We start from the raw sequence: 56044 nt of genomic DNA on the forward strand, positions 1-56044 counted from the left end.
AGGGTTCATAGTGGATAAACGGAGCTGCGCAATCAGCTTCCAGGCAGTCATCCCCTGACTGCTCCTGTTCACCCTCCGGAGAGGGTCACAGGACCTCCTGAGTTACACCACTCGGAGGGGCGCTACCTTGCACACCTGGTCGGAGTCACGCCCGCCGCAGAGGCTGTGTCCAGTGCCTATAACTTCAAACCTAGGAAGAAGTCAGCGCTGTCGGCTGAGAGACTGAGCGCATGTCCCGCCCAGCCGCCTGCCTGTTCGACCTCGACGGGCTGCTGCTCGACACCGAGCCCCTGCACGCCAGCGCCTGGCGGCAGGCAGCCCGTCACTTCGGCCGCGACCTGAGCGAGGCCGAGCTGGTGCTGCTGCGCGGCCGGCGGCGCCTCGACTGCGCCCACCAGGTGCGGAACTGGATCCGGGAGAACCAGGGCCAGGTCCCTTCGGTGGAGGAGCTGCTGGTCGTGCGCCAGCCCATCGCCGAAGCGCTGCTGGTGCGGGCCGCGGCCATCGACGGGGCGCCGGAGCTGCTGCAGCGCTGCCGCCAACTGGAGATCCCGATGGCGCTGGTCACCAGCAGCGCCAGGTCTTCAGTTGCCCTCAAGAGCGGCCCCCATCCCTGGCTGGATGTCATCGTCGTGCGCATCCACGGCGATGACCCGGAGCTGCAGGCCGGCAAGCCCGCACCCGATCCCTTTCTGCTGGCTGCCCGACGGCTGGGGGTGGAGCCAGCTCGGTGCTGGGCCTTCGAGGATTCGCTGGCCGGCGCCGCCGCCGCCGCCGCCGCCGGCTGCCAGGTGGTGGTGCTCCTGCATGGGGGCATCGATGCCCGGCGGTTTCCCGCTGGCAGCCATTGCCTGCGCTCGCTCCGCGAGGTGAAGATGGACTGAGGCCAGGCTTGCACCGCCGCTTGAATGACAGGCATGGAGTCCGATCCTGATGCTGTGCCCGAGCAGGCTCCTGCCGTTGGGATCGGCCCGCCCCTGGCCAGGCTTGAAGCGGAACTGGCCCGCAACCGCGCTGAACTGGCCCGCTACAGGGAGCTGATTGCAGCCCTGCCTTCGATCTACGAGGGCAAGTTTGGCTATCAGCGCCAGATGCTCCGCCGTGAGCTGAGCGAGCTGATGGAGGAACAGGAGCGACTGCGCCAGTCCGTCCGCGGAGCCCTGCACGCTGCCGCCCAGCAACAGCAGCTGCCGCCAGCGCCAGCCAGTGCGGTTGATCGTGCAGGGGACAGGGCGGCGACGAAGCTGCCGCTGCTGAGGTCTCGGCAGCGGCAGCTGCGCCGCCGCCTGAGACGTTGGCAGGGTCGGCTGCGCAGGCTGAATCTCACCAGCCGGGTCAGTTCACGGCTGCAGCACCTTCAGGGGAGCCTCAAGCGGCTGCGACTGCGACTGCTGCTGCGGCGGCAAAGGCTGCGGTTGCGGTTGCGGCAAAGGCTGCGGCGCTGGCAGGTGGTGCTGCGTCGCCAGCACGCCCGCCGGTTGCTGGCTCTGGAATCAGCCTCTCGCTAACCAGTGCCACTGGAGCCAGAGGACAGCAACCGCTGGGAGCCGGCTCCGGATCCCGAGGAACCACGTTCCGATCCAGCGCCTGCGTTCGAGTGGCGCCCGAGTGTGTTGGAGCAGGCCCTGGATGCACTGCTGGCCGCGGCACCCCCGCTGGCCTATCCCCGGGCGCGCGAGCTCTACTTCCGCAAGTTCTCCCTGGAGCACAACCTCGGTAGCGATCACCCGGCCGATGGCCTCGGCAACATCAGCACCTTCGTGCGCATGGCGGCCAGGCAGAGCTCTGCTGAGGGAGCGGTCGAATCACCAGTCGACCCAGCAAGCGGAGCACCAGCTGATGCAGCAGACGCTGAGCCGCCAGAGCCGGTGCTGGAGGGGTTCAGTGTGGTGAACTGGGACGAGAACCCCATAGACCTTCATGGGTTTGCGGGTTACCTGGCGTGCCGCTGGGATCTGCATCCCTCCACCCTGGACCCGAGCCACGAAACCTGGTTCCGCGGCCGTGGACAGGTGGCCCATTTCTACCTGCCAGAGATGGCGATCAGGTCAACCCCACCGTGCGAGGGGCAGGAACAGTGATCGCAGGCTGCGCTTACGAGCGCGACCATCAGCGCCGAGGCGCTCAGTAGAGCCGGCTGAGCACGAAGTCGGGCAGGGCGCGCAGGGCGCTGCGGGGCTCAGAGGCAGGTAGCCATTCGATGGCCTCCGAGGCTTCGCGGGTGAAGCGCTCGGCCAGGGCGCGGGAGCGCGGGATCGCCTCGCAGCCGCGCACCAGGGCCAGGGCCTGCTCCAGATCCCCATCCTGGCTGAACTCCCGCTCGATCAGCCCGGCCAGGGCCGGCCGCTCCTCGAGGGCGTAGAGCGCTGGAGCGGTGAGATAGCCGGAGGCCAGATCACTGGCGGCGGGTTTGCCCAGCTGCTGGTCGCTGCCGGTGAAATCAAGGATGTCATCCACCACCTGGAAGGCCAGACCCAGCTGGCGACCAAAGCGGTGCAGAGCGTCGAGCCGCTCGGGCGGAAGCTCGGACAACACGCCCGCAGCCCGGGCGCTGTTGGCCATCAGGGAAGCGGTTTTGCAGTAACTCTTCTCAAGATAGGTTTCGAAGCTCTGGCCGGTGTCGTAGCGGAACAGACCCTGCTTCACCTCGCCATCGGCCAGGTCCATGATCACGCGGCTGAGCAGCTTCACCACGTCCAGGTCGTCAAGGTTGGCCAGATGCCAACTGGCCTGCGCGAACAGGAAATCTCCAGCCAGCACCGCCACGCGGTGGTTGAAACGGCTGTGCACGGTGTCGACACCACGGCGGGTGGCGGCCTCATCCACCACGTCGTCGTGCACGAGGGAGGCCGTGTGGATCATCTCGGTGATCTCGGCCAGGCGGCGGTGGCGCGCGCTCAGCTCGCCATCGGGTGTGAAGGCGCGGGAGAGCAGCAGCACGATCCCGGGGCGCAGGCGTTTGCCGCCAGCGGCGAACAGGTGCTCGGCGGCGGCCTGGAGGATCGGATGACCGGCTCCGATCAGGCTGCGCAGGTCGGCCAGCAGGGCATCGAGATCGGCTTCCACCGGCTGGAGCAGCTCAGCAACCGTTGCCACGACACCTCCTCTGTGGCGCGATCCTAGGCGGCGCAACCAGCCGACCGCAGGCTCACGCGCTCCACCGCTGGGCGGCACCCCAGCCAGGTGCTGGCCGATGTGGCGAAGCTGTCGGGGCAACCGGTGACGCAGAGGCGGGTGCTGTGCTGCGGTGCCACAAACAGCGCCTGGCCCTGCTCCGACTCCGGCAGGTCGCCCAGGCTGGCCAGCAGGGGGCCCAGCCGCTCCACCGCCGCCTCGGCCGGGTCGATCAGACGGGTGCCGACCGGCAGCAGCTCCTGGAGCAGCGCCCGCAGCAACGGATAGTGGGTGCATCCCAGCACCACGGTGTCCACCTGCGCCGCCAGCAGGGGGGCCAGGTAGCGGTTGGCCGCCTCCCGCAGTTCGAGGCCCTCCAAGCGGCCCGCTTCGATCAGGGGCACGAAGGCCGGACAGCCCACCTCGGTGACCAGGGCCCGGGGCCGGCTGGCATGGATGGCGCGCCGGTAGGCCCCGCTGGCGGCAGTGGCGGGGGTTGCCAAGACGCCCACCCGGTCGCTGTCGATCACCGCCGCCACGCTGTCGATCAACCCCACCACCGGCACGCCGGCCTGGGCCACCGCCACATCCAGGGCCAGGGCATTGGAGGTGTTGCAGGCCATCACCAGCACACCCACTCCCTCGAGCCGCAACCACGTCACCACCTCGGCGGCGATGGCACGGATGTCCTCGACACTGCGGGTGCCGTAGGGAACGCGGGCCGTGTCACCCAGGTAGAGACAGGGGGAGTGGGGATAGCGGGCCTGCACCCGCCGGAGCACCGTGAGCCCGCCCAGACCACTGTCAAACAGGCCCACCAGCAGGCTCATCAGCGCCCCCCGAGGTAATCGAGGATGCCCGCGGCGATGGCCAGCGCCATGCGCCGCCGGAAATCGGGGTTGGCCAGCCGGGGAGCGTCGATGGCACCGGTGACGAAGCCCATCTCCACCAGCGCCGCCGGCATCACGGTGCGGCGGATCACGAAGAAGCGGCCCTGCTTCACCCCCCGGTTGGGAGTGCCTGGGGAAGCGGCCATCATCCGGCGCTGCAGGGAACTGGCGAGAGCCTGGGAGGGGCCTCCGGAGAAAAAGAAGGTCTCCACCCCATTCACATCAGGCCGGGCCATGCTCAGCGCGTTGGCGTGGATGCTCACGAAGGCGGCTGCACCGGAACGGTTGGCGATCGAAACCCGCGGTGGCAGGTCGAGGTCGATCTCGCTGGTGCGGGTGAGCGTCACCTGCACGCCGCGGGCCTGCAGCAGCCGCGCCACCTGCAGGGATACATCAAGCACCACATTGGTTTCCCGCAGTCCGCCGATGCCCACCGCACCGGGATCGGGGCCACCGTGGCCGGGATCGATCACCACCAGATGGCGGCCCCTGGGCACCACCGGCAGGCCATCGGCCGAAAGGGGGGCTGTGGCGGTGGGAAACGAAGTGTGGGGCGCAGCGGCCCAGACGCTGGAGGCCTCGATGTTGCCCTCGCCCAGGCCGAGCAGCACGGGGCGATCCAACCCGCGGAATTCCATCCGCCAGCGGTCGCGGGCCGTGCCCACCAGGCGCAGGCTACGGGGATCGAGCCGGGTGCCGGGCGCGAACTCCAGCACCAGCCGGGTGGTGGTGGGAGTGGGTTGACCGATGCGAACCTCCCGGATCGCACCACTGCCCCGGATCGTGCGGCTGCGCTGGGGGGCGCCGGGAAAATCCACCCACACCCGCGGACCGCGGCCGGCCTCACCCGCCTCGTAATACGCCTGCAGGGACACGTCGGGGGTTGTGCGCAGCTCCAGGATCCCCTGGCGTGTGACCCGCCAGGCGGCCAGGCTCGAGGCCAGGGCCGGCAGATCCGCCAGCAGCAGGGCCAGCACCAGCACCCCCCGCCAGCCGAGCCAGCGCGATCCGAGCCAGCGCCGCAGCGGCCGCATCAGCGGGTTGCGAACAGGGCGGGCCGGCGGTGCTGGAGGCTGGGCATCTGGGCCCGCACCCGCTGGCCATGGCGAGGGTCGATCGGCGCCACCGCCAGGCCGGGAGCAACGCCGGCATCAGCCAGCACCGTGCCCCAGGGATCGATCACCAGGGCATGGCCATGGGTCTGGCGCCGGGCGTAGTGCAGCCCGGTCTGGGCCGGGGCAACCACGTAGGACGTGTTCTCGATCGCCCGGGCCTGCAGCAGCACCTGCCAGTGGTCCTTGCCGGTGAAGGCGGTGAAGGCCGCCGGCACCATCAGCACGTCGGCCCGCTGCCGGGCCAAGTGGCGGTAGAGCTCCGGGAAGCGCACGTCGTAGCAGATCGAGAGACCGATGCGCCCCAGCCCCGGCACCTCCACCACTGGGGGCAGCTCGTTGCCCGGCTGCACCGTGGCCGACTCGCGGTAGGTGTCACCGTCGGGCAGGTCCACATCAAACAAGTGGATCTTGTCGTAGCGGGCCAGCAGCTCCCCTTCGGTGCCCACCAGCTCAGCGCGGTTGAGCGTGAGGCCCTCCCCGGCCGGCACCGGGAAACCGCCGCCCAGCAAGGTCACCTGGTAGCGCCGGGCCATGGTCACCAGGAAGCGGCTGCAGCGCTCCGCCAGCTCAGGCGCCAGCTGCAGGCGCAGGTTGTCTTCGCCCATGAAGGCGAAGTTCTCCGGCAGGCCCACCAGTTCGGCACCGCGGCGAGCGGCCAGCTCGATCTGTTCCTCAGCGGCCGCGAAATTGGCGTCAGGGTCCGGCGTGCTGGTGAGCTGCACAGCTGCCGCCAGATAGCTGCTCACCACATCGACGGATCGAACCGGCGAAGTGTATCGGAGCCCACCTCAGCTGGCCCGCAACACCCCGGGCTCCGCCTGCATGGGAACCACCTGGAGGGTGTCCACCGCACTGCAGCAGGCCAGATCACTGTCGTGGTCGCCCAGCCCCATCAGCCGCTGGCCATGGCTGGCCACCCGCAGACAGGTTTCCGGATCCTGGCGCCACTGCTGCCAGAGGGCCAGGGCGGCGAGCATCTCGTCGTTGGTGAACTGCACCTGGCCGTGGGGCGCCACAGCCAGCTCACACAGGGCGGAGGCGAGCGCACCGGCCGCCAGGCTGTCCTCCAGGGAGTAATCCCCCTCCCAGCCGCTGCCCACCACCCACACCCGCTGGCAGCCCCGCTCCAGCAGCAGCCGCGCCACGGCCGTGCGGTTCGGCAGGCAGGCGGTGAGCAGCAGGGGCACCTCCCGCACCGCCGCCAGGGAGCGGGTGCCGTTGGTGGTGCTCATGAAGATGCGCTTGCCGCCCACCAGCGCGGGGGTCACCGCCAGCGGCGAATTGCCCAGGTCGTAGCCCGCCACGCGCTCGCCACCGCGCTCGCCGGCGCGCAGCCGGGCCTCCGCCGGCCAGGCCTCGGCAGCGGCCTCCAGCTCCTGCAGGCTTGCGAAGGCCTGGATCGCCTCGGCTCCGTTCTGCAGTGCCCAGGCGATCGTGGTGGTGGCCCGCAGCACATCGATCACCACCGCCGCGTCCGGGCCCCCGTCCGCCGGCGGGCTGATCAGCGGAACGTGCTCGGAGGTGTGGAAATAGGAAATCTGCACGGAGTCGTGGCCCGGAAGCCGGTTCAGTGTGTCAGCACTGCCCGAAGCCCTGCGCCACAGTGATCAGGACGCTCGCAAGCCCTAATCCCCTTGGCGATCAAGCACGGTCGTGACCTGCGCCGCTTCCTGAACCTGCTGGAGGAGCGGGGCCGGCTGCGCCGCATCAGCGCCCCGGTGGATCCCGACCTCGAACTGGCGGCGATCGCCGACCGGGTGCTGGCCGCCGGTGGCCCGGCCCTGCTGTTCGAAAACGTGATCGGCTCCTCGATGCCGGTGGCGATCAACCTGATGGGCACCCAGGAGCGGGTGCTGTGGAGCATGGGCATGGAGCGGCCCGAGGAGCTCGAAACCCTGGGCGAGCGGCTGGCGTTGCTGCAACAGCCCCGCCCCCCCAAGGGTGCGCGCGAGGCGGTGCGCTTCGGGTCGGTGCTGCTCGATGTGCTCAGGGCCAAGCCCGACCTCGACCTCACCCCCCCCTGCCGCCAGCAGGTGTTCAAGGGGGAGGCGGTGAACCTCGATGCCCTGCCGCTGCTGCGCCCCTGGCCGGGCGATGGCGGCCGGATCATCACCCTGGGGCTGGTGATCACCAAGGACCCCGAAACCGGCACCCCCAACGTGGGCGTGTACCGGCTGCAGCAGCAGAGCAGCAACACGATGACGGTGCACTGGCTGAGCGTGCGCGGCGGCGCCCGCCACCTGCGCAAGGCGGCGGCGATGGGCAAGAAGCTGGAGATCGCCATCGCCATCGGCGTGCATCCCCTGCTGGTGCTGGCGGCGGCCACGCCGATCCCGGTGCAGCTGAGCGAGTGGCTGTTCGCCGGCCTCTACGCGGGCGAAGGGGTGCGGCTGGCCAAGTGCAAGACGGTGAACCTGGAGGTGCCCAGCCACAGCGAAGTGGTGCTGGAGGGCACGATCACCCCCGGCGAGGAGCTGGCCGACGGCCCCTTCGGCGACCACATGGGCTTCTACGGCGGCGTCGAGCCCTCACCGCTGGTGCGCATCCAGTGCGTGACCCAGCGGCGCAATCCCATCTACTTCACCACCTTCAGCGGCCGGCCGCCCAAGGAGGACGCGATGCTGGCGATCGCCCTCAACCGGATCTACACGCCGATCCTGCGCCAGCAGATCCCGGAGATCGTGGATTTCTTCCTGCCGATGGAGGGGCTCAGCTACAAGCTGGCCGTGATCGCCATCGACAAGGCCTACCCAGGCCAGGCCAAGCGGGCGGCGATGGCCTTCTGGAGCGCGCTGCCCCAGTTCACCTACACCAAGTTTGTGGTGGTGGTGGACAAGAGCATCAACATCCGCGACCCGCGCCAGGTGATCTGGGCGATCAGCGCCCTGGTGGATCCCCAGCGCGATCTGTTCGTGCTCGAAGACACCCCCTTCGATTCCCTCGATTTCGCCAGCGAACGGTTGGGCCTCGGCGGCCGACTGGCGATCGACGCCACCACCAAGATCGGCCCGGAGAAGCGCCACCCCTGGGGTGAACCGCTGCAGCGGCCCGCGGAGCTCGAAGCCCGCATCGACAGCCGCTGGGCGGAGCTGGGGCTGGCCGACATCGGGCTCGAACCCCCGGATCCGGCCCTGTTCGGCTACACCCTCGAGCACGTGCTGGAGCGCCTGGCCGGCGCACTGGGGGCCGAAGCCACGCCCGCTCGCTGAACGATGCTCTCGCGTCAGGCCAGCCACGCCCTCAAGGCCCTGCTGGAGCTGGCGGGCGATCCGCAGCGCTGGTGCTCCACCCATGCCCTGGCCACGGCCCAGCACCTGCCGGAGCCGATGCTCGAACAACTGCTGCTCCAGCTCCGGCGCGCCGGGGTGCTGGAGGCGCGGCGTGGCCGCAGCGGTGGCTATCGCCTGCTGCGGCCGGCCAGTGGGATCACAGCGGCCGAGGTGATGGCCGCCCTCAACCATCCGTTCCAGCTCTCCGCCAGCCCCATCGATCAGCTCGGCGCCGGGGGGGCAGCGGAGCCGGAACCAGCAGCAAGCGCGCAGGTCACGGCGGCCCTGGAGCGGCGCCTGCACCAGGCCCTGCTGCGCACCTTGAGGGACGTGACCCTGGAGGATCTGCTGTTCGACCTGCGCAGCGCCGAGGCGGCGCAGGCCAGCGCTGGAGGCCTGCTGCTGGGCTGAACGGCTGCCATCAGCGCACTGCATAGGATCGCCGCACCCGACTGCGGGCACCTTGGGTCTCCCCTCGCACACCAGCACACCACTGCAGCTCCCTGCTGGCCGCTGCCTGCGCGGCCGGGTGCGGGTGCCGGGCGACAAGTCGATCTCCCACCGGGCCCTGCTGTTCGGGGCCATCGCCGAGGGCGAAACCCGCATCGAGGGCCTGCTCCCGGCGGAAGACCCGCTCAGCACCGCCGCCTGCCTGCGCGCCATGGGGGTGACGGTGTCGGAGATCCGCGCCGGTGAGCCAGTGACGGTGCAGGGGGTGGGGCTCGATGGCTTCCAGGAGGCCCACGACGTGCTCGATTGCGGCAATTCCGGCACCACCATGCGCCTGATGCTGGGCCTGCTGGCCGGGCGGGTGGGGCGTCACTTCGTGCTCAGCGGCGACGCCTCCCTGCGGGGCCGGCCGATGCGGCGGGTGGGCGCGCCCCTGACGCAGATGGGCGCTGTGATCCACGGCCGCAGAGACGGCAACTTCGCCCCGCTGGCGGTGCTGGGCCAGCCGCTGCACGGCACCACCATCCACACGCCGGTGGCCTCGGCCCAGGTGAAGAGCGCCATCCTGCTGGCGGCCCTCACCGCCGAGGGCCCCACCACCGTGATCGAGCCGGCCCAGAGCCGCGACCACAGCGAGCGCATGCTGCGGGCCTTCGGGGCCCGGCTGCAGGTGGGCGGGCCCGGCCTTACCGAGGTGACCCTCACCCCCGGCCACGCCCTGCGGGGCCAGAGCGTGGTGGTGCCGGGCGACATCAGCTCCGCCGCCTTCTGGCTGGTGGCCGCCGCCATCACCCCCGGCGCCGCGCTCACGGTGGAGAACGTGGGGCTCAACCCCAGCCGCACCGGCATCCTCGAGGTGCTGGAGCAGATGGGCGCCCGCATCGTGGTGCTCAACGCGCGCGATGTGGCCGGCGAGCCGGTGGGCGATCTGCAGGTGTCTCACGGGCCGTTGCAGGCCTTCGAGATCGGCGGTGAGCTGATCCCCCGCCTGGTGGACGAGATCCCGGTGCTGGCGGTGGCCGCCTGCGCCGCCGAGGGCACCAGCCGGGTCCGCGATGCCGCCGAGCTGCGCGTGAAGGAAACCGACCGCCTGGCGGTGATGGCGCGCCAACTCGGGGCCATGGGCGCCCGCATCGAGGCGTTCGACGACGGCCTGGCCATCGCCGGCAACACCGAACTCCACGGCGCCGATGTGGACAGCGAGACCGATCACCGCGTGGCCATGAGCCTGGCGGTGGCTGCGGGCATCGCCCGCGGCAGCACCACCCTGCACGGCCCCGAGGCGGCGGCCGTGTCCTACCCGGGCTTCTGGGATGACCTCGAGCGGCTGCGCAGCTGAAGCAGGCCCGAATCGGCCGGATGGGACGCCTGGTCTGAGGTCCCGGTCCGGCGCCGACGGCAGCTTCAGCCTCTGGAGCGAGCACTTCGGCGAGGGCTTCCACGGGCCGATCGGTGCCCTCAGCGAGGCCCGAGCCAAGTTCGTGCAGCCGGCCGAGCTGGAGCGCTTCAGCCCCGGCCAACGGCTGGTGGTGGTGGATGTATGCTTCGGCCTGGGCACCAACAGCGCCGCCCTGCTGGAGGCGGCCTCAGGGCGAGGGCTGACGCTGCAGATCTGGGGCCTGGAGCTGGATCCCCAGCCGCTGCGTCAGGCCCTGGCTTCTGAACCCTTCCGCCGCCAGTGGCAACCCGGCACCGTGGCGCTGTTCAGGAGCCTGCTGGAGCACGGCGGCTGGAGCCAAGGCGACATCCGAAGCAGCAACCAAGACAGCACGGCCCGGCTGCTCTGGGGCGATGCCCGCAGCCGGCTGGGCGACCTGCTGGAGCGGCAGCAGCTGGCCGGCCGCTGCGATCTGGTGCTGCTCGATGCCTTCTCCCCCCGGCGCTGTCCCGAGCTCTGGAGCCTGGAGTTTCTGAGCGCCCTGGCCCGGCTGCTACGGCCCGACGGCCGCCTGCTCACCTACTGCTGCGCCGCCGCCGTGCGCCGCAGCCTGCAGCTGGCAGGGCTGCAGCTGGCCTCGATCCCGCCACCTCCGCAGCAGGGGGCCGCGGACCCATCCCCGCGGATCGCCCCCTGGAGCTATGGCACCGCCGCCAGCCCTTCTCTCCTGCCGATCGGCACCGAACCAGACAGCCCCCTGCGGCCGCTCACAGCGATGGAGATCGAGCACCTCGGCACCCGTGCCGCCGAGCCCTACCGCGACCCCGGCGGCCAGGCCGTCGCCGCCGCGATCCTGGCGGCGCGGCGACGGGCCCAGGCAGCCAGCGGCGCCGGCCCCACCAGCGCCTGGCGGCGCCGCTGGGGACTGGAGGGGCACACACGGGCCAGCGCCAAGCCCCCTCGGCAGCCCACGTAGATTCCCGCCCAGTTGCTCCGCCCCGCCGATGCTCGCCGTTGCCGTGCTGGCCGCCGGAAAGGGCACCCGCATGAAGAGCGACCTGCCCAAGGTGCTCCAGCCCCTGGCCGGAGCCACCCTGGTGGAGCGGGTGCTCACCAGCTGCGAGCGACTCAGCCCGCAGCGGCGGCTGCTGATCGTGGGCCACCAGTCCGAGCGGGTGGAGCAGTCGCTGGCCCGGCACGAGGGTCTGGAGTTCGTGCTGCAGCAGCCCCAGAACGGCACCGGCCATGCCGTGCAGCAACTGCTCGAGCCCCTGGCCGGCTTCAGCGGCGAGCTGCTGGTGCTCAACGGAGATGTGCCGCTGCTGAGGCCCGAAACCCTCGAGCAGCTGCTGGAGACCCACCGCGCCAATGGCGCCGCGGTGACCCTGCTCAGCGCCCGGCTGGCCGATCCCAGCGGTTACGGCCGCGTGCTGGCGGCCGAGGACGGCCGGGTGCAGCAGATCGTGGAGCACCGCGACTGCAGTGAGGCAGAACGGCAGATCAACCGGATCAACGCCGGCATTTACTGCTTCAACTGGGAAAAGCTGGCGGCGGTGCTGCCCCGGCTGCGCAGCGACAACGACCAGGGCGAGCTCTACCTCACCGACACGGTGGCCCTGCTCAGCCCGGCCATGCACCTGGAGGTGGCCGATGCCGACGAGATCAACGGCATCAACGACCGCATCCAGCTGGCCCAGTGCGAGGCGGTGCTGCAGCAGCGGCTGCGGGAGCACTGGATGCGCGAGGGGGTGACCTTTACCGATCCGGCCAGCTGCACTCTCAGCGACGGCACCCGCTTCGGCCGCGACGTGGTGGTAGAGCCCCAGTGCCACTTCCGCGGCAACACCACCATCGGCCCGGGCTGCCGCGTCGGCCCGGGCTGCCTGATCGAGGACAGCCAGGTGGGCGAGGGCAGCCAGATCCTCCATGCGGTGCTGCGCGAGGCCGGCGTGGGCCCGGGTTGCACGGTGGGCCCCTTCACCCAGCTGCGACCCGGGGCCCTGCTGGCGGCGGGCTGTCATGTGGGCAACTTCGTGGAGGTGAAGAACAGCACCCTGGCCGAAGGGGTGAAGGTGAACCACCTCAGCTACATCGGCGATGCCGATCTCGGTGCCGGAGTCAATGTGGGCGCCGGCACGATCACCGCCAACTACGACGGGGTGCGCAAGCACCGCACCGTGATCGGAGCCGGCAGCAAGACCGGCGCCAACTCGGTGCTGGTGGCACCGATCACGCTCGGTGCCAACGTGACCGTGGGCGCCGGCTCCACCCTCACCCGGGACGTGCCCAGCGGCGCCCTGGCCCTGGGCCGCGCCCGCCAGTTGGTGAAGGAGGACTGGACCGGACCGCGCTAGCGCATCTGAGTACATGGGGCTCTAGCTGCTCTGTAGCTGGCATCGGCGCTGGCGCACGCAAAACGATGCCGGTGACGATGAAGGTTCTCGGCACCCGAATGAGCCCTGCGTCAATAAAGGATTGAGAGCGGTGCACGGCAAACCTGATGGCCACATTGGTGAGGGGGGCGTTCTGGCGGTCCTGGCAGTAGCGCGATGAGAGATGGTGGGCCGGGGCACCGCTTGTCCCCGTGCTCCGATCTGGTGCAAGTCTGATTTGGCGTCTCCGATCTGGCGTCGATGAATCATCCTGACTCCGTTCAGTTCAGGAGGTGGGCGGCCAACCCGGCGAGCCAAGAATTTACAAAACTGTGGCGCTTGCTACATTCCTGTAGTACGCTAGTGCGAATTCACTGATACCATTATGTTGTTGCTTCCCTATGAATGGCGGACGACGACCCAACTGGAGGGATTGGATCAAAGTATTTTGCATTAGCTGCAGTGGCAGTAACTGCCTTGTTCCTCGGTTTTTTATGGGGCAATCAAAGCAAGACGGGCAAGCTTACAATAGGTGACAGCGGCGTTCACGTTGAGATATCAGACCGCGAGCGAATCGAGTCAGTCATAGATAAGCTGCTTAATGAGAATACGACCAGTCCCTACGAACGACAAGCGCTGATTACACATATGATAAGTGTCATTCGAAAGCACGCCCATGAATCAGATATAGGGCAGGAGATAGTTGAAGCCGCGAATAAAAGCGAAGGCCCATTTTATTGGGAGTACAGAGATGTAGATGTTCGCTACGATCCGACAATTTCGGCTCCAATTTTCTATGTATGCAAAGAGGATACAAGCCTGCAGGGGGTTATCAGTGTGCAGGTATTAGACGGTAACAATGGATTCATGGACGTCGGCAAAGAGCACCAGGCTATTCCGCACAAGCAATGTGGAACAGATCAAAGCGTTGTCTTTACGGGCTACAAAGAGTTGGTTGAAGCCGCAGAGGCACCTGGTCGACTTGCAAAAGCCAGAAAAGTCGTTACCTTCCCAAGAAGGTAAACGCGCCAAGAGGAGGGCGTCGATGACGAGACTAAAGGCACTGCTGGCCGCTGTTGCGGTTGGTTTTATTGGAGTAATGGTTGCTTGGCCTCAGATCGCAGAGGCAGCCTGTACTTACAAAGGCCAGGAGTTCCCCGAAGGAACCGTTATTGAGGGAAGAGTCTGCAAGGGCGGCAAATGGCAGTAGCCCAGGCCTATCGCTAGGGACCGGCCAGCTGCGACCTGAACGCTTGCAGCAGCGGCAGCAGGCGCTCCAGCGCGACGCTGCGGCTGGCCTTGAGCAGCACCACATCGCCGGACTCCAGCCAGTCCCGCAACGGCTCGGCCGCCTGCTCGGGGGTGGGCACCCGAGCAAGTCGCGGCAGCGCCGCCGCGGTCGCGGCCATGGCGTCGCCCTCGGCGCCGCCCACCACCAGCACCAGGCCATCGAGGCCGAGCTCCACGGCCCGCTCCGCCACCTGGCGGTGCAGCTCCACGCCACGCTCGCCGAGCTCCAGCATCGTGCCCAGCACGGCGTAGCGGCGGCCGCCCTGCTGGCGCGCCAGCAGCTCCAGGGAGGCCAGCATCGCCTCCGGTGAGGCGTTGTACGTCTCATCGAGGATCGTCACCCCGGCGAGCTCAAGGCGCCGGCTGCGGCCACCCGGCAGGTCCACGGCCAGGGGCTGCCAGCGAGCGGGCGGTAGGCCCAGCTCCTGGGCCACCGCCAGCGCGAGCATCAGGTTGCGGGCCTGGTGTCGGCCCTCCAGGGGCAGCGGCAGACACACCCCGGCGACCTCCAGGCAGCCGGCCGCCTCATCGAGCACACCCACCAGCTCAGCGTCGTCCTCCCCGGGATCGCCGCACAGGGCCACCCGCAGCACCCGCCCGCTCCACACCCGGGTCAGGCTGGCATCGAGCAGGGGATCGCCGGACGGAATCACCACCACGCCCCCGGGCGCCAGACCGGTGACGATCTCGCACTTGGCCGTGCCGATGGCCTCGCGGCTGCCGAGACGGCCGATGTGGGCGGTGCCGAGGTTGGTGATCACCGCCACATCGGGGCGGGCGCAGCGGCTCAGCCGCTCGATCTCACCCAGCCCGCGCATGCCCATCTCCACCACCACGGCGCAGTGCCCGGCGCCGGCCCTGAGCAGGGTGAGGGGCACACCCACGTCGTTGTTCTCATTGCCGCTGGAGGCGAGCACCGGGCCGAGGGGAGCCAGGACGGCGCGGATCAGCTCCCGGGTGCTGGTCTTGCCGGCCGAGCCGGTCACCGCCACCACCGGCGCCGCGAGCCGCTCACGCCACAGCCGACCCAGGTCCTGATAGGCCTGCAGGGTGTCGTCCACCAGCCACAGGGCCGCGCCGGCCGCCGCCGCCGCTGCCCTGAGCTCCGCCAGGTCGGCGCCGCTCAGGCGGTCACGCTGGGCCACCAGGGCCCTACTGCCGGCGGCCAGGGCCTGCCGCAGAAAGCGGTGCCCGTCGAAGCGTTCCCCCACCAGCGCCAGGAACACTCCACCAGCGCTGAGACGCCGGCTGTCGGTGCTCACCAGCAGGGGCTCAACGGCCAAGGGTGCCGCGGGGGTGAGGGGAGGTCCCCAGAGCTCATGCAACTGCTGGAGATCAAGCGACATCGGCGGCGCCCGCGGCATCGAGCAGGATCATGCCCGAGCCCACCCGGGCGGTCCGTCCCAGCAGGCGCCCCGATCCATCCACCAGCTCCAGACGCTCGTAGCCCAGCTCCAGGGCCCGGAGCCGCCACGCCTCGGCCTGGCGCTGCTGCTCACCGCTGACCAGGCTCTGGAAGCCGGCCGTGAGCTCCAGTCGCAAGCAAGCGAAGACAGGCCGCTCGCGCGCGGCCAGCACCAGCCGGCGGGGATCGGCCGGCTGCAGCAGCGCCAGCAGTGGATCGGGGCTGGGCCCAGGCGGGGCGGGGCCCGCCGGGGCGGGGGGCCGGGACCTGTCGAGCGGTGTCCGGGGCGCAAGCTCAGCGGCCTCTTCGCCGGCAGCGCCGGCAGCGCCGCCGGCTGGCTCCTGAACCTGGCTCGCCTCGCTCTGGGTCAGCTCGTCGAGCGCCGCCGACCGAGGCGGGGAGGAAGAGGGGGAGAGAGGCGGTGAGGGAGGCGGGGGCGCGGAGCGGACCCGGGGCTCCGGCAACGCGTTCAAGGCCAGCACCAGCAGCGCAACCGCGGTGGCCACCGCCAGGGCGAGCAGCAGGGGCCAGAACCAGGGCGCGAGGCGGCGGGGCCAGAGGGCCGGCACGGGCAGATCGCCCTGCCAGTTGCGCCGGCTCAGCTCCCAGACGCGCAGCCGCAGCGAGGCCAGTACGGCCCGCAGATCCCGCCGCAGCAGCTTCCAGGGATCCTCGTAGGGGGCAGGCAGGTCGCGACCACCAGGCAGATCCCGGCCCGCCGGGGATGGAGCCGGCCGCTGCTCGCCCACCGGCCCGGGCCTAGCGACGCTTGAGCAGAGCCCCGAGCCCCCGGCGGCTGGGGTCGGCATCCTGACCCTGGGAGAACTGCTCCACCGCCGCCGCCTCGGGCGTGGGCTCCTTGACGCCGCAGACCTCGCGGTACATGGCGTCGTAGGCCAGGGCCGAGCGGTCCCAGCTGAAGTCGACGGCCATGGCCCGGCGCTGCAGCTGGGACCAGGCGAGCGGATTGCGGTAGGCCTCCCAGGAGCGCACGATCGCGGTGTAAAAGTCGATCGGTTCGTAGCGGTCGAAGCCGTAGCCGGTGCCGCTGCCCTTGCCCCCCTCAGCGCCGGGGTCGTTGGGGGGCACCGTGTCCACCAGGCCACCCACCCGGCGCACCACGGGGATGGAGCCATAGCGCATGGCCAGCATCTGGCTGATGCCGCAGGGCTCGAAGCGGCTGGGCATCAGGAAGGCGTCGCTGCCGCCATAGATCAGGCGGGAGAGGGCGTCGTCGTAGGTGAGGAACACGGCGAAGCGACCCGGTTGGCGGGAGGCCATCTGCCACAGACCCGACTCATAGGTCCGATCGCCCGTGCCCAGCACCACGATCTGGCTGTCGGTGTAGGCCAGGGCGCGATCGGCCACCTGCAGCAACAGATCCACCCCCTTCTGATCCACCAGCCGGCTCACCATCGCCATCAGGTAGCTGCGGGGATTCACCGTGAGGCCGAAGCGCTCCTGCAGCGCCCGCTTGTTGGTCTCCCGTGGAGCCAGATCGTCGCCACTGAAGCGGGCCGGCAGGGTGGCGTCGGTGGCTGGATTCCAGGCCTCGGTGTCAATGCCGTTGAGGATCCCGCGCAGCTTGCCGCTGACGAAATTGAGCAGCCCCTCGAGTCCATCCCCGTACTCGGCGGTGCGGATCTCCTGGGCGTAGGTGGGCGACACGGCATTGACACTGTCGGCGTAGAGCAGGGCCGCCGCCATGGTGTGATCACCCTGCATGTACCAGGGGCACCAGGTCATGCGGTCGAGCTTCCAGCGCCAGGGGCCCTGATAGCGGAGGTTGTGAATGGTGAACACGGTGCTCACCTCCGGGTCCTGATGCATCCACACCGGCAGCATGCCGGTGTGCCAGTCGTGGCAGTGCAGCACCTGGGGTTTCCAGTGGTGCCAGCAGAACTCGGCGGTGGCACTGGCGAAGAAGGTGAAGCGCCAGTCCTCGTCCTCACCGCCGTAGATGCGCTCGGCGTCGAACACCGGATGGCCCACCAGATAGAGGGGCAGCCCGCTCACAGGGTGCGCGGTCTGGAACACGGCGAAGTCGTTGCCCATGGTGTGGCCACGCCACACCGGCTGCTCGGGGATGCTCAGCAGCGACCAGAGCCTGCCGTAGCCGGGGATGATCGTGCGCACGTCGTGGCCGAACCCGGCCAGCGCCGGCGGCAGGGAGCCCACCACATCACCCATGCCACCCACCTTGATCAGGGGTGCGCATTCGGCGGCGGCAAACAGGATCCGCATCCAGGCACTGCTACAGGTGGGCGCAACTGTAGGGGTGGTGCGTGGTCGCTCCCTCAGCAGGGCTGAGGCGGCTGGCCTCAGGGCAGCACCGTGACCGGGGTGCCCAGTTCCACCAGGTCAAACAGCTCGCGCACGTGCTCATCGAACAGCCGCACGCAGCCGTGGGACACCGCCCGCCCCACGCTCTCGCGCTGGGGGGTGCCGTGGAAGCCCGCGCTCACGCAGCCCTCCACGGTGAGCACCTCCAGCCCGTTGAAGCCACGGCGGCCGTGGCAGTCGCGGTGGAAGCCGATCCAGCGGCTGCCGAGGGGATTGGCCGGGCCCGGCGGCACATGCACTCCCGTGGCGGGATGCTCCCAGATCGGGTCGGCCACCAGCTCGATCACGCGGAACTGCCCCACGGGCGTCTCCCAGCCCGGGCGGCCGATGGCCACGGGAAAGCGGCGCAGTTCACGGCCCGCCTCGAGCACCAGCAACCGGCGGGCGCTGCGATCGAGCACCAGGTGCCGCTGAACGGTCGGCCTGGAGACCGCTGAAGCGGGGGAGGGGCTGGCTGCGCTGCCGGGGATGGTGGCTGCACCAGCAGGAACCAGGCCCAGGGCAGGCAGCAGGGCAAGGGCCAGTGCGGGCAGCAGGCTGGGCGTGAGATGCGCCATGGCGGTGCGCGTCAAACCGGCCACCTGTGACCTCAAGGTAACCAGGGGGAGCCGGAAAAGTCGGGGGGCCGCTTCTCCAGGAAGGCGTTGCGGCCCTCCCGGCCCTCCTCGGTTCGGTAGAAGAGGTGAGTGGCCTGACCGGCGAGCTCCTGGATCCCCGCCAGGCCATCGGTTTCAGCGTTGAAGGCGGCCTTGAGGCAGCGGAGGGCCGTGGGGCTGTGCTGCAGCACCTCCCGGGCCCAGCGCACCCCCTCCTGCTGCAGCTGCTCCAGGGGCACCACCGCATTCACCAGGCCCATCTCCAGGGCCTCCGCCGCTGCGTACTGGCGGCAGAGAAACCAGATTTCACGGGCCTTGCGCTGGCCCACCACCCGGGCCAGATAGCCGGCACCGAAACCGCCGTCAAAGCTGCCCACCCGGGGACCGGTCTGGCCGAAACGGGCGTTGTCGGCGGCGATCGAGAGGTCGCAGAGCAGATGCAGCACCTGGCCGCCACCGATGGCGTAGCCCGCCACCAGGGCGATCACCACCTTGGGCAGGCTGCGGATCAGGCGCTGCAGATCCAGCACGTTGAGCCGCGGCAGTCCCTGCTCATCCACATAGCCGCCCTCGCCACGCACGCTCTGGTCGCCGCCGGCACAGAAGGCCCAGCCACCATCGGCCGCCGGCCCCGCGCCGGTGAACAGCACCACACCGAGGCGGGGATCGTCGCGCACCCGCGAGAAGGCATCGCACAACTCCTGCACCGTTCGCGGCCGGAAGGCGTTGCGCTTGTGGGGGCGATCGATGGTGATGCGGGCGATGCCCTCGTCACTGCGCTCCAGGCGGATGTCCTCGTAGGCGCCCAGCTGCTGCCAGCTCACGGGTTGCCAGGCCGGCGGGGCCGCGGTCATGGCGCAGAGGCGGGGACAGGGGCCATTCTGCGCAGCTGCCGGCGGCGCTCCGCGTCCCGGCGCCGGTCGCTGCGCAGCAGCAGCAGGGCCATGGGGAGATCCAGAGCCCAGGCCAGGTCGCGCTCCAGTGCCTCCGAGCCGAGCGGAGCGCGGCCGGGCACACCGTGGGCCGCCGCCAGGGCGAGGGGATCAACCGCCTGGGGCATGGCGAACAAGCGCTCGAAATCCAGCGGCCCCTCGGGCTGGCAACGGATGGGCAGCTGCTCGAAGATGCCGCCGCCCCCGTTGTCGATCAGCACCACCGTGAGTCGGCCCCCCAGCTGGTGGTGCCAGAGCCAGCCGTTGCTGTCGTGCAGCAGGGCCAGATCACCGGTGAGCAGCACGGCACGGCCGGCCGCTTCCGCCACGCCGCAGGCCAGCGACAGCGTGCCATCGATGCCCGAGGCGCCGCGGAAGGCGTGGATCGGACGCCAGGGGCCATCTGCGGGGGTGAAGCTCTCCCAGTCGCGCACCGGCGAGCTGTTGGCGATCACCAGCGGCAGCTCCGCCGGCAGCATTCGGGCCAGCAGGCGGGCCAGGGCCGGCTCACTCCAGGGGGCGCCGCCCCCATCCCCTGGCCCGCCGCCCAGCTGCTGATCCAGCCAGGCCTGCAGGTCGCGGTCGGCCTCCTGCCAGGCCGCGGCGTGGCGCCGGTTGGCCTGCGATGGCTGGGGCGGCGCCGGCGGCAACTGCTCCACCCAGGCCTCCAGGCCGCCACACCACTGCTGAGGGCAGCAGCCGAGGGGATCGAGACGGCGGGGATCGCCCTCACTGATCAGCAGCTGGCGGCCGCCGCAGCGCTGCAGCAGCTGCTGGAGGGGCCGGCTGGCCGGCAGCGGCCCCAGCCGCAGCACCTGGTCCGCCAGCAGCTCGGCCGGCGGGGCGGCGAGCAGGTCGTAGCCCGCCAGCGATGCCAGGCCGGGGATGCCGCGCAGGCCGCTGAGGCCATCCGCCAGCAGGGGCCAGCCGCAGTGCTGCTGCCAGCGCCGCAGAGCCGCCAGGAATCCGGGCCAGGCCTGGGGGCACCCTCGCCAGGGACCGGCCACCACCAGGCCAGGCCGCCGGGGATCGAGGCCAGCAAGGCCGATCGGCGCGGGAGCGGTGAGGGGCCGCGCCAACGGCACTGGGGGGGCAGGGGCCAGCGGCGTCTGTGCCAGGGCCTCCAGGGCCTCAGCGCCGGCATGGAGGGGCTCTTCAAAGGGCAGATTGAGGTGCACGGGGCCCGCTGGGCCGTCCGGCCCAGCAGCCGTGGCGGCCAGGGCCCGGCGGGCCAGCTGCTCCAGGCTGGCCGCCTCCATCGCCGCCAGGCCGGCGGGATCTCCCTCCCCCAGCCAGCGCACGCTGGCGAGCAGAAACCGCTCCTGGTTCACGGTTTGGTTGGCGCCGCAGTGCTTGAGGCGGGCCGGCCGATCGGCACTGATCAGCAGCAGGGGAATGGTGCCGAAATCCGCCTCCACGGCGGCGGGCAGCAGGTTGGCCACCGCCGTGCCGGAGGTGGTGATCACCGCGGCCGCCCGGCCGCTGCCGCGCCCCAGTCCGAGGGCGAAGAACGCGGCCGAGCGCTCGTCGATGGCGGTGTGCAGCGCCAGCGCCCGGCGCCGTTGCAACAGCCCCGCCGCCGCCGCCAGCGGCCCGGAACGGCTGCCGGGAGCCAGCACCAGATGGCCGAGCCCACCCTCCACCAGGGCTCCCAGCAGGATCAGCGCCGCCCGCAGGTTGGCGGCGGCCAGCACATCCTGTTCAAGGCCATCGTCTGGGGCCATCGGGCGGGTGGGCGAGGCGTGGGCCGCAGCGCGGGTGGTGCAGCGCTGCAGGATGGATGCCCCATTGTTCCCCTCCGCTTGGGCGCACCCGCCACCCCCAACCACGCGCCAGAGGACGCACCGGAGCCGGGTGGACCCCAGGCCCCCGGGCCCTGGGGGGCGATCCGCCGCCAGCTGCTGCCCCTGCTGGCCTGGGTGGCCCTGGCCCTGCTGCTGCGCTGGGCCGTGATCGAACCCCGCTGGATCCCCTCGGGCTCGATGCTGCCCGCCCTGCAGCTCAACGACCGGGTGCTGGTGGAGAAGGTGCGGGTCCGCCTGCACCGGCCCCTGCCCCTGGGCAGCGTGGTGGTGTTCCATCCACCGGCGCTGCTGCAGGAGGCCGGCTACGACCCGTCCAGTGCCCTGATCAAGCGCGTGGTGGGCCTGCCGGGCGACCGCATCGAGGTGCGCGACGGCCGCCTCGTTCGCAATGGCGAGGCGGTGGCGCACGACTGGAACGCCGAACCGATCAACTACAGCCTCGAACCGCTCACCGCGGACGCCGGACAGCTGCTGGTGCTGGGTGACAACCGCAATGCCAGCCTGGATTCCCACCTCTGGGGTGCGCTCAGCGACGAGCAGCTGATCGGCACCGCCGTCTGGCGCTACTGGCCCCTGGGCCGCTTCGGCCCGATCAGCAGCGCCTGGGCCAGGCGCTGAGCCTGCACTAGGGTGCGCACGTGACGCAGCGCACAGGCAGGATGTTCAACCCTGAGTTCCTGACGAGCGACAACGAGGCGATCAGCGGCAATGCCCTGATCCAGTACCTCCAGGACCAATCTCCGGATGTGCTGCAGCGGGTCGCCCGCTCCGCCAGTGGCGAGATCCAGGACATCATCCGCCACAACGTGCAGGGGCTGCTGGGCATGCTGCCCGCCGATCACTTCGAGGTGAAGATCCAGACCAGCCGCGACAACCTGGCCGGACTGCTGGCCTCGGCGATGATGACGGGCTACTTCCTGCGCCAGATGGAGCAGCGCATGGAACTGGAGGCCAGCCTGATGGGCGGCTCGGGCGGCGACGACCTGGACGCCGATCCCGGCCCCCTCCGTCTCTGAAAATCAGGGAGCAGGCTCGGCAGGCACCAGACCCAGCTTCACCAGGGTGCGATCAATCCCCGCCAGGGTCGACCAGTTGCCCTGATCCGGTGCCCAGGGTCTCTGCTCCAGCTCATCCGCCAGCCGACTCAGCCGCTCGGGCGTGCAGGGCACGGGGGCCTCGTAGTGAGCTGGCACCAACCAGCGGGTCTCGTCCAGCTCCGCCAGGGAGCGGATCCAGCTGACCAGCGCCGCCCGGCAGCGCGGGAACACCAGCCGCTCCAGCACCGGCGCCACCTGCGGCCGCGGTGCATCCTCCGCCACCAGCTCCACAAAGGCCTGCTCCCAGTTGGGATGCCAGCGGAACGGATAGAGGCCGAAGTGGCTGCGGGGACGGCGCAGCCCTGGGGCGAAGGCGTGGCGCAACACCTCCCTCAAGCCGGCCACGCTGAGGGGAGCCGGCTGCAGATAGGAGGCGAACAGCACCAGCCGCCACCAACCGCGGCGGCGCTGCTCGGGGGTGTCCTCCAGAGGCTGATCGCCCCGGTCGCGGGCATGGAACAGCAGGGGGGTGGGATCGGCGTTGAACACAGGCGGGGGATCGGTGCCGATGGCCACCAGGGCATCGGTGACCAGCAGGCTGCCGCTGGCCCGGTGCAGGCAGGCCACCTCCATGAAGGTGCCCAGGCCGAGGTTGAGCGGCCCCAGGGCCCGCCACAGCAATTCATCCCCGTGGGGAAGACCCTGCTCAAACAGCACGCGGGTGCGGGAGGCGGGAAAGCCGAGCCAGCTCTGGGGCAGGCGCAGGGGAAAACTCCACTGGCGGGGCGTCACCCAGAGCTCTGCCTGGGGGCAGGCCCGGGCCAGGGCCGGAGCCGGCAGCTTGTGCTCCAGGCCTGAGGCAGTGGGCAGCACGATCGTGCGCACCGGTCCGTAGGTGGCCTCCAGCTCCCTCAGGGCGGACAACAGCTCAGCGGTGGGGGGCAGGGGGGCATAGAGCATCAGCCCCTGACGCAGCCGCACCACCGTCATGCGGATCGGCACCGCCACATAGAACAGTCCCTGCAGCTGCTCGAAGCTCCAGAGCTGATTGGGGATCAGCTCGCGCACCAGGGTGCGGCGGCGGCCGTAGGGATAGAGAGGGAGCAGTGGCCACCACGGCCAGCGCTGGCGGGCCGGTTCGGAGTTGCTGGCGGACGCGGCGGTCAACGGTGCGAGCGGCACTGGGGCAGAAGGACGCTGAAGGCGGCAAAGCCCGGCGGGCCAGGGGATGAGGTGCAGTCTGAAGCCCATGCCGCCCCACCTGGGACAGAGCAACAAAAAGCCCCCTCCAAGGAGGGGGCCCGGTGGGAAGCGTGGCCGGCTGGGGATCAGCCGAGGGCCGGGGCCATGAGGGCCACCGGAGTGGCTGCGCTGGTGGCCAGGTCGAGCGGGAAGTTATGGGCGTTGCGCTCGTGCATCACTTCCATACCCAGATTGGCGCGATTGATCACATCAGCCCAGGTGGGCACCACCTTGCCCTGGCCGTCGAGGATCGACTGGTTGAAGTTGAAGCCGTTGAGGTTGAAGGCCATCGTGCTCACCCCCAGGCTGGTGAACCAGATCCCCACCACCGGCCAGGCAGCCAGAAAGAAGTGGAGGCTGCGGCTGTTGTTGAAGCTGGCGTACTGGAAGATCAGGCGACCGAAGTACCCGTGGGCAGCGACGATGTTGTAGGTCTCTTCCTCTTGGCCAAACTTGTAGCCGTAGTTCTGGCTTTCGGTTTCGGTGGTCTCACGCACCAGGCTGCTGGTCACCAGCGAACCGTGCATGGCGGAGAAGAGGCTGCCGCCGAACACACCGGCCACACCCAGCATGTGGAAAGGGTGCATCAGGATGTTGTGCTCAGCCTGGAACACCAGCATGAAGTTGAAGGTGCCGGAGATGCCCAGGGGCATGCCGTCGGAGAAGGAGCCCTGACCGAAGGGATAGACCAGGAACACGGCGAAGGCGGCGGAGAGCGGGGCGGAGTAGGCCACGCAGATCCAGGGGCGCATGCCGAGGCGGTAGGAGAGTTCCCACTGACGGCCCATGTAGCAGGAGATGCCGATCAGGAAGTGGAAGACCACCAGCTGATAGGGGCCGCCGTTGTAGAGCCACTCATCGAGGCTGGCGGCTTCCCAGATGGGATAGAAGTGCAGGCCGATGGCGTTGCTCGAAGGCACCACAGCACCGGAGATGATGTTGTTGCCGTAGAGCAGGGAGCCGGCCACAGGCTCACGGATGCCGTCGATGTCGACGGGGGGAGCGGCGATGAACGCCACAATGAAGCAGATGGTGGCGGCCAGCAGGCAGGGGATCATCAGCACACCGAACCAACCCACATAGATGCGGTTGTTGGTGGAGGTGATCCAGGCGCAGAAGCTTTCCCAGCTTCCAGAGCGGCCGCTGCGTACAGCAGTGGTCATGAAGAAATCCTCAGAAATGACGATCAGCGAGAGGAGAAACTGAACGAAATAACGGAATGAGAACGGTGGAATCAGACCGGCTAGATCCCTACGGCTAGATCTCTCGAGCGAAACCCTGAAAGGAACCGGCACGATGAAAGCCTCACCAACGCTACGGAAAGCGTCGCGCTTAGCGGGAAGCTGCAAAAAAAAGTTCCGATGCTTTGCTCTTCTTTACGCAGACTGTTGCGAAGATTTGCGTCCGGCCAACGGCGGGCAGACCTGCTCCCCCAGCCACTGCTCGCCAAGCCACTGCTGGCCCTGACGCAGGAAGGCCGGCCAGTCGATCCGCTCCCGCTCGGCGGCCCGGGCCACCAGCAGTGGCGCCTCCCGGCGCAGACGCTCCAGGTCTGGCTCAGCAACCCCCACCGAGCGCGCCAGGCTGTCGGCCATGGCGCCGCCCACCACCCGCGTGAGGTAGGCGGCACTGAGGGCCTGCACGGCACTGCCCAGCAGCCAGGTGGCCCCATGCCACTTCACCGCCCCCGCCAGGGCCTGGGTGCTCCACTCCACCACCCCCAGCGTCAGGGAGGCCCGGGCCAGCTCCACCGCCACGGCGCGCAGCTGTTCGCCGCTCCAGGGGCAGCCCCAGAGCTGGGCCATCTCCTTCACCATCAGGCCGTTGGCCACCGCCAGCACCAGCAGGTCGAGGCTGGGCAGCGGGGCTGCCACCACCCCGGCGGCCACCAGCCACTGGGTGCGCTGCTGCAGGGCCTGGAAGTGACTGCGGCGCAGCAACTCCAGGTCTCCCTGCCAGCGGCCATGCAGGGTTTCCAGGCTGCGGAGCTGGCGCTGCCCGCGCAGGCGGGGCGCTTCACTGGCGCACAGCCGGGCCAGGGGCTGCAGGGAAGCGGCCAGATCGGCCGTCTGCCGCCAGCCGAGCAGCGGTGGTGGCGGCTCAAGGCTGAGCTGGGCCAGCAGCTCGGCGCTGGCATTGGCCTCCTGGCCGGGGCCATCAGCGTGCAGAAGCAGCCACAGGGGCTGACCTCTGGGCAGGGCTTCAAGCCAGCGCAGATCGGCGGCCATCAGCGGGGTGGAGAGGCAGTAGAGCAGCGCATCGCAGCTGGCGAAAGGCTCCGGCCACTGCCAGAGCTCGCTGCTGGCCGGAAGCGGCCGGGCCCAGTGCAGGGTGAGCGATTCGGGGCCCTGCAGCGCCTTGGCCAGGCGCTCCCGCCAGGCCGGCTCCTGAGGGGGGTGGCCCACCACGGCCAGGTGCAGGCCGGAGCGCTCCAGCTGGCTGCGCAGGCTGGCGAATTCCAGCTGCCGTTGCCGGCGCGCCGGCGCCGGATCGGCGGTGCCTGAGCCGGCGCTGGGCTCCAGCTCCTCGAAGCGGGCCTCCAGGGCCTCCAGCCGCTCCAGCCAGCCCCCCACATCAGCAGGAGCAGGGCCTCCCGGCCGGGCGCCCGCAGGCCGCAACCACCACAGGGCGCCGAGCGCAGCGGCCGCTGCCGCCGTGGAGAGCAGCGAACCATGGGCGAGGCGCCCCAACCCATCCAGCGCCAGGCCACCGGCAGCGGTGGCGGCGGCCATCGGCCAGAGCCGGCGCCAGGCCAGCCCAGCCAGGGACGGACGTGTCGAGCCCGAGGAGGAGGCCAGCGGGCCTGCGGAACTGGGAGGGCACCACTGGGGGTGAGGCAGCGGTGGCGGTGACGACGGGGAAGTCAACGCGCTGGCATGAGCTGAGCCTCTCTAGCTCAGGGAGCAGGGCGACGCCCGCCGGTGCGGGGCAGGATGGGAATCACGGGCCTTCCCTTGAGGAACCCCATAGCCTTGGTGTGGGTGGACATCGCCCACCAGTCCACCGCCGATCTGCCACACCGCCATGGCTGAGCCTGCCCTGAGCGGCCCCACGTCCCAGCTGCTGGCCGCCCTGACCCCGGAGCAGCAGCGACGCCTGCAGGGCTGGAGTGAGGCGCTCGATGCAGCTCCGAACTGGCATGGCACCCTGCCGGTGGTGCTGCTGGAGCGCTGCTGGCTGCGCCTGCAGGCCGTGACGGTGGCCACCCTGGCGGACGCCGTGCCGGCCGACACCAGTGCCGAGGCCCCCGAACTGATGCGCTGGCGGCAGCTGACGGAGGAGGGCAGCGATCCCTGGAGCGCCCAGCTGGTGTGCTGGCAGGAGTTCGGCGCCCAGGCCTGCCAGCAGGCCCAGCACCGGCACTGGCAGCAACAGGAGCGGCACTGCTGCGGCTGGACCTTCGCGGACTACCTGGGGCTGCTACGGGACTACCGGCGCGGGCTGGTTGGCGGCGCCAGCCGGCGGTTGCCCCTGCTGGTGCTCAGGCGACCGGATGGGGAGCAGCGGCACGCGCTGCACTGGCTGCCCAGCCGCCACCAGCCGATGCGGCACACTTGCCCCTGATCCAGCGCCTGTCGCCATGGCTGACGAGTCCTCCACGCCAGCGCCCCAGGCCGGGCGCAACGCCGGCACCCGAGACGGGGGCGGCTTTCGCATCCGTCTCAGCGACAACGAGATGCGCTCCGCCCGCAGCATTCAGGAGGCCTTCCGGCTGCGCTCCACCGTGGCCGTGCTGGGCTTCTCGGTGCGCGCCATCGCCCAGCTGCTGGAAGAGGGCAAGCTCGACGAGCTGGTGGCCCAGCAGCAGGAGCAGGCCGGCCCCCGCCGCGAGGGTGGCCGCGACGGCGAGCGGGGTGGCCGCGGCGATGGCGGTCGCAGTGAGGGAGCTCGCCGCGAGGGCCCTCGCGGCGAGGGCCGGGGAGGACGCCAGGAGCGCCAGAATCGCATCGACCCCTTTGCCCGTCCGGCCCGGCCGACAACGCCAGCCCCAGCTGAAGCGGCACCCGAACCACAAACAGAGTCCACACCGGAAGCAGAGCCCGCACTGGAAGCAGAGCCCCAACCCCAAGCCGAGCCCGAAGCGCCGATCGCTGCTGAGTCCGCAGAGACCACCGACGAACGCTGATTGCCATGAGCAGGCCCCGGGTTCTCTCCGGCGTTCAGCCCACCGGCTCCCTGCACCTGGGCAACTGGCTGGGTGCGATCCGCAACTGGGTGGACCTGCAGCAGGACCACGACACCTTTTTCTGTGTGGTGGACCTGCACGCCATCACGGTGCCCCACGACCCGGCGCGCCTGGCGGAGGACACCCTCTCCACCGCCGCCCTCTACCTGGCCTGCGGCATTGACCCGGCGCGCTCGACGGTGTTCGTGCAGAGCCAGGTGCCGGCCCACAGCGAACTGTGCTGGCTGTTGAACTGCGTCACCCCGCTCAACTGGCTGGAGCGCATGATCCAGTTCAAGGAGAAGGCCGTGAAACAGGGCGATCAGGTGTCGGCCGGACTGCTCGACTACCCGGTGCTGATGGCCGCCGACATCCTTCTCTATGACGCCGACCGCGTGCCGGTGGGGGACGACCAGAAACAGCACCTGGAACTGGCCCGCGACATCGCCCAGCAGCGCATCAACGCCCGCTTCGCCCCCAGGGGCGCCGACGGCGAACCCCTGCCGGTGCTGAAGGTGCCCGAGCCGATGATCCTGCCGGAAGGCGCCCGGGTGATGAGCCTCAGCGACGGCACCAGCAAGATGAGCAAGAGTGATCCCAACGAGGGCTCGCGCATTGCCCTGCTCGACCCGCCGGAGCTGATCAGCCGCAAGATCAAGCGCGCCCGCACCGACCCCACCATGGGTCTTGAGTTCGGCAACCCCGAGCGACCCGAAGCCGACAACCTCCTGGGGCTCTATGCAGCGCTCTCCGGTCGCGGCCGCGCCGCCGTGGCCGGTGAATGCGCCGAGATGGGCTGGGGGCGCTTCAAGCCGCTGCTGGCGGAGGCCGCCGTGGAGGCCCTACGGCCGATCCAGGAGCACTATCGCGAGCTGCGGGCCGATCCGGCCAGCCTGGAGGCGGTGCTGGCGCAGGGTCGCGAACGGGCCAGCGCGGTGGCGGCAGCAACGCTGCAGCGGGTGCGGGATGCTCTCGGCTTCCTCCCCGTCAAGCCCATGTGAGCAAAACAAGCTGAATAGACACCGCGCCAATGATCAGCCGCGCTGATCATTGCGGCCTTACACCGCCCCAGGCAATCCGAGCGACAGCCGTCGCAACTGCGACGCAGAACGTTACGTGGCTGTTGATACACATTCATCCGCTCCCGTCAACCCCCCCAGGCGCCCTGCTGGCCTCCGTCCACCCCAGGCCAGCAAGGTCATGACGCCCGATGTGAGCGCCCCTGACTCGCCCCCGCCTGTTCGCCTCCACGGTCGTTGCCATCGCCATGGCCACCGTGCTGCCGATCCCCCGCCCCGCCACCGCCGTCTCCTCCCCCAGGCCCATGCCCGAGTTGCCCCAGCCGCCGCAGGCGGTGGCCGTGCGGCCGGCCGATCCAGCTCCCTATGCGCTCACACCGGAGCGCCGTGCCCTGCTCGACACCCTGCGCTACGCCGAAGGCACCTGGAAGAACGGCAGCCCCGACGGCTACCGGGTGCTCTACGGCGGCGGCCTGTTCGACACCCTGGAGCGCCACCCTGAGATCGTCGTGCACCAGCGCTACACCAGCGCCGCCGCCGGTGCCTACCAGTTTCTGCCCGCCACCTGGGAGGCCGTGGCCCGGCAGCTGGGGCTCAGCAGCTTCGAGCCCCACAACCAGGACCAGGCCGCCCTGCACCTGATCGAGCGCCGGGGGGCCCTGCAGCTGTTCGACCGGACGGGGCTGAACGCCGATGTGCTGGCCCGGCTGGCGCCGGAATGGGCCTCCCTGCCGGCCCACCATGGCGGCAGCTACTACGGCCAGCCGGTGAAGAGCCGCCAGGAGCTGGTGGCCTTCTACGACTCCGCCCTGGCGCGGCACGAGAACGCCGGCTGAGCGCCGGCCGGTCCCCAGCGCACTCAGGGCTCGCGGTACACCACCCGTCCGCGGCTGTCGTTGCCCACATCCAGCAGCTGCACCTCCAGCAAATGCTGGATCTCGGCCCGCACCGCCTCACTGCCCACGCCGCTGCCGTACTCCAGCGCCAGCAGGGCGTCGTTGAGGGTGAAGCCGGCATCGCCGCTGTGCCGCGCCAGCTCCAGCAGCTGCCGCTCCAGCGACAGGGAAGCGCCCTGCAGCAGGGGCAGGGCATTGGCCTGTTCCACCATTTCCGGCATCAGCCAGAGGTCCACCAGCTGGCCCACGTAACAGAGGCCAAAGGTGAGCAGGTAGAGGGTGCCGCTGTAGGGCTTGCGGTTGTAGAAGCGCTGCAGCCCGCACACCCCCGCCAGGCCAAGGGCCCAGAGCAGGTAGGAGAGGGCCAGGGTGCGCCGCTCGCCGCGGCGGGAGAGGGAATCCGCCATGGCTTCAGAGCCCCGGGAAGGCAGGCGGTTGCGGCCAGCTGAGCTGGGGCAGGGCCACGCCGCTGCGGCGCAGACGGGCGGACAGGGACCACACCCGCATCACCAGCTGATGCCAGGGGGCCAGGGTGTCCATGGCCAGGGCCACGGGTGCCGGTGTGGACTGGCGCAGGCTGGTGGCGGCAATCAGCTCACGGCGGGCCTGATCCAGCTCAGTGCGCAGGGCATGGCGCTCCGCGGCGGCCATCACCGCGTCGGGGCAGAGGTCGAGCAGCAGCTCCCCGCGCTCGAACCAGAAGCAGAAGTCGCTGAGCAGGGAGCCCAGCAGGTGCTCCAGCAGTTCGGCGGCAGGCTCCTGGGCAGACGGGTCGGCGCTCATAGCAGGAGTTTAGAAGCGCTGCGTAGGATCGGCCCTCGCCCCAGCGCCGCCTGCCCATGCCCGCTTCCGCGTCCGCCTCCAGCACAACCCCGGCGGCCGGGAGCACCATCCACCTGCCCAAAACCAGCGAGAGCGAGCAGCTGCTCAAGATCCGCCATTCAATGAGCCATGTGATGGCCATGGCGGTGCAGAAGCTGTTTCCCAGGGCCCAGGTGACCATCGGCCCCTGGACCGAAACCGGCTTCTACTACGACTTCGACAGTCCCGAACCCTTCACCGAGGCCGATCTCAAGGCCATCAGGAAGGAGATGATCCGGATCATCAACAAGAAGCTGCCGCTCGAGCGCATCGAGGTGAGCCGCGCTGAGGCCGAGGCGCGGATCCGGGCCCAGAACGAGCCCTACAAGCTCGAGATTCTGGCTGGAATTCAGGAGCCGATCACCCTCTACACCCTCGGCCAGGAGTGGTGGGACCTCTGCGCCGGGCCCCACGTGGCCCACACCGGGGAGCTCAATCCCCAGGCCTTCGAGCTGGAGAGCGTCGCCGGCGCCTACTGGCGCGGCGACGAACACAACGCCCAGCTGCAGCGCATCTACGGCACCGCCTGGGAAACCGCCGAGCAGCTGGCCGAACACAAGCACCGCCGGGAAGAGGCGAAACGGCGCGACCATCGGCGTTTGGGCACGGATCTGGATCTGTTTTCGATCGAAGACGAGGCCGGCGCCGGCCTGGTGTTCTGGCATCCCCGCGGCGCCCGCATGCGGCTGCTGATCGAGGACTTCTGGCGCCAGGCCCACTTCGCCGCCGGCTACGAGCTGCTCTACACCCCCCATGTGGCCGACCTCGCCCTCTGGCGCACCTCCGGCCACCTCGACTTCTACAGCGAGAGCATGTTCGGGCCGATGGCGGTGGATGAGCGGCTGTACCAGCTCAGGCCGATGAACTGCCCCTTCCACGTGCTCACCTACGCCAGCCGGCTGCGCTCCTATCGGGAGCTGCCGATCCGCTGGGCGGAGCTGGGCACCGTGTATCGCTACGAGCGACCTGGGGTGATGCACGGGCTGATGCGGGTGCGCGGCTTCACCCAGGACGACGCCCACGTGTTCTGCCTGCCCGAGCAGATCACCGCCGAAATCCTGCGCATCCTCGACCTCACCGAGGAGATCCTCTCGGCGTTCGACTTCCGCAGCTACGAGATCAACCTCTCCACCCGGCCCGGGAAGTCGATCGGCGAGGACGCCGTGTGGGAGCTGGCCACCGCGGGCCTGGTGGAGGCCCTGAGCCGCAAGGGCTGGGCCTACACGATCGATGAGGGCGGCGGCGCCTTCTACGGCCCCAAGATCGACCTCAAGATCGAGGATGCGATCGGCCGGATGTGGCAGTGCTCCACGATCCAGCTGGACTTCAACCTGCCCGAGCGCTTCCAGCTCGAGTACGTGGCGGCCGATGGCTCCAGGCAGCGTCCGATCATGATCCACCGCGCCATCTTCGGCTCGCTGGAGCGGTTCTTCGGGATCATGACCGAGAACTATGCCGGCGATTTCCCCTTCTGGCTGGCCCCGGAGCAGGTGCGGCTGCTGCCGGTCACCGATGAGGTGCTGCCCTTCGCCGAGCAGGTGCTCAGCCAGCTCAGCGGCGCCGGCATCCGCGCCAGCGTGGACCACAGCGGCGATCGCCTGGGCAAGCTGATTCGCAACGGCGAGCAGATGAAGATCCCGGTGCTGGCCGTGATCGGCGCCCGCGAGGCCGAAACCGCGGCGGTGAGCCTGCGCAGCCGCCGCGATGGCGATCTCGGCAGCCTGCCCGTGGCCGCCCTGCTGAAGGCAGCTGAACGCGCCAACCTCGAGCGCGGCGCCACTCTGGAGCTGGCCAGCCCGGGCAAGGAGCATTCATGAGCATCCTGCTGGCCGGCGACATCGGCGGAACCAAGACCCTGCTGGCCCTCTACCGGGCCAACGGCGACCAGCTCGAACCCCTCTGCTCTCGCCGCTACAACTCCGAGGAATGGCCCGATCTGGCGCCCATGGTGCAGGCCTTCCTGGGCGAGGCCCGCGACACCGCAGCCCCCGATGATCAGCCGGCGGCTGCCTGTTTCGCCGTGGCCGGACCGGTGCAGCAGGGGGCAGCCCGGCTCACCAACCTGCCCTGGCAGCTGGAGGAGCGGGAGCTGAGCACAGCCATCGGCATCGCCCCGGTGGAGCTGGTGAACGACTTCGCCGTGCTCGTGTATGGACTGCACCACCTCGGCAGCGCCCAGCAGGCCTCGATCCGCCAGGGCACCCCCTGCATCGGGGAGCCGGTGTTGATCCTCGGCGCCGGCACCGGATTGGGCGTGGCCTTCGGCGTGCCGGGCCCGGCTGGACTGACGGCGGTGGCCAGTGAGGCGGCCCACGCCGAATTCGCGCCGCGCAATCCCGCCGAGTGGCAGCTCAAGCAGTGGCTGGCTGCTGATCTGGGCATCCAGCGGGTGTCGGTGGAGCGGGTGGTGAGCGGCACCGGCCTGGGCCACGTGGCCCGCTGGCTGCTGAGCGAACGCCACCCCGAGGGCGAGCACCCCCTGCATCAGTGCAATGGCGATCTGCCGGCGGCGGTGGCCAGTGCGGCGGCCCTCGGCGATCCCCTGGCCCGGGAGGCCCTCGACCTGTGGCTCGAGGCCTACGGCAGTGTCACCGGTGATCTGGCCCTGACAGGACTCTGCCGCGGCGGCATCTGGCTGGCCGGCGGGACGGCCGGCAAACTGCTGATGGAGCTGCGCAGCCCCCTGTTCCGACGGGCCTTCCTCGACAAGGGACGCCTGGGAGTGGTGCTGGAGCCGCTGCCGATCACGGCGGTGATCGACTCCGCGAGCGGCGAGTTCAGCGCTGCCTGCCGGGCGCGCATGCTGCTGGGCGCGGCGGGCTGAGACACTGGCCGCAGCAGAGCCAGTGCCATGGTGCGCCCGCGGGTCGGCCAAGGGGTCGTTGTTCACGTTCCGGCCACCACCGCCAATTTGGGTCCAGGGTTCGACTGCCTCGGTGCGGCGCTCAACCTCGACAACGTGTTTGAACTGCGCTGCCTGGAGGGGGGCAGCCAGCGCTTCGACCTGATCATCGAGAGCCAGGAGGGCTCCCACCTGCGCGGCGGGCCCGACAACCTCGTGTATCGCTCAGCCCAACGGGTGTGGAAGGAGGCCGGTGAGGAGCCGGTGGGACTGGAGGCCCGGGTGCGCCTGGCGGTGCCGCCGGCCCGGGGCCTGGGCAGCAGCGCCACGGCCATCGTGGCCGGCCTGATGGGGGCCAATGCCCTGGTGGGCGAGGCCCTCAGCAAGGAGAAACTGCTGGAGCTGGCAATCGACATCGAAGGCCATCCCGACAACGTCGTGCCCTCATTGGTGGGGGGCCTGTGCATGACGGCCCGGGCGGCATCGCACCGCTGGCGGGTGGTGCGCTGCGAATGGTCACCGGAGGTGGTGGCGGTGGTGGCGATTCCGGCCATCCGGCTCACCACCAGCGAGGCCCGGCGGGCGATGCCGAAGTCGATCCCGGTGGCAGACGCGGTGGTGAACCTCGGGGCACTCACCCTGCTGCTGCAGGGTCTGCGCACCGGCAACGGCGACCTGATCACCGACGGCATGCACGACCGCCTGCATGAGCCCTACCGCTGGGGGCTGATCCCCGGCGGCCAGAAGGTGCGCGATGCGGCTCTGGAGGCGGGCGCCTGGGGTTGCGTGATCAGCGGAGCCGGGCCCAGCCTGCTGGCCCTCTGCCGGGCCGAGGTGGCCGACACCGTGCGCCGCGAGATGCTGGTGGCCTGGCACCGGGCCGGGGTGGAGGCCCGCGGTGAGGTGCTGAGCGTGCAGCAGCACGGCAGCCACTGGCTGCCGTTGCCCGATCGAGAGTGAGTACATCTACTCAGCAGCCCAGGGGCAGCTGATAGGGTCGGAGCCGAATTTGAGGCGCGGTTGATGGACGCCAACCTGGCTCTTCTGGCCGCGTCCAGTCCCTTGGATCCGGTGAGCCTTGGCTCCCCCACCGTGGCCTTTCCCTGGCTCAGCCTGATCGTGCTGCTGCCAGCGGCGGTAGCCCTGGCGATGCCCCTGCTGCCCGGCGACGGCAGCGATCCGCGCCTGCCCCGCGGCCTGGCCCTGGGGGTTCTGGGGGTCGACCTGCTACTGATGCTGTTCTGCTTCAGCAGCCAGTTCGATGGCTCCCTCAGCGAGCTGCAGCTGGTGGAGCGGGTGAGCTGGGTTCCGGTGCTGGGACTGGAGTGGTCGCTGGCGGCCGATGGCCTCTCGGCCCCGCTGGTGGTGCTCTCCGGTCTGGTGACCCTGCTCTCGGTGGCGGCCAGCTGGAACGTGAACCGCAAAACCAGGCTCTACTTCGCCCTGATGCTGGTGCAGGCCTCCGCCCAGGGCCTGGTGTTCCTCTCCCAGGACTTCCTGCTGTTCTTCCTGGCCTGGGAACTGGAGCTGGTGCCGGTGTATCTGCTGATCGCCATCTGGGGTGGCAAGCAGCGCCAGTACGCCGCCACCAAGTTCATCCTCTACACCGCCACCGCCTCCCTGCTGATCCTGCTGAGCGGGCTGGCCCTGGCCTTCAACGGCCCCTTCACCTTCAACCTCGCCGAGCTGGCAGGCCGCAGCGCCGGCGGCAGCTTCGGCCTTCTCTGCTACCTCGGATTCCTGGTGGGTTTCGGCGTCAAGCTGCCGATGTTCCCCCTGCACACCTGGCTGCCCGATGCCCACGGCGAGGCCAACGCGCCGGTGTCGATGCTGCTGGCCGGGGTGCTGCTGAAGATGGGCGGCTACGCCCTGCTGCGCTTCAACGTGCAGATGCTGCCCGAGGCCCACCTCATCCTGGCGCCGGCCCTGATCGTGCTGGGCATCGTGAACATCATCTACGGGGCGCTGAATGCCTTCGCCCAGGACAACGTGAAGCGGCGCATCGCCTGCAGCTCGGTGAGCCACATGGGCTTCGTGCTGGTGGGCATCGGCGCCATCGATGCCCTGGGCATGAGCGGGGCGATGCTGCAGATGATCAGCCACGGGCTGATCGCGGCGGCCATGTTCTTCGTGACCGGGGTGTTCTACGAGCGCACCGAAACCCTCTCGATCCCGAACATGGGCGGCCTGGCCAAGGCCCTGCCGATCACCTTCGCCTTCTTCCTGGCCAGTTGCCTGGCCTCGCTCGCCCTGCCGGGCATGAGCGGCTTCGTGAGTGAGATCACCGTGTTCCTTGGCGTCACCGCCAACGAGGGCTTCACCATCGGCTTCCGGGTGATCACGATCGTGCTGGCCGCCATCGGCCTGGTGCTCACGCCCGTGTACCTGCTCAGCCTCTGCCGGCGGGTGTTCTTCGGGCCCCGCATCCCGGCCCTGGCCGTGGTGGGCGACATGACACCCAGGGAGCTGGTGATCGGCCTCACCCTGCTGGTGCCCACCCTGGTGATCGGCTTCTGGCCGCGGGTGGCGATCGACTTCTACGAGGCCAGCACCAACGCCCTCTCCGTCAAGCTCACCAGTGGCGTGGCCATGGCCCTGGGACGGTTCACCGCCCTGGGCTGAACCGCAGCGGCAGAGCCGGATGGTCTGAAATGGCGGCAGTGATTTGATCGCCATGCTCAGCACTCCGGGCAGCGCCAAGGCCAGCAGCGATCAGCAGGCGCAGCGGCAGCCCCTGCTGAGCGGCGAGGGGCTGCCGCTGTTTGAGGCCATCACCCCCGAGCAGGTGGACAGTGCCATCCCGGCCCTGCTGGCCGAGCTCAGCGACGAGCTGAGCCGGCTGGAGGCGCGCCTGGGCGTTCACGGTGGGGAGAGCGACCAGCCCCGGCCCGCCATCGGCTGGGAGGACCTGATGGATCCCCTGCACCATCTCGAGGAGCGGCTGCGCTGGAGCTGGGGGGTGGTAAGCCATCTGCACGGCGTGTGCAACACCCCCGAGCTGCGCCAGGCCTATCAGAACCAGCAGGGCGCCGTGGTGGCCTTCGGCAGCCGCGCCGGCCAGAGCAAGCCGATCTATCAGGCCCTGCAGCAGCTGGCGACCCAGCCCCTCGACACCACCCAGCGGCGGATCGTGGAGGCCGAGCTGCGCCACATGCAATTGCGGGGTGTGGGACTGGAGGGGCCGGAGCAGGAGGCCTTCAACGCCGCCACCGCCGAACTGGCCCAGCTGGCCAGCCAATTCGGCAACCACGTGCTCGATGCCACCAACGCGTGGAGCCTCACGCTCAGCAGTGAGGAGGAGCTGGATGGCCTGCCCGAGAGCCTGCGCAATCTGCTCGCCCAGGCCGCCCGCGATGCCGGTGAGCAGGGCTGGCGGCTGGGGCTGGACATGCCCCGGGTGCTGCCGTTCCTCAAGTACAGCCGCCGCCGGGATCTGCGCGAAACCGTGTACCGCGCCCAGGTGGGCCGCGCCTCCAGCGGTGAGGGCAACAACCGGCCCCTGATCGAGACGATCCTCACCCTGCGGCTGGAGCAGGCCCGGCGTCTCGGCTACGCCAACTGGGCGGAGGTGAGCCTGGCCAGCAAGATGGCCGGCTCGGTGGCTGAAGTGGAGCAGCTGCTCCACGACCTGTGCTCCGCGGCCTACCCCGCCGCCGAGCAGGAGCTGCAGGAGCTGCGCGCCTGCGCCCAGCGCCATGGCGCCCCGGAAGCAGACGACCTCAAGCCCTGGGATGTGAGCCACTGGGCCGAGCTGCTGCGCCGCGAGAGCTTCGATCTCGACGCCGAGGCGCTGCGACCCTGGTTCCCGCTGGAGCAGGTGCTGCAGGGGCTGTTCGGCCTCTGCCAGCGGCTGTTCGACATCCGCATCGTGGCCACTGAGGCCGGTGAGGCCCCCACCTGGCACCCGGATGTGCGCTACTTCCGGGTGCTCGACGGGGCCAGCGGCGATCCGCTGGCGGCCTTCTATCTCGATCCCTACAGCCGGCCGGGCAGCAAGCGCGGTGGCGCCTGGATGGACGAGTGCCTGGGTCGCACCAACACCCGCGCCGGCGAGCCGGTGCTGCCGGTGGCCTACCTGATCTGCAACCAGAGCCCGCCGGTGGGCGACACCCCCAGCCTGATGACCTTCGAGGAGGTGGAAACCCTCTTCCATGAGTTCGGCCACGGCCTCCAGCACATGCTCACCACCGTGGAGCGGCCCCAGGCCGCCGGCATCAGCAACGTGGAGTGGGATGCGGTGGAGCTGCCCAGCCAGTTCATGGAGAACTGGTGTTACGACCGCACCACCCTGATGGGCATGGCCCGCCACTGGCAGAGCGGCGCACCGCTGCCTGAGGAGGAGTATCAGAAACTGCTGGCCGCCCGCACCTTCATGGGCGGCACGGCCACCCTGCGCCAGGTGCACTTCGCCCTCACCGACCTGCGCCTGCACAGCCAGTGGGCCCCCGACAGCGGCCAGAGCCCGGAGCAGCTGCGCCGGGAGCTGGCCCGCACCACCACGGTGCTGGAGCCGATTCCCGAGGACGCCTTCCTCTGCTCCTTCAGCCACATCTTCGCCGGCGGCTACTCGGCGGGCTACTACTCCTACAAGTGGGCCGAGGTGCTCAGCGCCGACGCCTTCAGCGCCTTTGAGGAAGTGGGCCTGGAGGACGAGGAGCAGGTGGTGGCCACGGGCCGCCGCTTCCGCGACACCGTGCTCAGCCTTGGCGGCAGCCGCTCACCGGCGGAGGTGTTCGAGGCCTTCCGCGGCCGGGCGCCCAGCCCCGAGGCCCTGATCCGCCACTCCGGGCTGGCCACCGAGCCGGTCTGAGCGTCGCCAGCCCCTGCTGCACTCACGGCCGCAGCAGCTCCTTCACGATCGGCACCAGCCCGGAGGGGCTGGTGATCAGCTGCTGGTGGTGCCACACCGGCAGCTGATGCTTCGGCCCCACGGGCAGCACGCCGGTCCAGCTGGGCACCACCATCTGGTCGCTCAGGCACCAGAAGCTGGTGCATGCCACCCCCTCCAGGCCGGCGGGATCGTCGTTCAGCCGCTGCAGCAGGGGACTGCCGGGCCGCAGGTCGGCGACGGTGGACAGCCAGCGGCGGGGCCAGGGCAGCGCCAGCAGACTGCCCTGCTGGGGACTGCCGACGCTGATGAAGCGGCGGGTGCGCCGCCGCCCGCCCTGCAGCTGAATCCAGCTGCGCGCGATCACCCCGCCGAGGGAAAAGCCGAGCACGTCCACCTCCTGGTCGGGCCCGAAGCGGGCCTCCACGGCCTGCCCCAGCTCCTTGGCCAGCTCCAGCACCGGCCGTTCCCCAAGACCATGGGGCAGGTGGGGCACCAACACCGGATCACGGCGGCCCTCGAGCTGCTTCTCCAGGCGCCGGAACAGGCCCGGGGTGTCCCAGAGGCCGTGCACCAGCACAAGCGGCGGCGGCGCGGGGCTGGACGCACGCTCGGGCTGTTGGGTGCCGGGCTGGGGGGTGTCTGATGCAGGCTGCGGGCTGGACATGACGACGACCGGAACACGGAGGTCCGCTCAGGTCAGGATGGCGCCATGAGCGCCCACGTCGACCCCCCCGCCACGTCCCCCGCCCCCGCCGGCAGCGACCCGCCGCAGGCCATCGCCGAGGCCTTTGCCATCGCTCAGGCCTTTGCCATCGCCGGCCCGGTGCGGGAGCTGACACCCCTGGGCAACGGCAACGTCAACGACACCTACCGGGTGGAGGCCGCCGACGGGCGGCGCTACGTGCTGCAGCGTCTCAACACCCAGGTGTTCCCGCGGCCGGAGCTGGTGATCGACAACATCGCCCGCCTCGGCGCCCATGTGGCCGATCGGCCCCTGACCCTGGAGCGCAGCGGCCGGCTCTGGGAGCTGCCGCGGCTGATCCCCACCCGCGCCCACCGGCGGCTGTGGCTGGAGCACAACGGCCTGCCCTGGCGCCTGAGCACCCACATCGAGGACACCGTGGTCCACGACACGGTTCAGGACGCCAGCCATGCCCGCGAGGTGGGTCGTGCCCTGGGACGCTTCCACCTGCTCATCCACGACCTGCCCTGCGACCAGCTGGCCGACACCCTCGAGGGCTTCCATGTGACTCCTCGCTATCTGGCGGCCTATCAGCAGCTGGCTGCGCAGCGCGGGAGCAGCGCCGACTGCGAGGTCAGCCGCTGGTGCAGCGCCTTCGTGGAGCAGCGGCAGGAGCTGGCACCAGCCCTGGAGCGGGCCCGCGAGCGGGGGCTCCTGAAGCTGCGGCCGATCCACGGCGATCCCAAGGTGAACAACGTGCTGCTCGATCGCCACAGCGGCGAAGCGGTGGCGCTGGTGGACCTGGACACAGTGAAGCCCGGGCTGGTGCAGTACGACATCGGCGACTGCCTGCGCTCGGGCTGCAATCCGGCGGGGGAGGAGGCCAGCGATCCAGCCGCCGTGCGGTTTGATCTGGCCCTCTGCCGCCCGATGCTGGCGGGGTATCTGGAGCTGGCCCGGCCCTGGCTCAGTGATGCCGATCTCCACTACATCCCCGTGGCGGTGCGCCTGATCGCCTTTGAGCTCGGCCTGCGCTTCTTCAGCGATCACCTGGCCGGCAACCGCTACTTCAAGTGCCGCCACCCCGGCCACAACCTGCAGCGGGCCCTGGTGCAGTTCCGGCTCACCGAGAGCATTGAGGCCCAGCACGAGGAGATCCGCAAACTGGTGGAGGACCTGGCCTGATGCTGGCGGCGGAGCTACAGTGCCATGGGCTTCAGCCGGCACCACCAGACCAACCACAGGCTTCCGCGCTGAGGATCAGCGCCCGGGCCGAGCGCCACGGCCCGGAGCTGCGGCTCAGCTACATCCTCAGTGGGCCCCTCGAGCAGCTGCGGGTTCCCCCGCCAGAGCCCCAGCCCCAACGCCGCGACGGGCTCTGGCACCACACCTGCCTGGAGGCCTTCCTGGCGGTGGCAGGGCGGGAGCCCTACTGGGAGCTCAACCTGGCGCCGGCGGGCCACTGGAACCTCTACCGGCTGGATGGCTACCGCCGCAACCTGCGCCCCGAACCGGCCCTGCAGGCCCTGGCCCTGGAGGTGGAGCGCTCGGCCTGCAACCTCCAACTGCGGGCCAGGCTGCCGCTGCCCCCGGCCCTGGCCGAAGCAACAGAGCTGGAGCTGGCGCTCACCGCCGTGCTCGAGCACGGGGATGGAGCTCTCAGCTACTGGGCCCTGGCCCATCCACCCGGGGAGCCCGACTTCCACTGGCGCGGCGGATGGCGACACTGCCGGTGAAGCCCGGCACGGGGGCCGCGCACTTGCGCAGCTCCAGCTGCACCGGCAGGGGCCCATGGCGCGCGGCAATCAGCTCGAGAATGCACTGGCCGTAGTGCTCGAGGGTGTGGCAGTGGATCTGCCTGGCCTGGCGCTGCAGGGAGCTGATCAGAGTGCCGTAGTCGAGGGTGTCGGCCAGCTGATCACTGCGGCCACAGGCCGCCAGATCCACACCCAGCTCCAGATCCAGCTCGAACCACTGGCCCCGCTCCCGCTCGAACGCAAGCACGCCCACATGGGCCCAGAGCCTCAGCCCCCGCACCACGATGCGATCGCCGTGGCTCACAGGGGCAGGGGGCGGTGGCTGAAGCGGCGCTCGCCGCTGGCGTAGTCGGCGGCGATGTGGCCCTCACCGCGCAGCCGATAGCGGTAGGTGACCAACCCCTCCAGACCCACCGGCCCGCGGGGCGGCAGGGTCTGGGTGCTGATGCCCACCTCGGCCCCGAAGCCATAGCGGAAGCCGTCGGCGAAGCGGGTGGAGCAGTTGAGGTACACCCCGGCGCTGTCCACGGCCGCCAGGAAGCGATCGGCCGCCCGCGGATCGGTGGTGCAGATGGCGTCGGTGTGGCGGGATCCGTAGCTGGCGATGTGCTCGAGGGCCTGATGCAGGCTGGCCACCACCCTCACCGCCAGGATCAGGTCGGAATACTCCGTGCGCCAGTCGTCCTCGCCGGCGATGCCGCTCACCCCCAGGGAACGGGCGGCGGCGTCTCCCCGCAGGTCCACCCCGGCGGCGCTGAAGGCCGCCACGGCCATCGGCAGGAACACCGGCGCGATGGCCTCGTGCACCAGCAGGGTTTCGATCGCGTTGCAGGCGGCGGGGTACTGGGTCTTGGCATCGATCGCCACCGCTAGGGCCTGATCGACATCCACCTGCCGATCCACATACAGGTGGCAGACGCCGTCGGCGTGCCCGAGCACGGGGATGCGGGTGTTGTCCTGGATGAAGCGCACCAGGGCGTTGGAGCCGCGGGGAATGATCAGGTCCACCAGGCCGTCGAGGCGCAGCAGGGCCAGGCTCTCCTGGCGGCTGGTGAGCAGCTCCAGGGCACTGGGTTCCACGGCGCTGCCCGCCAGACCCGCCCGCAAAGCATCCACGATCGCGGCACAGCTCTGGCTGGCTTCCCGCCCGCCCTTGAGCAGGGCGCCGTTGCCGGAGCGGATCGCCAGCGAGGCGATCTGCATCACCGCATCGGGCCGGGCCTCGAAGATCACCCCCAGCACCCCCAGGGGCACCGTGATGCGCTCCAGCACCAGCCCCTGATCCAGTTCGGTGTGCAGCTGGCGACGGCCCAGCGGATCCGGCAGGGCGGCCACCTGACGCACGCCGGTGATGGCGGCATCGAGCTTGGTGGCGTCGAGCTTCAGCCGGGCCACCAGCGCCGGCGCCAGGCCATCGGCGCCAGCGGCCTCCAGATCGGCCCGGTTGGCGGCCAGAATCAACCCGCGCTGGCGCTCCAGGCCGTCGGCCAGGGCCTTCACGGCGGCGCGGCGCTGCCGATCGCCCAGCTGACCCAGGGCGGTGGCGCTGCGGCGCACGGCCAGCGCCCGCTGCAACAGCTCGGGGCTGGGATCGGGCACCCCTGGATCGGGCACCGCAGACGGGCTCAGGGCAGATCTGCTCATGCCGCCATCATCCCAAGGCGCGCGCCGCGTCCGGTGCCAGGCGATCGAGGGCCAGGCGGGCCGCTCCCAGGCGGCCAGCACCGTTGCCGAGGGCGCAGCGCTCGATCCGCAGCCCCTCGCGGCTCACCGCCAGCACCCGCTCCCGCACCTGCTGCCACACCGCCGGCAGGAAGTGCTCACTGGCGGCGCTGAGGCCGCCGCCGATCAGCACCAGCTGGGGCGTGAACAGGTAGAGCAGGGAACTCAGCCCCACCCCCAGCCGCTCCCCGTAGGCCTGCCACACCGCCAGGGCCTCGGCATCCCCGAGCTCAGCGCGGCGGCAGAGTTCCCGCGGCTCGAGGGGGCTGAGGCGGGCCAGCCCGGCCCGGCTGCAGTAGCTCTCCAGGGAGCCCCGGTTGCCGCTGTTGCAGGGGGGACCATCGGGCTGGATGCCGATCAGGCCCGGCTCGCCGGCGGCCCCGCTGCGGCCGGTGAACAGTCGGCCATCCAGCAGCACGGCGCCTCCCACCCCGGTGCCCAGGGTGAGCAGCAGCGCATCCTCAGAGCCCCGGGCCGCCCCGCGCCAGAGTTCGCCGATGGCGGCGCAGTTGGCGTCGTTGGCACAGGTCACCCGCCGCTCCAGAAGCGCTTCGAGCCAGCCGGCCAGGGGCACTTCGCGCCAGCCGGGAAGATTGATGGCGATGCGGGCCACACGGCCGCTGCGATCACTGGGCCCGGGATGGCCCACCCCCACCAGCGGCGCCAGACGGGCGGGATCCAGCTGGGCAATCGCCTCGACGATGGCCACGGTCACCGCGCCGGGCATGGCGGGCTGGGGGGTGGGCACCTCCAGGGCCTCCAGCAGCAGTCCGGCGGTGTCGAAGCGGCCCAGCTTGATCGCCGTGCCACCCAGGTCCACGCCGATCACCTGCTGGTCCGTGCCGCCGGCCGCCGCATCCCCTGTCCTGGGTGTCTGCATCTCAGAAGCGGAAGAACACCTGCAGCTGGGTCTGCCAGGCCCCTTCGGTGTCCAGCGATCCCTGCAGGTTCACGAGGTCGGAGGCGCGGAAGGTGAGGTTGACCTGCGGGGGCACATCGGTGCGATTGGGAGCGGCGAGCACGGAGAAGTTGAACTGCTCGCTCACATCCACACCCACCTCGGTGGCCAGCACCAGAGCCGGCGGCACGCGCCCGGAGCGCTGGTTGGAGCCTCGGCCCACCTCCTGGTTCACGAAGGTGGGGTAGATCGCGAAGCTGAGGCGCTCGCCGAAGGCCTCCCCCAGGGTTCCGAGCACCGGGGAGAGCAAGGTCTGCCCCAGCACCGTGGCCAGCGCCGCTCCGGCGGAATCGCCGCCGAGACCGGCCAGGGAGTTGCCGCCGATCAGCGCCAGCAGGCGATCCTCCGGCAGGGCGGGGGTGCTGCGCAGGCTGATGTTGTCCGCCAGGCGATCGGCCGGACCGCTCACCGACAGGAACACCTGCACCAGGTTGAGCTGGTTGAGGGAACCGAGGCCACTCTGCTGCTCCGCCAGGGAGGTGGCGGCGATGGAGGTGGAACCACTGCCGCTCAGCACACCGCCGCTGGTGATGGTGTCGGACACGCGGGTGCGCAGCGTGATGTCCAGGAAGGGAATCAGCCCCAGCGAAGGGGTGAACACGGCCACGTTGGGGGAGTTGCGGTCGAGCACGAAATTGGTGGTGAACAGGTTCAGCCGTCCCCGCTCCAGCTTCACCACCCCCCGGGCCTCGATGTCGGGGCTCAGGGGTCCGTCGATGCGCAGGCTGCCGCTGGTCTTGAAATCGGCGAGCTGCGGCACCACAACGCTGAAATCCTCTCCGAGGCTGATCCGCAGACCGTCGAAGCCGAGGAAGCTCACGTTCGGCACCAGGGCGCGCAGATCCTCGCCGTTGCGGCTGTCCAGCTCCGGCCCGAGCAGCACCAGGGGCTCCTGAAAGTCCCAGCTCTGTTCGGCCAGCTCCTGCACCGAGGCCACGGTCTGACTGCCGGGCTCCTCGCCGGCCAGCCGGCCGGGCTGCACGTTGACCGAGCCGTTGGCCAGGGCCAGAGCGCCACCGACCCGCAGGGCGGTGAGGCTGCCACCCACCACCAGCTCGCCGTCGATGTCGGTGGCGAGGCGCGGCGAGCGGTAGGGCAGTCCCTCGAGGGCGAGCAGCAGACGGGCTGGCTCCCCCTCAGCGCCCACCTGGGGGCTGAACAGGCCGAGGCTGCCGCTGCCGCTGAGCGTGCCCTCGCCTCCCACCCGGGCACTGAACTCCTGCAGGAGCAGCTGTTCGAAGTCGAACAGCAGCGTGGCCTGGAGATCGTCCACCTCCTGGTCCAACAGCGTCAGCTGGCCGTTCTGGATACGCAGGAAGCCATTGGCGATCGGGCGCTCCAGGCTGCCCCGCACGAGAAGCTGCAGGTCGGCGCTGCCCTCCTGCCACACCAGCGTCGGCTGGGCCAGTCGGCTCAGGAAGATGAGCCCGTCATCGCGGCTGGTGGCCCGCAGTTCGATCCCCTCGTCGGTTGGATCCAGCGGCACCCGGCCCGCCAGATCGATGCCGCTGTCGGCGCCGTCGGCCCGCAGGGCCAGATCCACGGCGATGGCGTTGCCCTCCAACTGCACACTGCCGCGCTGCAGGGCGAGCTCGGTGTCGCCCAGGGTGGCGTCGTCGAGAACCAGCTCCAGAGCCAGGGCCGGCTCCGCGCCCAGGGTGTAGGTGCCCGTGGAAGACACCCGACCCCGCAGTTCGTCGGGCACAGGGGTGAACAGGGCCAGCAGGGAGATGGGCACGCCGGAGAAGCCGAAGCTGCCCGAGCCCAGGCGCGCCGGCCCGTTGAGCTCCAGCCGCAGGGGCTCGCCGGTGAGGGCCTGATCGCGGTCCTGGCCCGGGAACCAGAGATGGCCCTCAACGGAGCCATCGATGCGGGTGTCGGCCAGCCGCGGACCACTGAGCTCCATCTCCAGATCAAAGCGGGCCGCCACTCCCTCCAGCCGCTGCGCCGGGGTGAGGCGCTCGCGCTGGTCCACCAGGGCCTGGCGCAGGCGGGCATGGGCCCGGTTGAGGGCCACCAGCAGATCGTCGATGCTGCCGCCCATCGTGTCGATCATCAGGCTGCCGAGATCGGCGGCGCTGCCGGGATCGATGCCGGGCTCGCCGCGCCAGCGGGGCCAGGCCTCCAGCATCCGCCGCACCAGGCCGTCATCGAGATTGCGGCCACTCAGGCGGGCCACGTAATCACCCCGCCAGATGCCGCTCCACTCGAGATCGAGCTCGCCACCGCCCTCGGTCGTGATCTCCCCGGTGGCCTGATAGCGGCGGTCGCGGTAGCTGCCGTCGAGCACCACCCGGCGCACCGGCACCCCCAGCAGCGCGGGCTGATCGAGCTCCACCCGGCCCAGGAAGGCCAGGGGCTGCAGCTCCAGCACCCCAGCCCCGCTGAGTCCACCACGCAGGGCGCGCCACTCGCCTGTGGGCCCCAGCGCCAGCTGCAGGCCCACGAGGGGGAAATCCGTGGCAGTCCAGTTGTAGGCGCGGGGACTGCCCTCCAGACGCAGGCGGCCGTCGTTGCGCTCCAGGCTCACGGCCACCGGCACCCAGCGGCGATCGAGCCTGGCCTCCAGCCGGCCGGGCGGAGCCTCGCCGCGGCTGGTCATCCGCAGCCGGCCGCCGCCGGCAGGGTCGCCGAACCAGTTGCCCTCCCAGGTTTCGGCCACCAGCAGCGGCCCCGCACCGGGCTGCTCCAGTCGCAGGAAAAATTCCGGGGTGAGGCCGCTGAGGGGGCCGCGGATCGTGCCCTCGGCGTCGGCCACGCCGTGCAATTCGGCGCCGAGCAGCGGACTCAGGCGGGGCAGCGGAAAGCGCTGCAGCTGCAGGCGCAGATCCAGGAGGCCGGCGCGCAGGCCCTCGGCCCCGGCCAGGGCGAGGGGCAGGCTGCCCTGGCCCGAGAGGTGCTCACTGGCGAAGCGATCGAGCAGCAGCCGCTGATCCCGCCAGCGCAGCTGGGCCTGCCAGGGGCCGAGCAGGGGGTTGCGGGCCTGGTTCACCCGGGTGCTGAGCAGCGGCTGGCTCCAACTGCCCGCCAGCTGCAGACTGCCCCGCAACGCCGATCCCACCAGGTCTGCCTCCAGACCCTCAGGCAGAGGCAGATCGCCCGGCTCCAGCTGCCAGTCGCCGCTCAGATCGGGGTTGGGTGTGAGTGCACCGCGGGCCCACAGCCAGGACCGGCCCGAGGAGAGCTGGAGCTGCTGGAGCAGGATCTCACCGCTCTGCCAGCGGGCCTGCAGCCCCAGCTGGCCGCTGCGCTCACCCCAGCGCCAGGTGCTGGAGGCCAGGCTCAGATCACGGCCCTGGCAGCGCAGCAGGGGCCGCTCGAGGCTGAGGGCCTGCTGGTCGGGCTGCGGCCGCCAGCTCAGCTGGCGCACCCGCAGGTCGCCCTGGCAGCTGGGCTCACCATCGCGCCAGGCCAGTTGCAGCTGGCCATCCACGCGGCCATCCAGCTCGCCGTCCACCCCCAGCAGGTCGGCCCACCACTGCAGGCCGAGGTCACGGCTGGTGAGCTGGCCCTGCCACTGGTTGGTGCGCCAGTTCCCGCCCGCCCGCAGTTGCAGGGCACCGGCGGAAGCCTGCCCCGGGGCCAGCGGACGCAGACGCAGCAGGGCCGACGCCCGGGCGAGATGGGGTTCGAGCACCACGCTGCCCTGCAGCGCCAGTTCAGCCTTGCTGGTTCCCCGCTCCAGGATCACCCGCGCCGGTTGCGGCAGCCGCACCCGGGCCACCAGCCGCGGCGGTTCGGTCTCAGGGTCGGGATCGGGCAGACGCCAGTAGCTGCCCTCCTCGTTGGGGCGCAGGTTGGTCTGCACGCCCTGCAGATTCACCTCCAGCACCGGCAGGCGGCGGCGCAGGCTGGCGAGCGGATCGAGGTTCACCGCGATCCCGCCCATCTCCACGCCGGAGGGATGGGAGGGCAGCGACTGCACCCGGCTGGGTCCCAGGCGCAGGCCGAGCCAGGTGAGGCCGCGGTAAGGGCCCAGTTCCACGGGTTGGCCCAGCTCGTTGCCGAGCTGGCGCTCCAGGCCGGGCTGCAGCCGGCCATAGGTCTCGGCCGCCAGGCGATCCAGCGACAGCACCCCCACCGTGGCCGCCGTTCCGGCCAGCGCCGCCAGCAGCAGGGGCAGGCGCAGCCGCGCCCCGGACCGGGGGCCAGGGGTGGAGCGTTCGGGCTCTGGGGGGGATGACGGCGGGCCCAGGGGTGGCAACTCCGCCATGAACCTGGAGCCGCCGATCGCGTCAAGCACGCAATATAAGGGCGTTGCCAAGGCCCTCCTGGCCCCGGCCACCATCACCCCGCGGCACCTCAGAGCAGCGGCCCAGAGCAGCACCCACCGATGAGCAGCAACCGATGAGCACCGATCCGATCCTGCTGGTGGCCGGGGAATGGCTGGGGGCTGCCAGTGGCCTGCTGGGGGTGCTCACCATCACCGCCTTTGTGCGGCGCTGGGGAATCCGCTTCCGTCTGGTGGGAATCACCAGCTTCACGGTGCTGCTCTCCCTGTCCTGTCTGGCCTTCGCGGTGAGCTACCGGCCGCAGATCACGGTGGAGGGTGCCGTGAGGGTGCAGGTGGTGTACGACAACGGCAGCGACCTCGTGGTAGCCACCACCCCGGCTGATCTGGACGCAGCCACCGCCAGGGCCAGCGTGGAACAGGTGGCCCGCAATCTCAGCCGCAGTGGCCGCACCACTCCCGAGGGGCTGGTGCGGGTGCGGCTGCGCGCAGTGGAGCGGGTGGCCCCGGGCCTCAGCCGGCCGCTGGTGGTAGCCGAGGCCACCCGCAACTTCGCCGATGGCACCGTGAGCGTGGCCGGCAGCGCTGCGGCGACGCCGTGAGCGCTGCCGCCTGGGAGCTCCCCGCCCATGCCGCCGCCGAGGCCAGGCTGCTGGAGCGCCATGGCGTCACCAGCTGGCAGGCCCTGGCCCAGCTGGACGACTCTCGGTTGCGCCGGCTGGCCAGCCAGGGCGAAGCCAGTGAGCCCACCCTGCGGCGACTGCGGGGCCAGGCGCGGCTGGTGGTGGCGGTGGGGCTCGAGCCAGCCCAGGCCGCCCTGCTGCTGCACGCCGGCATCGCCGATGCCCGCGGGCTGGCCCGGGCCGACCCGCAGCAGCTGTGGGTGCAGGCCGGACGCCTGCAGCGGCGCCTCACCGGCCAGGCTGTGGCACCCCCTGACATGGCCACCCTGCAGGGATGGATCAGCAGGGCTCGCCGGGCCGCAAACTGACCCCAGGCCAGCTCCGACCATGCCGCAGCGGCCTGGAATAGGAGCACACGCGGACAGGACGTGGCTGCGCATCACCACCGTCTTCCCCTGGACCGTCTGCCACTGCACCGCTCCCGGCCGCAGACACGACGACCCACGACCCGGATTGGTGGTGCCCCGATCGGTGGATCCCGGATCACTGGTGTGCTGGCTGCCCTGGCCGTGCTGACGGCCGCCCTGGCCGGTGCCGACGTCATCGCCCCGGCGCTGGCCCAGTCGGGCCTGCTGGAGTCGGTGCGGCGGGATCCGGCCCGGGCCAAGGCCCTCTGCGGCCAGCTGCGGGAGATGAACAAGCGGGGGATGTCGTACACCAGCAAGCAGGCCACGCGCACCATCGCCGCCCAGGAGGGGCTGAGCCTCATGGATGCGGAGGTTCTCACCACCTACGTGGTGGGCATCCACTGCCCCGACGTGCGCTGAGCGGCCAGGCCGTGCACTGGCGGGACGCCTGGCTCAGCTGCCGCGATGGGGTGGGGCTGGTCAGCCGGATCTGGCAGCCCCCCGGCGCTGGACCCTGGCCAGTGCTGCTGATGCGCCAGCCCTACGGCCGGGCGATCGCCTCCACCCCCACCCTCCCCCACCCGCTCTGGTTCGCCCGCGAGGGCTTCCTGGTGGTGGTGCAGGACGTGCGCGGCCAGGGCGACTCGCAGGGGACGTTCGGCGGTTTCGCTCAGGAAGCCCCCGACACGGCCGACAGCCTGCGCTGGGCCCGGCGGCTGCCCGGAGCCAACGGCCGGGTGGGAATGCTTGGCTTCTCCTACCAGGGCCTCACCCAGCTGCTCAGCGACGCCCAGGACGGCGACGGGTTGCCCGACTGCCTGGCACCGGCGATGGCCGGCCTGGATGAGCGCCACCACTGGGCCAGCAGCGGTGGCGCCCACTGGTGGGCCCTGGGACTGGGCTGGGGGTTGCAGCTGGCGGCGCTGCAGTGCCGGCGCCGGGGAGATCAGGAGGGCTGGTGGCGGATCCGCCGCAGCCTCGAAACGGGCGCGTTCCTCCAGGAGGGAGCGGAGCTGCTGGAGGAGCTGGATCCGGCCGGCATGGCCCGGCGCTGGCTGGGCCACGACCCCCACCAGGCGGCGGGCTGGATCCGGCATGAGCCGGCGGCAGCCCTGTGGCAGCGGCCGATGCTGCTGATCGGGGGCTGGTACGACCCGCACCTGGAGGGGGTGCTGGAGCTCTGGAAACGAGGCCGGCAGGCCGGTGCCAACCCCCTGCTGCGGATCGGCGCCTGGACCCATCTGAACTGGCGCGACGGCATCGATGGCCAGCTGCTCAGGTTTTTTCAACGGCATTTGCAGCCCGGAGCCACGGCGGTGGCAGCGGCAGCGCCGGCGATGGTGCAGGACCCCAGCGACGGCCAGTGGTGGAGCGTGGCCCCCTCGGCGGGCGAGGCCGGGGTGACACCGGCCCTGGAGCCCGGCCGCCGCTGGCATCTCAGCGCTGAGGCCCTGGTGCTGGCGGCCGATGGCAGGGCCCCGGCGCCGGGGGGGCAGAGGCGCTGGCTGGTGCACGACCCGTGGCGCGCGGTGCCGGGGCGCGGCGGTCATCTGGGCCTCGATGCCGGGCCCTGTGAGCGCAGCGATCTGGACCAGCGCCGCGATGTGGCCTGCTTCACCAGCGCGCCCCTGGAGCGGCCCCTGCGCCTGCTGGCCCGGCCGCGGCTGCGGCTGCGGGTGGGCGCCGATCAGCCCGGTTTCGATCTCTGCGCCGCCCTGGTGCGCGTGAGCCTGGATGGAGCGGCGCATCAGCTCAGCACCGGCGTGGCCCGCCAGCTCGGTGAGGGCTGCCTGCAGGCCCACTGGCGCCAGGTGTGGTTGCAGCCCCTGCTGCTGCACCTGCAGGCGGGGGAGCGGCTGCGGCTGGCGCTGGCGGCGGCGGCCTGGCCCCAGGTGGCCGTGAATCCCGGCAGCGGCGAGCAGCCCTGGGGCGGCAGCGGCCCACACCATCGCGTGATCACCCTGGAGCTGAACAGCGCCGGGGCGGAACTCAGCCTCGAACCCCTGGACGACCTGGATCCTGGGGCACACTGGGCTCACCCATCCCCGGCCCCGTGATGCCCCTCGCCCTCACGCCACGCACCGCCGTTGTCGTTGCTGGCCTGGCCGTGGGCCTGGCGCTGGCCGGCGGCCCCGCTGACGCCCTGGCCCAGGGAGCGGCTGACGGCGCTGCGGCCACCGGCGCCACCGTGACGCGGGCGCGCCTGAGCGTGGATGAGGCCCGCAAGGCGGCCAACCGCATCCTGGCGGCGGTGCAGACCCGCGACCCCAACCGGCGCTTCGCCCAGTTCTCCCCTGAACTCAAGGCGATCAGCAGCCCAGAGCTGGTGGCTCAGCGCATGGGCAACGAACCCCGGCTGCTGAGCTGGACGCTGCTCAGCGTGCGCGGCGGCCTCAACTCCACCACGGTGGAGGCGAGCCTGCAGACCGCCGACGGCACCCAGGATCTGTTCATGGTGCTCAACGACCGGGGCGAACTGGAGGGCTACCACTTCGACCTCACCGACGCCGATACCGCCAAGGTGGCCCGCGATTTCGTGGTGGCCCTCAGCGCCGGACAGTTCGTGGCGGCCCGCAGTTTCCTCAGCCTGCCCATGCAGGAGGAGTTCAGCGCCGCCGCCCTGCAGACCCAGTGGACACAACTGCAGCGGCGCACAGGAGCCTTCGTGGACGTGCGCCGGGTGGTGGAGGTGGACCGTGGTGATGAGGCCTTTCTGGTGTTGGTGAACACTGAGTTCGAGGAGGTCACCGATTCGCTGTTCGTGATCCTCAACACCCACAACGAGATCGTGGGCGTGAACTTCCCCCAGGATCCGGTCCGGCCCCGCAAGTTCGCTGGCGGCGGCAAAGCGAGCGGTCGACCCTAAGCTCGCCCAGCTTCCCCAGACGCTGAACCGCCATGCCCGTCCCCACTCTCGACTGGATGGTGGTGGACGCTCTGCGGCTGGCGGAATGCCGCCACGACCACCCCTTCTCGCTGCTCGGCCCCCAGTCCCTGGACGGTGGCGGCTGGGTGGTGCGGGTGTGGATGCCGGACGCCGAGCGGGTGGAGCTGCTGCTGGGATCCGAGAGTCACGCCACCACCACTCCCCACCACCCCTGGATCTTCGAGGCCACGCTGCCCCACAACCCTGGCAGCGACTACCGGGTGCGGGTGCAGCGCGGTGGCATCAGCCATGAGGCCCACGACCCCTGGTCCTTCCGCGAGGAGTGGATGGGGGAGCTCGATCGCCACCTGTTCGCCGAAGGCAACCACCACCATGTGTGGCGGCGGCTGGGCGCCCACCTCACCGAGCGCGATGGCATCGCCGGGGTGATGTTCTGCCTCTGGGCCCCCAACGCCCGCAGCGTGGCGCTGCTGGGACCCTTCAACGGCTGGGACGGGCGGCACCATCCGATGCAGAGCCGCCTGGGCGGACTCTGGGAACTGTTCATCCCCGCTCTGGAGGCTGGGGCGATCTACAAGTACGAGATCCGTACCCAGGCGGGCCACTGCTACCAGAAGGCCGATCCCTACGGCTTCCGCCATGAGGTGCGGCCAGCCAACGCCTCGATCGTGCAACCCCTGGGCGGCTACAGCTGGAGCGATCAGGGCTGGATGGCCGAGCGCGACAGCCGCAATCCCATCGAGCAGCCGATCACGGTGTACGAGATGCATCTGGGCAGCTGGATGCACTCCAGCGCCGATGACCCCTACCTCGAGCCCGACGGCACCGCCCGCCCGCCGGTACCCGCCGCCGACCTCAAGCCCGGCGCCCGCCTGCTCACCTATCCGGAACTGGCCGAGCGGGTGATCCCCTATGTGAAGGCCCGCGGCTTCACCCACATCGAGCTGATGCCGATCTCAGAGCATCCCTTCGATGGCTCCTGGGGCTACCAGGTCACCGGCTGGTATGCGCCCACCAGCCGCTACGGCAGCCCCGAGGAGTTCCGCGCCTTCGTGGACCGCTGCCACGCCGAGGGCATCGGCGTGATCCTCGACTGGGTGCCGGGCCACTTCCCCAAGGACGCCCACGGCCTGGCCTTCTTCGATGGCGCCCACCTCTATGAGCACGCCGACCCGCGCATCGGGGAGCACAAGGAATGGGGCACCCTGATCTTCAACTACAGCCGCAATGAAGTGCGCAACTTCCTGGTGGCAAACCTCATCTATTGGTTCGAGGAATTCCACATCGATGGCATCCGCGTGGATGCGGTGGCCTCCATGCTCTACCGCGACTATCTGCGGCCCGATGGCGAGTGGCTGCCCAACGAGCACGGCGGCCGCGAGAACACCGAGGCGGTGCACTTCCTGCAGCAGGCCAACCACGTGCTGTTCCAGCACTTTCCCGGGGCCCTGTCGATCGCGGAGGAATCCACCACCTGGCCGATGGTGACCAAGCCCACCGACACCGGTGGCCTCGGCTTCAACCTGAAGTGGAACATGGGCTGGATGCACGACATGCTCGATTACTTCGAGCTGGATCCCTGGTTCCGCCAGTTTCATCAGAACAACGTCACGTTCTCGATCTGGTATGCCTACACGGAGAACTTCATGCTCGCCCTCAGCCACGACGAGGTGGTGCATGGCAAGAGCAACCTGCTGCATAAGATGCCGGGCGACGACTGGCAGAAATTCGCCAATGTGCGTGCCCTGCTGGCCTACATGTGGACCCACCCCGGCAAGAAAACCATCTTCATGGGCATGGAGTTCGGTCAGCGGGCGGAGTGGAATGTATGGGGCGATCTGCAGTGGGATCTGCTCGCGTATATGGCGCACCAGGGATTGCAGCATCTGGTGGACGATCTCAACACCTTCTACCGCTCGGAACGGGCGCTCTGGGGTGATGACTTCAGCGAGTACGGCTTCCAGTGGATCGACTGCAACGACAGCCGCCACTCGGTGATCAGCTTCATGCGGCGCGAGAGCAGCAGCGGCCGCTGGGTGGTGGTGGTGGCCAACTTCACCCCCCAGAGCCACTCCCACTACCGGGTGGGTGTGCCGATGGAGGGCTTCTATGAAGAGGCCTTCAACACCGACGCCGAGCGCTACGGCGGCAGCAACCTCGGCAACCTGGGCGGCAAGTTCAGCGATGACTGGGCGATCCACGGCTACGAGCACTCCCTTGATCTCTGTCTGCCGCCGCTGTCGGTGCTGGTGCTGCGCCGCGACGCGGAGCGCAGCCTCACGATGGCGGCTGGGGGCAGCCCTGTCGGCTAGGTTCCAGGCCCCTCTCCCCGCCTGCGCCATGGCCGAAACCGCTCCCCTGCTGCTGCGCGCCGCCCGAGGCGAGCAGGTGGAGCGGCCGCCGGTGTGGATGATGCGCCAGGCCGGGCGCTACATGAAGGTGTATCGCGACCTGCGCGACCGCCACCCCGGCTTCCGCGAGCGCTCGGAGAACCCTGATCTCTCCTATGAGATCTCCATGCAGCCGTTCCGGGCGTTCCAGCCCGATGGCGTGATCCTGTTCTCCGACATCCTCACGCCGCTGCCGGGCATGGGGATCGACTTCGACATCATCGAGAGCAAGGGCCCGATTATCGAGCCGGCCATCCGCAGCCAGGAGCAGGTGGATGCCCTGCGGCCCCTCGATCCGGCCGCGGCGCTGCCGTTCGTGGGCGAGGTGCTGGGCCGACTGCGGGCCGACGTGGGCAACGAGGCCGCCGTGCTCGGGTTCGTGGGCGCACCCTGGACCCTGGCCGCCTACGCGGTGGAGGGCAAGAGCTCCAAGACCTATTCGGTGATCAAGGCGATGGCCTTCCGGGAGCCGGCGCTGCTGCACCAGCTGCTGGGCCAGCTTGCCGATTCAATCGCCACCTATGTGCGCTACCAGATCGATTCAGGCGCCCAGGTGGTGCAGCTGTTCGACTCCTGGGCCGGCCAGCTCAGCCCGATCGACTACGACGTGTTCGCCGCGCCTTACCAGAAGCGGTTGATCGATCAGGTGAAGGCCACCCATCCCGACACCCCCCTGATCCTCTACATCTCCGGCAGCGCCGGGGTCCTGGAGCGGATGGCCAGCACCGGCGTCGATTTCATCTCGCTCGACTGGACCGTGGACATGGCCGATGGCTGCGCCCGCCTGCCCGAGAACCTCGGTGTGCAGGGCAACGTGGATCCGGGCCTGCTGTTCGGCACCCCCGAGGCGATCCGGGCGCGCATCCTCGACACGGTGCGCAAGGCCCGCGGCCGCCGCCACATCCTCAACCTCGGCCACGGCATCCTGCCCGGCACGCCGGAGGAGAACGCCCGCGTGTTCTTCGAAACCGGCAAGGCGGTGAACGAGCTGCTGGGGGCCACCGTTTGACAGTTGCCGGCGGACCCGGCCACAGCATCCCCGTCCCAGCCCGGCCGCAGCGGATTCTGATCACCGGGGCCTCGGGGTGCGTTGGCCAGCACATCACTGAGCTGCTCCTGCGCGAGAGCGACGCCGAGCTGCTGCTGCTGCTGCGCGATCCCGCCAAGCTCAGCGCCGTGCCGGCCGGGCATCCGCGCATCACCCTGCTGGTGGGCGATCTGCGCGATCTCACCCCCCATGCCGGCGCCATCGCCACGGCCACCCGGATGGTGCACACCGCCACCGCCTGGGGAGATCCGGCACGGGCCATGGCCGTGAACGTGGAGGCGGTGAAGCAGCTGCTGGCCTTCACCAGCCCCGAGTGGCTGGAGCAGGTGCTCTACTTCTCCACCGCCTCGATCCTCGACCGGGATCTGCGCCTGCTCCCCGAGGCCCTCAGCGAGGGCACCGAATACATCCAGACCAAGGCGCTCTGCCTGCAGCAGCTGGAGCACCATCCCCTAGCCGAGCGGATCGTGGCCCTCTTCCCCACCCTGGTGTTCGGTGGCCGGGTGGATGGCGGCGGCCCCTTTCCCACCAGCTACCTCACCGCCGGCCTGAAGCAGGCCTGCGGCTGGCTGTGGCTGGCGAAGTGGCTGCGGGTGGACGCCAGCTTCCACTTCATCCACGCCGCCGACATCGCCCGGGTGTGCGCGCACCTGCTCAGCCAGCATCAGGGTGCCAATCCCGAGCCGGGGCAGGGTGGGGTGCGGCGGCTGGTGCTGGGCCAGCCGGCTGTGACCGTGAACGACACGGTGCGCCGGCTGACGCGCTGGCGCGGGGGCTGGCTGCCGCCCTTCGCTCTGGAGATCCGCCCCTGGCTGGTGGAGGCCCTGATCCGCCTGCTGCGGCTCGAGATCACCCCCTGGGACCGCTTCTCGATCCGCCAGCGGCACTTCCTGCACGAGCCCGTGAGCCCGCCGGAGCGCTTCGGCCTGGTGAGCCACGCCCCCACGCTGGAGGCGGTGTTCGAGGACGCCAGCCTGGCGCGCCGCCGGGGCCTGGGGTCGCGCCTGTGGCAATTGTTTCGAAGCTGAGCATCGGCGAGCACCAGGCCCCAGCCAGCGTTTACGTTCATTGCGATGAAATCGTTTCCAAGCGCCCTTTCCATGCGCCGACTCCTTTCCCTGATCGCTCTGTGCCTGGCGTTCGTGCTGGGTGCCGCTCCCAGCTACGCCGCCGACGTGGCCCACGGTGGCCAGCTCTTCTCGGCCAACTGCGCCGCCTGCCACATGGGCGGCGGCAACGTGGTGAACGCCGAGCGCACCCTCAAGCAAGACGCCCTGCAGGCCTACCTGGCCGACTACTCCATCGACCATGAGACCGCCATCGCCTACCAGGTGACCAACGGCAAGAACGCCATGCCCGCCTTCGGCGGCAAGCTCAGCGATGCCGACATCGCCGACGTGGCCGCCTACGTGGAAGACATGGCCGCCAAGGGCTGGGCCTGATCTCGGGCTGGGCCTGATCACAGTGAAGGCCTCAGCAAACCCCGG

The 56044-nt window shown here is 70.3% G+C and carries 52 protein-coding genes; 31 read left to right on the forward strand and 21 right to left on the reverse strand.

Going from position 1 to position 56044, the window contains the following annotated elements; genetic code table 11:
• Nucleotides 1-230 precede the first annotated feature (230 nt).
• Genes KBY96_RS12700 through KBY96_RS12710 form a run of 3 tightly spaced genes read left to right on the forward strand, consistent with a single transcriptional unit; the run spans nt 231 to nt 2081 of the window.
• The gene (locus KBY96_RS12700) at nt 231-884 is read left to right on the forward strand and encodes an HAD family phosphatase (RefSeq protein ID WP_254979819.1); all 654 of its coding nucleotides are present in this window, start codon (nt 231-233) and stop codon (nt 882-884) included.
• A gap of 33 nt (nt 885-917) precedes the next feature.
• Complete coding sequence (locus KBY96_RS12705) at nt 918-1508, forward strand: hypothetical protein (RefSeq protein ID WP_254979820.1); 591 nt, start codon at nt 918-920, stop codon at nt 1506-1508.
• Between the two features lie 3 nt (nt 1509-1511).
• Nucleotides 1512-2081, forward strand: a complete 570-nt coding sequence (locus tag KBY96_RS12710) for a hypothetical protein (protein ID WP_254979821.1) — start codon at nt 1512-1514, stop codon at nt 2079-2081.
• A 43-nt stretch (nt 2082-2124) separates the two neighbouring features.
• Here KBY96_RS12710 and sds read toward each other — a convergent pair whose 3' ends face one another.
• The 5 genes from sds to KBY96_RS12735 are packed head-to-tail and all read right to left on the reverse strand — an operon-like array spanning nt 2125 to nt 6663.
• A complete protein-coding gene (sds, locus tag KBY96_RS12715; protein ID WP_254979822.1) occupies nt 2125-3096 on the reverse strand; it encodes a solanesyl diphosphate synthase in 972 nt (323 codons plus the stop codon).
• Between the two features lie 23 nt (nt 3097-3119).
• On the reverse strand, nt 3120-3944 hold the full coding sequence (gene murI, locus KBY96_RS12720) for a glutamate racemase (RefSeq protein ID WP_254979823.1): 825 nt from the start codon (nt 3942-3944) through the stop codon (nt 3120-3122).
• Entirely contained in the window at nt 3944-5038 is a 1095-nt protein-coding gene (locus KBY96_RS12725; RefSeq protein ID WP_254979824.1) for an N-acetylmuramoyl-L-alanine amidase, read from the reverse strand. Before KBY96_RS12725 ends, murI begins: the two co-directional genes overlap by 1 nt.
• A complete protein-coding gene (locus KBY96_RS12730) occupies nt 5038-5865 on the reverse strand; it encodes a carbon-nitrogen hydrolase family protein (RefSeq protein WP_254979825.1) in 828 nt (275 codons plus the stop codon). The genes KBY96_RS12725 and KBY96_RS12730 overlap by 1 nt, the downstream gene beginning before the upstream one ends.
• Nucleotides 5866-5907: 42 nt before the next feature.
• Nucleotides 5908-6663: a 2-phosphosulfolactate phosphatase family protein gene (locus KBY96_RS12735; RefSeq protein ID WP_254979827.1), complete on the reverse strand. Its 756-nt coding sequence runs from the start codon at nt 6661-6663 to the stop codon at nt 5908-5910.
• 90 nt (nt 6664-6753) lie between these two features.
• On the opposite strand from KBY96_RS12735, the gene KBY96_RS12740 reads away from it, so the two are divergent.
• The 6 genes from KBY96_RS12740 (at nt 6754) to KBY96_RS12765 (ending at nt 13611) form a co-directional block, all read left to right on the forward strand.
• The gene (locus KBY96_RS12740; RefSeq protein WP_261358444.1) at nt 6754-8328 is read left to right on the forward strand and encodes a UbiD family decarboxylase; all 1575 of its coding nucleotides are present in this window, start codon (nt 6754-6756) and stop codon (nt 8326-8328) included.
• A gap of 3 nt (nt 8329-8331) precedes the next feature.
• Nucleotides 8332-8799, forward strand: coding sequence for an Rrf2 family transcriptional regulator (locus KBY96_RS12745; protein WP_254979829.1), 468 nt, complete (start codon nt 8332-8334; stop codon nt 8797-8799).
• Nucleotides 8800-8851: 52 nt separating this feature from the next.
• Nucleotides 8852-10177 carry a 3-phosphoshikimate 1-carboxyvinyltransferase gene (gene aroA, locus KBY96_RS12750; protein WP_254979831.1) on the forward strand — a complete coding sequence of 442 codons (1326 nt, stop codon included), beginning with the start codon at nt 8852-8854 and terminating at the stop codon, nt 10175-10177.
• The gene (locus tag KBY96_RS12755; RefSeq protein ID WP_254979832.1) at nt 10152-11192 is read left to right on the forward strand and encodes a tRNA (5-methylaminomethyl-2-thiouridine)(34)-methyltransferase MnmD; all 1041 of its coding nucleotides are present in this window, start codon (nt 10152-10154) and stop codon (nt 11190-11192) included. Before aroA ends, KBY96_RS12755 begins: the two co-directional genes overlap by 26 nt.
• A 28-nt stretch (nt 11193-11220) precedes the next feature.
• Nucleotides 11221-12570 (forward strand): bifunctional UDP-N-acetylglucosamine diphosphorylase/glucosamine-1-phosphate N-acetyltransferase GlmU, encoded by a 1350-nt coding sequence (glmU, locus tag KBY96_RS12760; RefSeq protein WP_254979833.1) that lies wholly within the window; start codon nt 11221-11223, stop codon nt 12568-12570.
• 423 nt (nt 12571-12993) lie between these two features.
• On the forward strand, nt 12994-13611 hold the full coding sequence (locus KBY96_RS12765; protein ID WP_254979834.1) for a hypothetical protein: 618 nt from the start codon (nt 12994-12996) through the stop codon (nt 13609-13611).
• A 200-nt stretch (nt 13612-13811) separates the two neighbouring features.
• Here KBY96_RS12765 and murF read toward each other — a convergent pair whose 3' ends face one another.
• The 6 genes from murF to menD all read right to left on the reverse strand — a co-directional run bounded on the left by murF (nt 13812) and on the right by menD (nt 20878).
• Nucleotides 13812-15224 (reverse strand): UDP-N-acetylmuramoyl-tripeptide--D-alanyl-D-alanine ligase, encoded by a 1413-nt coding sequence (gene murF / locus KBY96_RS12770; RefSeq protein ID WP_254979835.1) that lies wholly within the window; start codon nt 15222-15224, stop codon nt 13812-13814.
• The gene (locus tag KBY96_RS12775) at nt 15214-16032 is read right to left on the reverse strand and encodes a hypothetical protein (RefSeq protein WP_254979836.1); all 819 of its coding nucleotides are present in this window, start codon (nt 16030-16032) and stop codon (nt 15214-15216) included. Before KBY96_RS12775 ends, murF begins: the two co-directional genes overlap by 11 nt.
• A gap of 10 nt (nt 16033-16042) precedes the next feature.
• Complete coding sequence (gene glgA / locus KBY96_RS12780; RefSeq protein WP_254979837.1) at nt 16043-17527, reverse strand: glycogen synthase GlgA; 1485 nt, start codon at nt 17525-17527, stop codon at nt 16043-16045.
• A gap of 77 nt (nt 17528-17604) precedes the next feature.
• Nucleotides 17605-18183 (reverse strand): L,D-transpeptidase, encoded by a 579-nt coding sequence (locus tag KBY96_RS12785; RefSeq protein ID WP_254979838.1) that lies wholly within the window; start codon nt 18181-18183, stop codon nt 17605-17607.
• Between the two features lie 32 nt (nt 18184-18215).
• Nucleotides 18216-19076, reverse strand: coding sequence for a 1,4-dihydroxy-2-naphthoyl-CoA synthase (menB, locus tag KBY96_RS12790; protein WP_254979839.1), 861 nt, complete (start codon nt 19074-19076; stop codon nt 18216-18218).
• On the reverse strand, nt 19073-20878 hold the full coding sequence (menD, locus tag KBY96_RS12795) for a 2-succinyl-5-enolpyruvyl-6-hydroxy-3-cyclohexene-1-carboxylic-acid synthase (RefSeq protein ID WP_254979840.1): 1806 nt from the start codon (nt 20876-20878) through the stop codon (nt 19073-19075). Before menD ends, menB begins: the two co-directional genes overlap by 4 nt.
• Nucleotides 20879-21040: 162 nt before the next feature.
• On the opposite strand from menD, the gene lepB reads away from it, so the two are divergent.
• Nucleotides 21041-21577 (forward strand): signal peptidase I, encoded by a 537-nt coding sequence (lepB, locus tag KBY96_RS12800; protein WP_254979892.1) that lies wholly within the window; start codon nt 21041-21043, stop codon nt 21575-21577.
• A 41-nt stretch (nt 21578-21618) separates the two neighbouring features.
• Nucleotides 21619-21975 (forward strand): DUF760 domain-containing protein, encoded by a 357-nt coding sequence (locus KBY96_RS12805; protein ID WP_254979841.1) that lies wholly within the window; start codon nt 21619-21621, stop codon nt 21973-21975.
• A gap of 3 nt (nt 21976-21978) precedes the next feature.
• On the opposite strand, the gene KBY96_RS12810 is transcribed toward KBY96_RS12805, so the two are convergent.
• From KBY96_RS12810 to KBY96_RS12820, 3 genes are all read right to left on the reverse strand, one after another.
• Nucleotides 21979-23163 carry a DUF4336 domain-containing protein gene (locus KBY96_RS12810; RefSeq protein WP_254979842.1) on the reverse strand — a complete coding sequence of 395 codons (1185 nt, stop codon included), beginning with the start codon at nt 23161-23163 and terminating at the stop codon, nt 21979-21981.
• Nucleotides 23164-23324: 161 nt separating this feature from the next.
• A complete protein-coding gene (psbA, locus tag KBY96_RS12815; RefSeq protein WP_254979843.1) occupies nt 23325-24401 on the reverse strand; it encodes a photosystem II q(b) protein in 1077 nt (358 codons plus the stop codon).
• Between the two features lie 213 nt (nt 24402-24614).
• Nucleotides 24615-25970 (reverse strand): YcjF family protein, encoded by a 1356-nt coding sequence (locus tag KBY96_RS12820; RefSeq protein WP_254979844.1) that lies wholly within the window; start codon nt 25968-25970, stop codon nt 24615-24617.
• A gap of 292 nt (nt 25971-26262) precedes the next feature.
• Between KBY96_RS12820 and KBY96_RS12825 the strand changes: the two genes are divergently transcribed.
• The 4 genes from KBY96_RS12825 to KBY96_RS12840 all read left to right on the forward strand — a co-directional run bounded on the left by KBY96_RS12825 (nt 26263) and on the right by KBY96_RS12840 (nt 29258).
• The gene (locus tag KBY96_RS12825) at nt 26263-26802 is read left to right on the forward strand and encodes a hypothetical protein (RefSeq protein ID WP_254979845.1); all 540 of its coding nucleotides are present in this window, start codon (nt 26263-26265) and stop codon (nt 26800-26802) included.
• A gap of 16 nt (nt 26803-26818) precedes the next feature.
• Nucleotides 26819-27364 carry a hypothetical protein gene (locus KBY96_RS12830; RefSeq protein ID WP_254979846.1) on the forward strand — a complete coding sequence of 182 codons (546 nt, stop codon included), beginning with the start codon at nt 26819-26821 and terminating at the stop codon, nt 27362-27364.
• Between the two features lie 5 nt (nt 27365-27369).
• Nucleotides 27370-28404, forward strand: coding sequence for a tryptophan--tRNA ligase (trpS, locus tag KBY96_RS12835; protein WP_254979847.1), 1035 nt, complete (start codon nt 27370-27372; stop codon nt 28402-28404).
• Nucleotides 28405-28727: 323 nt separating this feature from the next.
• Nucleotides 28728-29258, forward strand: coding sequence for a glycoside hydrolase family 104 protein (locus KBY96_RS12840; RefSeq protein WP_315859497.1), 531 nt, complete (start codon nt 28728-28730; stop codon nt 29256-29258).
• Nucleotides 29259-29281: 23 nt separating this feature from the next.
• Here KBY96_RS12840 and KBY96_RS12845 read toward each other — a convergent pair whose 3' ends face one another.
• Nucleotides 29282-29725: a TM2 domain-containing protein gene (locus KBY96_RS12845; RefSeq protein ID WP_254979849.1), complete on the reverse strand. Its 444-nt coding sequence runs from the start codon at nt 29723-29725 to the stop codon at nt 29282-29284.
• A gap of 4 nt (nt 29726-29729) precedes the next feature.
• Complete coding sequence (locus KBY96_RS12850; protein ID WP_254979850.1) at nt 29730-30101, reverse strand: DUF2605 family protein; 372 nt, start codon at nt 30099-30101, stop codon at nt 29730-29732.
• A 56-nt stretch (nt 30102-30157) separates the two neighbouring features.
• Between KBY96_RS12850 and thrS the strand changes: the two genes are divergently transcribed.
• The 5 genes from thrS (at nt 30158) to KBY96_RS12875 (ending at nt 37831) form a co-directional block, all read left to right on the forward strand.
• On the forward strand, nt 30158-31996 hold the full coding sequence (gene thrS, locus KBY96_RS12855; protein WP_254979851.1) for a threonine--tRNA ligase: 1839 nt from the start codon (nt 30158-30160) through the stop codon (nt 31994-31996).
• A complete protein-coding gene (gene glk / locus KBY96_RS12860) occupies nt 31993-33003 on the forward strand; it encodes a glucokinase (protein WP_254979852.1) in 1011 nt (336 codons plus the stop codon). The genes thrS and glk overlap by 4 nt, the downstream gene beginning before the upstream one ends.
• Before the next feature lie 27 nt (nt 33004-33030).
• Nucleotides 33031-33981 carry a homoserine kinase gene (gene thrB / locus KBY96_RS12865; protein WP_254979853.1) on the forward strand — a complete coding sequence of 317 codons (951 nt, stop codon included), beginning with the start codon at nt 33031-33033 and terminating at the stop codon, nt 33979-33981.
• A 63-nt stretch (nt 33982-34044) separates the two neighbouring features.
• Complete coding sequence (locus tag KBY96_RS12870; RefSeq protein WP_254979854.1) at nt 34045-35643, forward strand: NAD(P)H-quinone oxidoreductase subunit 4; 1599 nt, start codon at nt 34045-34047, stop codon at nt 35641-35643.
• Between the two features lie 52 nt (nt 35644-35695).
• The gene (locus tag KBY96_RS12875) at nt 35696-37831 is read left to right on the forward strand and encodes a M3 family metallopeptidase (protein ID WP_254979855.1); all 2136 of its coding nucleotides are present in this window, start codon (nt 35696-35698) and stop codon (nt 37829-37831) included.
• Between the two features lie 22 nt (nt 37832-37853).
• Here KBY96_RS12875 and KBY96_RS12880 read toward each other — a convergent pair whose 3' ends face one another.
• Nucleotides 37854-38516, reverse strand: coding sequence for an alpha/beta fold hydrolase (locus tag KBY96_RS12880; protein WP_254979856.1), 663 nt, complete (start codon nt 38514-38516; stop codon nt 37854-37856).
• A gap of 45 nt (nt 38517-38561) precedes the next feature.
• Here KBY96_RS12880 and KBY96_RS12885 point away from each other — a divergent pair, with 45 nt between their 5' ends.
• Both KBY96_RS12885 and KBY96_RS12890 read left to right on the forward strand, forming a co-directional pair.
• Nucleotides 38562-39719, forward strand: coding sequence for a phosphotransferase enzyme family protein (locus KBY96_RS12885; protein WP_254979857.1), 1158 nt, complete (start codon nt 38562-38564; stop codon nt 39717-39719).
• Nucleotides 39719-40270, forward strand: coding sequence for a DOMON-like domain-containing protein (locus KBY96_RS12890; protein WP_254979858.1), 552 nt, complete (start codon nt 39719-39721; stop codon nt 40268-40270). The genes KBY96_RS12885 and KBY96_RS12890 overlap by 1 nt, the downstream gene beginning before the upstream one ends.
• Here the strand turns inward: KBY96_RS12890 and KBY96_RS12895 are convergent.
• From KBY96_RS12895 to KBY96_RS12910, 4 genes are read right to left on the reverse strand one after another with little or no spacing between them, the layout of a single operon-like run.
• Nucleotides 40194-40595: a dihydroneopterin aldolase gene (locus KBY96_RS12895; RefSeq protein WP_254979859.1), complete on the reverse strand. Its 402-nt coding sequence runs from the start codon at nt 40593-40595 to the stop codon at nt 40194-40196. The two genes, KBY96_RS12890 and KBY96_RS12895, sit on opposite strands and share 77 nt — an antisense overlap.
• Nucleotides 40592-41935 carry a glutamate-5-semialdehyde dehydrogenase gene (locus tag KBY96_RS12900; RefSeq protein ID WP_254979860.1) on the reverse strand — a complete coding sequence of 448 codons (1344 nt, stop codon included), beginning with the start codon at nt 41933-41935 and terminating at the stop codon, nt 40592-40594. The genes KBY96_RS12895 and KBY96_RS12900 overlap by 4 nt, the downstream gene beginning before the upstream one ends.
• Before the next feature lie 7 nt (nt 41936-41942).
• Nucleotides 41943-42893 (reverse strand): ROK family protein, encoded by a 951-nt coding sequence (locus tag KBY96_RS12905; RefSeq protein WP_254979861.1) that lies wholly within the window; start codon nt 42891-42893, stop codon nt 41943-41945.
• Between the two features lies 1 nt (nt 42894).
• Nucleotides 42895-47235, reverse strand: a complete 4341-nt coding sequence (locus KBY96_RS12910) for a translocation/assembly module TamB domain-containing protein (RefSeq protein WP_254979863.1) — start codon at nt 47233-47235, stop codon at nt 42895-42897.
• 83 nt (nt 47236-47318) lie between these two features.
• Here KBY96_RS12910 and KBY96_RS12915 point away from each other — a divergent pair, with 83 nt between their 5' ends.
• The 9 genes from KBY96_RS12915 to KBY96_RS12955 all read left to right on the forward strand — a co-directional run bounded on the left by KBY96_RS12915 (nt 47319) and on the right by KBY96_RS12955 (nt 55999).
• A complete protein-coding gene (locus KBY96_RS12915) occupies nt 47319-47804 on the forward strand; it encodes a DUF2518 family protein (RefSeq protein ID WP_254979864.1) in 486 nt (161 codons plus the stop codon).
• A complete protein-coding gene (locus tag KBY96_RS12920; protein ID WP_254979866.1) occupies nt 47801-48193 on the forward strand; it encodes a DUF4332 domain-containing protein in 393 nt (130 codons plus the stop codon). Before KBY96_RS12915 ends, KBY96_RS12920 begins: the two co-directional genes overlap by 4 nt.
• Before the next feature lie 183 nt (nt 48194-48376).
• Nucleotides 48377-48652 carry a hypothetical protein gene (locus KBY96_RS12925; protein ID WP_254979868.1) on the forward strand — a complete coding sequence of 92 codons (276 nt, stop codon included), beginning with the start codon at nt 48377-48379 and terminating at the stop codon, nt 48650-48652.
• 11 nt (nt 48653-48663) lie between these two features.
• Complete coding sequence (locus tag KBY96_RS12930; RefSeq protein ID WP_254979869.1) at nt 48664-50289, forward strand: CocE/NonD family hydrolase; 1626 nt, start codon at nt 48664-48666, stop codon at nt 50287-50289.
• Nucleotides 50289-51098: a DUF3887 domain-containing protein gene (locus KBY96_RS12935; RefSeq protein WP_254979870.1), complete on the forward strand. Its 810-nt coding sequence runs from the start codon at nt 50289-50291 to the stop codon at nt 51096-51098. The genes KBY96_RS12930 and KBY96_RS12935 overlap by 1 nt, the downstream gene beginning before the upstream one ends.
• A 32-nt stretch (nt 51099-51130) precedes the next feature.
• Nucleotides 51131-53431, forward strand: coding sequence for a 1,4-alpha-glucan branching protein GlgB (gene glgB, locus KBY96_RS12940; RefSeq protein ID WP_254979871.1), 2301 nt, complete (start codon nt 51131-51133; stop codon nt 53429-53431).
• 28 nt (nt 53432-53459) lie between these two features.
• Nucleotides 53460-54518, forward strand: a complete 1059-nt coding sequence (gene hemE, locus KBY96_RS12945) for a uroporphyrinogen decarboxylase (RefSeq protein ID WP_254979872.1) — start codon at nt 53460-53462, stop codon at nt 54516-54518.
• Nucleotides 54515-55585: an NAD(P)-dependent oxidoreductase gene (locus tag KBY96_RS12950; protein ID WP_254979873.1), complete on the forward strand. Its 1071-nt coding sequence runs from the start codon at nt 54515-54517 to the stop codon at nt 55583-55585. The genes hemE and KBY96_RS12950 overlap by 4 nt, the downstream gene beginning before the upstream one ends.
• Before the next feature lie 72 nt (nt 55586-55657).
• A complete protein-coding gene (locus KBY96_RS12955) occupies nt 55658-55999 on the forward strand; it encodes a c-type cytochrome (RefSeq protein WP_254979874.1) in 342 nt (113 codons plus the stop codon).
• Nucleotides 56000-56044: the final 45 nt, after the last annotated feature.

Origin of the sequence: Cyanobium sp. ATX 6A2, from assembly GCF_024346355.1 — a bacterium.
In the GTDB taxonomy this organism is placed as follows: domain Bacteria; phylum Cyanobacteriota; class Cyanobacteriia; order PCC-6307; family Cyanobiaceae; genus NIES-981.

Excerpts from the sequence above, each read along its gene's own strand:
- KBY96_RS12700 (WP_254979819.1), top strand. The coding sequence starts at position 231 with ATGTCCCGCCCAGCCGCCTGCCTGTTCGACCTCGACGGGCTGCTGCTC.
- KBY96_RS12705 (WP_254979820.1), top strand. The coding sequence starts at position 918 with ATGGAGTCCGATCCTGATGCTGTGCCCGAGCAGGCTCCTGCCGTTGGG.
- murI (WP_254979823.1), bottom strand. The coding sequence starts at position 3,944 with ATGAGCCTGCTGGTGGGCCTGTTTGACAGTGGTCTGGGCGGGCTCACG.
- KBY96_RS12725 (WP_254979824.1), bottom strand. The coding sequence starts at position 5,038 with ATGCGGCCGCTGCGGCGCTGGCTCGGATCGCGCTGGCTCGGCTGGCGG.
- KBY96_RS12745 (WP_254979829.1), top strand. The coding sequence starts at position 8,332 with ATGCTCTCGCGTCAGGCCAGCCACGCCCTCAAGGCCCTGCTGGAGCTG.
- KBY96_RS12755 (WP_254979832.1), top strand. The coding sequence starts at position 10,152 with ATGACCTCGAGCGGCTGCGCAGCTGAAGCAGGCCCGAATCGGCCGGAT.
- glmU (WP_254979833.1), top strand. The coding sequence starts at position 11,221 with ATGCTCGCCGTTGCCGTGCTGGCCGCCGGAAAGGGCACCCGCATGAAG.
- KBY96_RS12765 (WP_254979834.1), top strand. The coding sequence starts at position 12,994 with ATGGCGGACGACGACCCAACTGGAGGGATTGGATCAAAGTATTTTGCA.
- murF (WP_254979835.1), bottom strand. The coding sequence starts at position 15,224 with ATGTCGCTTGATCTCCAGCAGTTGCATGAGCTCTGGGGACCTCCCCTC.
- glgA (WP_254979837.1), bottom strand. The coding sequence starts at position 17,527 with ATGCGGATCCTGTTTGCCGCCGCCGAATGCGCACCCCTGATCAAGGTG.
- KBY96_RS12785 (WP_254979838.1), bottom strand. The coding sequence starts at position 18,183 with ATGGCGCATCTCACGCCCAGCCTGCTGCCCGCACTGGCCCTTGCCCTG.
- menB (WP_254979839.1), bottom strand. The coding sequence starts at position 19,076 with ATGACCGCGGCCCCGCCGGCCTGGCAACCCGTGAGCTGGCAGCAGCTG.
- menD (WP_254979840.1), bottom strand. The coding sequence starts at position 20,878 with ATGGCCCCAGACGATGGCCTTGAACAGGATGTGCTGGCCGCCGCCAAC.
- KBY96_RS12805 (WP_254979841.1), top strand. The coding sequence starts at position 21,619 with ATGTTCAACCCTGAGTTCCTGACGAGCGACAACGAGGCGATCAGCGGC.
- psbA (WP_254979843.1), bottom strand. The coding sequence starts at position 24,401 with ATGACCACTGCTGTACGCAGCGGCCGCTCTGGAAGCTGGGAAAGCTTC.
- KBY96_RS12820 (WP_254979844.1), bottom strand. The coding sequence starts at position 25,970 with ATGGCCGCCGCCACCGCTGCCGGTGGCCTGGCGCTGGATGGGTTGGGG.
- KBY96_RS12825 (WP_254979845.1), top strand. The coding sequence starts at position 26,263 with ATGGCTGAGCCTGCCCTGAGCGGCCCCACGTCCCAGCTGCTGGCCGCC.
- KBY96_RS12830 (WP_254979846.1), top strand. The coding sequence starts at position 26,819 with ATGGCTGACGAGTCCTCCACGCCAGCGCCCCAGGCCGGGCGCAACGCC.
- trpS (WP_254979847.1), top strand. The coding sequence starts at position 27,370 with ATGAGCAGGCCCCGGGTTCTCTCCGGCGTTCAGCCCACCGGCTCCCTG.
- KBY96_RS12840 (WP_315859497.1), top strand. The coding sequence starts at position 28,728 with ATGCCCGAGTTGCCCCAGCCGCCGCAGGCGGTGGCCGTGCGGCCGGCC.
- KBY96_RS12845 (WP_254979849.1), bottom strand. The coding sequence starts at position 29,725 with ATGGCGGATTCCCTCTCCCGCCGCGGCGAGCGGCGCACCCTGGCCCTC.
- KBY96_RS12850 (WP_254979850.1), bottom strand. The coding sequence starts at position 30,101 with ATGAGCGCCGACCCGTCTGCCCAGGAGCCTGCCGCCGAACTGCTGGAG.
- thrS (WP_254979851.1), top strand. The coding sequence starts at position 30,158 with ATGCCCGCTTCCGCGTCCGCCTCCAGCACAACCCCGGCGGCCGGGAGC.
- glk (WP_254979852.1), top strand. The coding sequence starts at position 31,993 with ATGAGCATCCTGCTGGCCGGCGACATCGGCGGAACCAAGACCCTGCTG.
- thrB (WP_254979853.1), top strand. The coding sequence starts at position 33,031 with ATGGTGCGCCCGCGGGTCGGCCAAGGGGTCGTTGTTCACGTTCCGGCC.
- KBY96_RS12870 (WP_254979854.1), top strand. The coding sequence starts at position 34,045 with ATGGACGCCAACCTGGCTCTTCTGGCCGCGTCCAGTCCCTTGGATCCG.
- KBY96_RS12875 (WP_254979855.1), top strand. The coding sequence starts at position 35,696 with ATGCTCAGCACTCCGGGCAGCGCCAAGGCCAGCAGCGATCAGCAGGCG.
- KBY96_RS12880 (WP_254979856.1), bottom strand. The coding sequence starts at position 38,516 with ATGTCCAGCCCGCAGCCTGCATCAGACACCCCCCAGCCCGGCACCCAA.
- KBY96_RS12885 (WP_254979857.1), top strand. The coding sequence starts at position 38,562 with ATGAGCGCCCACGTCGACCCCCCCGCCACGTCCCCCGCCCCCGCCGGC.
- KBY96_RS12890 (WP_254979858.1), top strand. The coding sequence starts at position 39,719 with ATGCTGGCGGCGGAGCTACAGTGCCATGGGCTTCAGCCGGCACCACCA.
- KBY96_RS12900 (WP_254979860.1), bottom strand. The coding sequence starts at position 41,935 with ATGAGCAGATCTGCCCTGAGCCCGTCTGCGGTGCCCGATCCAGGGGTG.
- KBY96_RS12905 (WP_254979861.1), bottom strand. The coding sequence starts at position 42,893 with ATGCAGACACCCAGGACAGGGGATGCGGCGGCCGGCGGCACGGACCAG.
- KBY96_RS12915 (WP_254979864.1), top strand. The coding sequence starts at position 47,319 with ATGAGCACCGATCCGATCCTGCTGGTGGCCGGGGAATGGCTGGGGGCT.
- KBY96_RS12935 (WP_254979870.1), top strand. The coding sequence starts at position 50,289 with ATGCCCCTCGCCCTCACGCCACGCACCGCCGTTGTCGTTGCTGGCCTG.
- glgB (WP_254979871.1), top strand. The coding sequence starts at position 51,131 with ATGCCCGTCCCCACTCTCGACTGGATGGTGGTGGACGCTCTGCGGCTG.
- hemE (WP_254979872.1), top strand. The coding sequence starts at position 53,460 with ATGGCCGAAACCGCTCCCCTGCTGCTGCGCGCCGCCCGAGGCGAGCAG.
- KBY96_RS12955 (WP_254979874.1), top strand. The coding sequence starts at position 55,658 with ATGCGCCGACTCCTTTCCCTGATCGCTCTGTGCCTGGCGTTCGTGCTG.